Origin of the sequence: Nocardia aurantiaca (genome assembly GCF_009708175.1) — a bacterium.
Classification (GTDB): Bacteria; Actinomycetota; Actinomycetes; order Mycobacteriales; family Mycobacteriaceae; genus Nocardia; species Nocardia aurantiaca.
In genome coordinates, this window is sequence record NZ_WMBB01000004.1 from 346,029 (window position 1) to 402,413 (window position 56,385).

The following is a 56,385-nucleotide window of genomic DNA, read 5'->3' on the forward strand; positions in this document are numbered from 1 at the left end:
AGGGCATCGGCCACACGCGCTCCGAGCGGGAAGCGGCGGAGGCCGCCGTGCTCGACGAGGCCCACGACACTCACAACCAGTTCGCTCGGGGTGGCAGCGCCGGTCGGTACGGCCGTTGCGGTGGGGGCGACCGCGGCCTGGGGTGAGGGCGATTCCTGGTCGACAGGTGCGGTTTCGCTGAGGGAGGCGATGGGCGGGACCGGTTGGGAGACCGGCTTTTCGCGCAGGGAGACGTAGCCCGCGACGAGGATGGCGAGGACGCCGAGGGCGGCTATGACGAGGACGCCGCGCGGACCGGGATCCCAGCGAGTGCCGCGGAAACGTTCGGGGACCAGGCGTTCGTGCCAGAGGGACATGCTCCCGCAGGGCTCGATCAGCCAGTCGGGCGTGGTGGATCCGGCGTGCTCGCGGTCAGTGCCGGGTCGATCCGGGTCTACCAGATGGTCGAGGGACTCCTCATCCCAGCGGCCGGGGTGCGAGCTGCCCGATCCGAATTCGGCTGAGCCGTGCCGCGATTCGGTATCCGCGCGGGCGTCGAGGCGGTGCAGTGGGGTGCGTTCGTCGAGTCGTGGCATGTGGCTCACGATAGGAGCCACGACAGTCGGATCCGCTCGCGCGACCTGGGCTTTCGCTTGGCCTGTGGATAGCGAATCCTGTTGTGGACAACTCCGTTTCCGCTAGCCGCAGCCGCCCGGAACCACCAGCGCGCCGACCGCGCCCAAACCCAGATGCACACCCAGGGTGGGCCCGAATTCGGCGATGACGACCTCCCGGATGCCGGGGATCAGATCCTGCAGCTGACCGGCGATGGTGTTGGCGGCCTCCTCGGCCCCGAGGTGCTGGACGGCGATGGCCGCCCCGTCCTCCCCAGCCGCATCCACCGCTGCGGCAACGAGTTTGGTGAAGGCCTTGGAGCGGGTGCGGGCCTTCTCGCGCAGTTCCAGGCGTCCCTCCACGATCTGGAGGATCGGTTTGGTGACCAGCTCGGTGCCGAAGAACGCGGCGGCCGTGCTCAATCGGCCGCCACGGCGCAGCTGTTCGGTCCGATTGACGACGATGAACGCGCGCCCGCGGCTGGCCGCCGCCACTGCGGAGTCGTATACGACATCGAGCGACCCCCCCGACCGCGCCCGTCGGGCCGCTGCCAGCACCGGCAGCCCGGTGCCCAGACCGGCGCTGAGCGAATCCACCAGCCGGATCCGATCGGCTGCGTCCATGTCCCGCACCGCCTGCCGCCCGGCCTCCCAGGTGCCCGACAGCTGCCGCGAAATGTGCACTGCCACAACGCCATCCCCGTCGGACAGCTCCAGCGCCCGCTCATAGACGGCCCGCAGATCACCCGGCGAGGCGGCGGACGTGGTGACCTGGGAGGAGCCGTAGTCGATCTCGCACTCGTCGATTCCCTCCCGTATCTCGCGATCGTCGACCAGCACATGCAGCGGGACGGCCAGCACACCGAGATCGGCCGCGAGGCCGGCCGGCAGACTGGCCGATGAGTCGGTCACCACCACCACGGTCATGCAGTGCGTACCTCATCAGCCGTCGCCTCGGTCAGCACCTTCACCATGGCCCGCGCGACCGCGCTGTGGCCCTCCCAGCCCCAGTGGATGCCGTCTGGGTTGGCGGGGCCGTTGAACACGTTGTCGCGCACGGCTTCCCCGAGATCCACCAGCGGTACCGAATGCTCCGCTGCCCAGGCCGACACGGCCCGCACCATGGGTTCACGCCCGGTGTGCACCTCGGCGTAGGCCTCGCACCTGTGCACCGACGGCAGCACCGCCACGAACGGCAGCTCTGGGCGCAGCTGCGCCAACGAGTGCCGCGACTGCTCCAGGTAGTCCACACTCACCGCGGGCGGCAGCGCCACCGGCCATCCCAGCGGGGACAGCTTGGGTTGCACCCAGTTGTAGGCATCGCGCACCCGGCGGCGTACGGAAGCCGGTCGCACATAGCGGATCAGCTCCCGCAGCGCGGTCGGCAGCGGCGAGGGCAGCGAGTCCATGCCGCCGGTCGCGAACACGACGGCGCCCGCGCGCGGCACGGCGGCCCAGATGCGCGGGTCGCCGATCAGCGCCCAGTACGCGTCCCGGCAGGTCCAGCCGATACGCGCCACCAGTTCGACGTCCCAGTCCAGCTCGGCCGCAACGAGATTGGGCCAAATACCGGGATGGTCGGCGGGCAGCCCGCCCTTCGGGCCGAAGTACGACAGCGAGTCCGCCACGACCACCAGCACCTTGCGCTCGGACGAACGGTCCTGCGCCGATTGGGGGTTCGAAGTCTCAGAGGACATCAGGGGCTACCTTCGCGACCGCGTTCCACACATCCAGGCGCCAGCCGGGTCTGTCGATGCTGGGACCGTGGCTGGTCAGCTGCACCCAGCTGGTATTGGCCAGGCCGCCCAGGACCGGCCAGTTCGCGGCGGGCAGTTCGAGCAGGGCCGCGGTCAGCGCCGCGATGAGCCCGCCGTGCGCCACCAGCACAATGGTACGGCCGGGCCAATCCTCCCGCGCGGCGAACAGTTCCTGTACCACCGGCAGCGCCCGGGCGCCCACCTGGAGCTTGGATTCGCCGCCGGGCGGGGTGAAGTTGGCGTCGAGCCGCCACGCCTTGCGCGCGCCCGGGTACTCGGCGTCGACCTGGAGGTGGTCCATGCCCTCCCAGTCACCGAGGTGGGTCTCGCGCAGGCGAGTGTCGGTGACGACCGGCATGGCCGCGCACTCGGCGAGGGCGAGTGCGGTGTCGTGGGCCCTCCTCAGATCGGAGGAGACGATCGCGATCAGGTCGCTGGTCGCCAGGTCTGGCGCGCAGTCCTTGGCCTGGCGTCTGCCGATGTCACTCAGTTCGGTGTCGATCTGGCCCTGCATGCGGTCGCTGGCGTTCCATTCGGTCTGCCCGTGCCGCAGCAGAATCAACCGGCGTACGCCGGCCATCTTGCTCACTCGTCGTCCCCAGCCTTGTCTTCCTCGGTCGTGGCGCGCGGATCACCGATGCCCTCGACAGGCACCGTCGGGCAGTCCTTCCAGAGCCGCTCCAGGCCGTAGAAGTCGCGCTCGTCCTCATGCTGGACGTGCACCACGATCTCGACGTAATCCAGCAGCGCCCAGCGCCCTTCGCGGGTGCCCTCGCGGCGCACCGGCTTGTATCCGGCCTCGCGCAGCTTGTCCTCGATATTGTCGACGATCGCGTTGACCTGGCGCTCGTTGGGCGCGGACGCGATGACGAAGCAGTCGGTGATGACCAGTTGCTCGGAGACATCCAGCACGACCACGTCGACGGCCAGCTTCTCGTCGGCGGCCAGTGCGGCCACCGTCGCCATCCGAACCGCTTCTGCCGATGCTGTCACCCTGCTACCTCTTCCCTGCGCACTCTCACAATGCACTGTCGTGCGGCACGTACAGGTGCCGTTTCGATATGTATTGGACGACCCCGTCCGGGACGAGGTACCAGACCGGCCGGCCCTCCCCCGCCCGTCGCCGGCATTCGCTCGACGAGATGGCCAGGGCCGGGATCTCGATCATCGTGACCGTGTCCTCCGGGTAATCGCGGAGATGATCGGCGAGATGGTCGATGTTCAATTCGTACCCCGGACGGCTCACGCCGACGAATTTCGCCAGCTCGAACAGTTCCGACCAATCCTGCCACGTCAGGATGCTGGCCAGCGCGTCCGCTCCGGTGATGAAGTACAGGTCCGCGTCCGGATGCTGTTCTGCCAGGTCGCGCAGGGTGTCGACGGTGTAGGTCTCCTTGCCGCGGTCCACGTCGACCCGGCTGACCGAGAAGCGGGGGTTGGACGCGGTGGCGATGACCGTCATAAGGTACCGGTCCTCGGCCGGGCTGACCGGCCGATCGCCCTTCTGCCAGGGCTGACCGGTCGGTACGAAGATCACTTCGTCCAGGTCGAACCGGTACTGGACCTCACTGGCCGCGACCAGGTGCCCGTGGTGGATGGGGTCGAAGGTGCCGCCCATCACGCCCAGCTTGCGGCGACCGTTCGTATGCACGAAAAGCGAGCTTACCGGGGGCTATTGCCCCGCCCCCGCACCGGCGGGGCTCATCCGGGCGGCCGTTCGGATTCGGGCAGCTTGCTGACGATGGCGTCGTAGGAGATGTCGATGAGTTCGCGCAGTTCGTCGTCGGGGCCCCGGACGCCGACCTCGACGCCGCTCCAGCGGAAACGGCCGATGTAGGCCGAGGCGGAGACGTCGCCGGGATACAACTGGACGAGTTCGTCGGCGTCGGCGCGGTCGCGGCCGCACTTCAGGCCGACGGACTCACCGCTGCCGATGAAGGCGAAGATCTTGTCGCCGACCTTGGCGACGACGTCGCCCTCCCATGGTTCCGCCCCGCCGGGGTTTGGTGTGGCAAGGCGAGCACGTCCACGGGGTCTCCTAGACGGGGAGCAGGCGACCGACCAGGGCCGTCAGCTGGCGGGCGGAGCGGCATTCGTGCATCTCGATGATGTCGGCGTAGCGATCGGCGGCGGAATCGCCGGTGCCCCACATCTTCTCGGCCTCGGGGTTGAGCCAGTAGGCGTGCTTGGCGGTGGCGACCAGCTTGGTCAGGGTGCCCAGCGCCGGGTCGCGGTAGTTGGTGCGGGCGTCGCCCAGGATGAGCAGGGAGGTACGACTGGTGACCGCGTCGGGGTACCGCTCGGCGAAACCCTCCAGGGCCGAGCCGTAATCGGAGTGGCCCTCGATGCCGACCACCTCGGCTTCGGTGAAGATGCGGCGGGTCAGCTGATCCAGCGGGGTGGCCGCGTCGAACAGCTGGGTGACCTCGTCCACACGGTCCACGAAAGCGAAGATGCGGACCCGGGAGAACTGCTCGCGCAGGGCGTTCACCAGCAGCATGGTGAAACTCGAAAAACCCGCGACCGAGCCCGAGATATCGCACAGCAGCACGAGATCCGGGCGGCCGGGCCGCGGCTTGCGGGTGACCAGGTTGACCGGGACGCCGCCGGTGGACATGGATTTGCGCATGGTCTTGCGCAGGTCGATCTCGCCGCGGCGGGCCCGGCGGCGGCGTGCGGCCAGGCGGGAGGCCAGCACGCGGGCCAGCCGCTGGCTGCCGCGGCGCAGCTCGTCGAGTTCGGCCTGCGAGATGCGCAGGAAGTCGGCATCCTCGGCCTGCCGGGCGACGCCATAGGTGGCCACCCGGTCGCGGCCGATGCGCTCGGCCACCCGGCGGCGGGTCTCGGCCTCGACGGTGCCGCGAAAATCCTTGATGCGCCGGCGGGCCGTGCGCCGGGCGACCTCGGTGTCGAAGTCGGAATTGTCCATGCCCTGGGCGAGACCGGCGAGGATCTTACTCACCAGCAGTTCCGGCTGCAGATCCTTCAGCGTCTGGTAGGCGGAGAAGGATGGCCCGCCCGCCGCCTGGTACTGGCCCATCTGGTCGACCATCTGCGCGGCCAGCGCCTGCAACTGTTGCGCCTGCTCACCCGACGGGTCCTGGATCAGCAACTCCGCCAGCATCTTCCGCAGTTCGAGGATGTCGACCATGCCGTCCGGTTTGACGGGCAGCGCGATGTCCTCCGCCCCGACGCGTTCACCCAGCGCGGCCGGGAACCACAGGTCGAACATGCCGTCGAAGGTGGCGCGCTGGGTGGTGCGGCGCAGGAGTGCGCAGGCCAGGCCTTCACGCAGGGCCTCCCGGTCCATGAGGTCCAGCACGGTGAGAACCTGTCCGGCGTCCACGGTTTCGGACGGTCCGACCGGAATCCCCCGACCACGCAGGGCTTCCACGAATCCGACCAGATGCCCCTGCAGTCCGTGCTCGGCCGTCGGTCCCGGCACCGTCACCGGCTTGGCCGGCGTCCCACCCGAAATGGCCCGCATGGCAGCCGAAACCAGTCCGCGCGGCGTGTTCTCTCTGCCGTTGGAAGGCCCCGTCCCGCCCGCCATGACGTCAGGCCAGCTTCAGCTCGGAGAGGGCGCGCACGTGATCGGCCTGGTGCTTGAGCACCACTCCGAGCGTGGCCGCGACCGTCTTGTCGTCGAGATCCTTCGCGCCCAGGGCCAGCAGCGTGCGCGCCCAGTCGATGGACTCCGCGACCGAGGGCAGCTTCTTGAGCTGCATGCCGCGCAGCACGTGCACGATCCGCACCAGCTGCGCCGCCACCGCGGGCTTCAGCTCCGGCACCCGGCTGGCCAGGATGCGCCGCTCGAGCTCCTCGTCCGGGAAGTCGATGTGCAGGTAGAGGCAGCGCCGCTTGAGCGCCTCGGACAGCTCGCGGGTGGCATTGGAGGTCAGCACCGCGAACGGCTTGCGGCTCGCGGTGATGGTCCCCAGCTCGGGCACGGTGACCGAGAAGTCGCTCAGCACCTCGAGCAGCAGGCCCTCGATCTCGACATCGGCCTTGTCGGTCTCGTCGATGAGCAGCACGGTCGGCTCACTGCGGCGAATGGCGGTCAGCAGTGGGCGTTCCAGCAGGAATTCCTCGGTGAAGACGTCGGCCTTGGTCTCGGCCCAGTCGTTCTCCGAGGAGGCCTGGATGCGCAGGATCTGCTTGGCGTGGTTCCACTCGTAGAGCGCTCGCGCCTCGTCCACGCCCTCATAGCACTGCAGCCGCACCAGCTCGGCACCCGCGACCTGCGCGACGGCCTTGGACAGCTCGGTCTTGCCGACACCGGCCGGACCCTCGATGAGCAGGGGCTTGCCGAGCCTGTCGGCGAGGAAAACCGAAGTGGCGGTGGCCTTGTCGGCCAGATAGCCGGTGCGGGCCAGCCGCTCGATCACATCGTCGACCGACGAGAAGATCGGCTCCTGGTCGGTTGCGGTGGTGGGAGCCACGGCCTGTCCTTTCATCAACTGCTGGGTGCTAGACCGGGCGAATCTGCCCGTCGCCCCACACGATCCACTTGGTGGAGGTTAGTTCGGGCAGGCCCATGGGGCCGCGGGCGTGGAGTTTCTGCGTCGAAATGCCTATCTCCGCACCGAATCCGAACTGCTCGCCGTCGGTGAAGGCGGTCGAGGCGTTGACCATGACCGCGGCGGCGTCCACGCGAGCGGTGAACTCGCGGGCGGCCTTCAGATCGGCCGTCACGATGGCCTCGGTGTGGCCGGTGCCCCACTGGTTGATGTGCTCGACCGCGGCGTCCAGGTCGTCGACGACCTTCAACGCGATGTCCAGGGACAGGTATTCGTCGGCCCAGTCGGTATCGGTGGCGGGCACCAGGCCCGGCAGGTCACCGTGAATGGTGACGCCCTTGTCCTCCAGCGCCTTGATCATGCGCGGCACCGCGACATCGGCGATGGCCCGGTCGATGAGCACCGTCTCAGCGGTGTTGCAGACCGAGGGCCGCCGGGTCTTGGCATTGATCAGGATGGACTCGGCCATGTCCAGATCGGCGTCCTTGTGGACGAACACGTGGCAGTTGCCTGTGCCCGTCTCGATCGTGGGCACCTGGGCGTCGCGCACCACCGCGTTGATCAGACCCGCGCCGCCGCGCGGGATCACCACGTCCACCAGCCCGCGCGCCTGGATCAGATGCGTGACGCTGGACCGATCCTCCGAGGGCAGCAGTTGCACCGCGTCGGCCGGAAGTCCTTGCGCCTGCAACGCTTCCCGCAGCACCCGCACCAGAGCCGCATTGGATTTCGCCGCCGAGGACGAACCACGCAGCAGCGCGGCATTGCCCGACTTCAGCGCCAGTCCGAAGGCGTCGACGGTGACATTCGGCCGCGCCTCGTACACCATGCCGACCACGCCGAGCGGCACCCGCACCTGGCGGATTTCCAGGCCGTTCGGCAGCGTCGATCCACGCACCACATCGCCGACCGGATCGGGCAGACCGGCCACCTGCCGCAGCCCCGAGGCGATTCCGTCGACGCGCGCCCCGGTCAGCCGCAGCCGATCCAGCAGCGATTCGGCGGTGCCGCCTGCCTTGGCGATCTCGATGTCCTCGGCATTCGCGGCGAGGATGGCCTCTTTGGCCGCGAGCAGCGCGTCGGCCGCGGCGTGCAGCGCGGCGTCCTTCTGCGCGGTGGTCAGCTGAGCGAGCGTCCGAGACGCCACCCGAGCTCGGCGCGCCGAGTCGTGCACCGCCTCGCGGACGGCGTCCCGGCCGGTGGTCGTGGGAGCGGTCATGGGAACAGATTACTGATGACGATCCGCCGCCGGTCGGGGGCAGGTTGTTACCGTGGGTTGCATGACCGCGAGCATCCGGTTGTCCTCGGACACCGGCCGATGGGTTCTCCTCGCCACTGTCCTCGGTTCGGGGATGGCCATGCTGGACGCCACCGTCGTGAATGTGGCGCTGCCGCGGGTCGGCGACGAGTTCGGCGCCTCCATGGCGGGCCTGCAATGGACGGTCAACGCGTACACGCTGACGCTGGCCGGATTGATCTTGCTGGGCGGTTCGCTGGGTGACCGGTACGGGCGGCGGCGGGTGTTCCTGATCGGGGTGGTGTGGTTCGCCGTTGCCTCCGCGTTATGCGGTGCGGCGCAAGATGTTTCGATGCTCATCGCGGCCCGTGCCCTGCAAGGCGTGGGTGGTGCGCTGCTGACGCCCGGGTCGCTGGCCATTATTCAAGCCTCGTTCCGGCCCGGCGATCGGGCGCGCGCAGTCGGCGCCTGGTCCGGGTTGGGCGGCATGGCCGCTGCGATCGGTCCGTTCCTGGGCGGGTGGCTGGTCGAGGCGGCCGGTTGGCGGTGGGTGTTTCTGCTCAATATTCCACTGGCCGCGGTGGTGGTCGCGGTGACGATGCGGCATGTGCCCGAGACGCGGGACGCCGAGGCGCGCGGGAAGTTCGATGTGCTCGGTGCGGTGCTGGCGGCGCTGTGCCTGGCCGGGATCACCTACGCCCTCACCCTGGCGCCCGCGCACGATACGAATCGAATCCTGGTGTGTGGCAGTGCGATCGCGGGTGTCGCGGCCGGCGTGGGGTTCGTGGTGGTCGAACGGCGGCGGTCACGGAGCGGCGAGGATCCCGCGGCCATGCTGCCCGTCGACCTGTTCGCCTCCCAGCAGTTCACCGCCATCAACGTGGTCACCTTCATCATGTACGGCGCCATGAGCGTGGTCTTCTTCCTGCTCGTGCTGACGCTGCAGGTGGTGGCCGGTTTCAACCCGATCGCCGCGGGCACGGCCATGCTCCCGGTCACCGTGCTCATGCTGCTGTTCTCGGCCCGTTCCGGCGCGCTGGCCCAGCGCATCGGCCCGCGCCGGCCCATCACGGTCGGCGTCGCGCTGGCCGCGACGGGCATGCTGCTCATGACCCGCATCGGCCTCCATACCTCCTATGTCGGCGATGTCCTGCCCGCCGCATTGGTTTTCGGCCTCGGCCTCACCTTGGCGGTGGCCCCGCTCACCGCCACCGTGCTCGCCACCGCGGACGAACGTCACGCGGGCGTGGCCAGCGGCGTCAACAATGCCGTCGCCCGCGCCGCCGGTCTTCTCGGCGTGGCCGCTATACCACCCCTCGCCGGCCTCACCGGCGCCGCCTACACCAACCCGCCCGATTTCGCCCACGGCTTTCGCCTGGCCATCCTCACCTGCGTCATCCTCATGGTGGCGGCCGCCGCGCTGGCCTTCCTCATTGTCCGCGACGATGCCCTCCGCACCGCCCCGTCCTCCTGCGAACCCGAATGCCGCACCTTCTCCGCCGTCGCCGGCCCACCCCTCGAACCCGGCCACAGCACCCCGACCGGAAGCGAGCCCTCATGACCGCGCCCGAGCCGACCATCACCCGGATCACCGGCCCCGTGACCCCCGAAGCCCTGGCCACCGTCGAATCCGCCCTCGGTTGAGCGAGGTTCGGAGTATGGCGCGAGTCGCGGTGGTGGGCAGCATCAATATGGATTTGGTGACGACTGTCGGCAGGCGGCCGGACGCCGGAGAGACGGTGTCCGGGGACGGGTTTGCGCTGGTGCCGGGCGGGAAGGGGTCGAACCAGGCGATTGCGGCGCGGCGGGCTGGGGCCGAGGTCGACTTTGTGGGGGCGGTCGGCGGGGATGTGTTCGCGACGGCGCTGCGGAAGGTGTTGGGGGAGGCCGCGGTTGGAGTCGCCCGGCTGCGGGAGGTCGAGGGGCCCAGTGGGATTGCGACGATCATCGTGGACGGGAACGGGGAGAACAGCATCGTCGTGGTGGCCGGAGCCAACGGTCGGATGACGGAATTGACGGCGGCGGACCTGGAGACGATCGCCGCGGCCGATGTTCTCATGTGCCAGTTGGAGATTCCGGTTGCGACGGTGCTCGCTGCGGCGCGGCACGCGCGGGCGAACGGGACGACGGTGATGCTGAATCCGTCACCGGCGCGAGAGCTTCCGGACAGCTTGTGGGCCGAGGTCGAGGTGGCGGTTGTCAACGAAGGCGAAGCGGCGCGGCTGGCCTCGGCTCTGGCCGGTGTCCCGCATGTCATCACGACGCTCGGTGGCGCGGGTGCGTCCTATCGGGGTCCCGGCGATGTCGCGATGACGCACCCGGGCGTTCGCGTGCGGGTGGTGGATACCACCGGGGCGGGCGACAGCTTCACCGGGGCGCTCGCCGCGCATTGGCATGAGGGTCCCGCTGCCGCGTTGGCGTGGGCTTGTACGGCAGGGGCGCTGGCGACCACGAAACTGGGCGCCAGCGCCTCGATTCCGGAGTTGGCGGAAATCGAGCGGGTGCTGGCCGCCGAAGGCCGCCATCCGCGCCCGGCGGTCCGCGACGAGGACGGCTCGAGCCTGATCTGACGTTCAGATGGCCGGGGTCTGCTTGCCGGTGTGCAGGGCGACCAGATCGGCCATCTGCTTGCCCGCCCGTTCCAGGGGCGCGGTCGAGCGTGTCGCCAGCGATATGACGACCGCGCCCTCGACCGCGGCGATGATGGTGGTGGCCAGCGAGCGGGCGGTGACGGGTTCCACGGCCTCGGCCTCGAGCCGGTCGGCGAGGATGTCCTCCCACTCGCTGAAGGTCTCCCCCGCCGCATCGGCGGCCTCGGGCGATTCCGATCGTCCGAGCGCCGCGGCCACGATCGGGCACCCGGCCGTGAAATCACTCGAAACCAGAACGTCGCGCCACAGCGCCGGAAAGGTCGCAACGGCACCGGCCAGATCGGTGTCGGCGGTGACGGTTCGCATGAGCGCGCTGGTGGCCTGCCCGGCGGTGCGGGTGGCCGCGGCGACCAGCTCGGATTTGCCGCCCGGGAAATTGAGATAGATGGACCGGCGGGAGATGCCGCTGTGGTCGAGCAGCTGCGCGATGCCGGTCCCGGCGATGCCGTTGCAGCGCATCAGAGCGATGGCGCTGTCGATGAGGCGGTCGCGGGCACCCATGAACGGTTCCTCCTTGCTGTATACCGATCGGTGTACTACGTTCGTGGATACACCGATTGGTCTACCCAAGTGTAGACCGCCGCCCAACCCTTCAACGAGGAATCGGGGCCCACGCCATGCCTGCAGCATCTCGATCCGGACAACCGACCCTGCACGATCCCCTGCCACCGGCCAGCGGTCAGGTCCCAGCCAACCGCAATACGAAAGGGGCGGGCCATGATCCCGATCCCTCACCCTGGCTCACGGTGGTAACCATGCTGCGCCGCAACGGCTTCGATGCCTTCCGCGGCAAGCGCTCGGCCACCCCGCGCTCCGCCGCCGACCGCGCCGACCGCAAGTTCCGCACCGAGCGCGCCGTGGGCCACTACGTCATGAACCCGACCATCCGCGCCCTCGGCAAGATCGGCGTCCGCACCACCTTCGCCACCGAGATCGAAACCATCGGCCGCAAATCCGGTGAGCCGCGCCGAGTCCCGGTGTCCATGCTCTTCGACGCGGACGGCGCGTGGGCGATCTGCCAGCACGGCCTGCGTTCGGGCTGGGGCCTGAACATCTCCGCCAACCCGAATGTCCGCGTCCGCCGAGGCGGTCGCTGGCGCACCGGCACCGCCGTCCTGCTCCCCGACGATGACGTGGTGGCCCGCACCCGCGCCTTCGCCCCGCATCCGGCGCTGGCCCGGTTCACGCGCGGCGTCTTCGCGACCCTGGAAAGCGATCCGGTCACCGTCCGGATCACCTTCACGGATCGATGAGCCGAAGCCGTTTCACCGTAATCGGGAATTTATCTTCGTGTGATATGGTGAGCACGTAATCGAATTTCCTTGTCTAGCATCATGTCTCGCGGTAATTCCGCGAACAGTGCTCGAAGGGAGAATTCGATGGAGAATGGCCCGAGCCGGACCGCGATGATGGCGGCCGCCGGTCGCGCGGCGCATCTGATCGTGGACAGCGCGCCGTATCTCTTTCAGGACACCGTGGCGGAGGCGCTGCTGGGTGAGCGGGCCGCAGAACTCATCGCCTATCACCGTGAGTTCGGCGACCATCCCGTGCTCAGCGGCACTCGCGCTGCGGTCACCACCCGCAGCCATTACACCGAGGCCCGGCTGGCGGCCGGGTTCGACCAGTATGTCGTCCTCGGCGCGGGCTTGGACTCCTTCGCCTACCGCTCCCCGCTGGCGACCAGCACAGCCGTTTTCGAGGTGGACCATCCGGCGACGCAGGAATGGAAGCGGGAATTATTGTCCGCTGCGGGGATCGATCCGGGGGCGACGCGGTTCGTCGGTGTGGACTTCGAATGTGACGATCTGGCCACCGAACTCGCGGCCCACGGTTTCGATCCCACTCGACCGGCGCTGGTGAGCTGGCTGGGTGTCGCCATGTACCTCACCGAATCCGCGGTGACCGCCACTCTCGATACGCTTTCGGCGTTCGCGCCCGGCACTGAATTGGTGATGGAGTACGCCCTGCCGCCGGAGCTACGCGACGAACGCGGCCGCGTCTACGGCGAATTCGCCATCCCGGCCACGGCCGAGCAGGGCGAGCCCTGGCTGAGTTATTTCACGCCCGAGTCCCTGACCGCCTTGCTCGAACGCTGCGGTTTCACCGCGGTGGCACACATTTCACAACGAGAGGCCGTCGACGAGGAAGTGTGGCGGCGTGATGATGGGCTCTGCCCTGCCGATCTATGCCGCCTGGGCCGTGCGACCATCCGAGCCTGACGCCGCTTTCTGGGCAGCGTGCTCACCGCCTTCCACGCTTCCCTCAGCGCGCCCTTCGCAGCCGCGTGGGCTTCAGCGGCCAGATCGACGTCATCCGACGCGGGTCAGCCCCTGGACCACTCGTGGCCCCAGTAGCTGTCGGCGGTCATCTCCTCGGCCAGGTAGTCGTCGCCGACCAGCATTCCCTCGCAACCGAACTCGAGATCCCAGTTGCTTGGCGTGCGGACGTAGAAGGAGATCATCTTGTCATTGGTGTGGCGGCCCAGCGTGGACGACAGGTGGTAGCCCGCCCTGTTCACCCGGTCCAGGGCGCGGCCGACATCGTCGAGCGAGTCGACCTCGAACATGACGTGCACGATGCCCGGCCCGTCCGGCCGTGAGCCCGGGATGAGCGCCAGGCTGTGGTGGCGCGCATTGACGCCCATGAAGCGAATCCAGATCGGATGCTCGGGCGGCCCCACCCGGAACGAGCCGCGCGAGGCGAAGCCGAGCACCTCGGTGTAGAACCGGCGCGCCTCCTCGATGTCTCGCACCGGCAGCACCACATGGCCGAGACCCAGATCGCCGGTGACGAACCGGTTCCCGAACTTGCCGATCACCGGGCTGTGGTCCAACAGCGGGCCGTGGAAGACTTCGATGGTGAAGCCGGACGGATCGACGAAGGCGATGGCCTCCTCGACGTGCCGGTTGGCGGCCTCGGCGAGCGAGAGCGTGGTGACCGCGACTCCAGCCTTCTCCAGGGTCTCGCGCACCAGCTCCAGCGAGCGGCGATCGGCGACCTGCCAGCCGACGGCGATGACCTCGTCTCGCTCGCCGGGCACCAGCTCGAGCCGGTAGGTGTGCTCGTCGACGCGCAGGTAGACCGAATCCGGATCGGGGCCGGAACCCTCGGCGAAACCGATGGTGTCGAAGGCGAATGCGCGCCAAGCGGCCACGTCGGCGATCCGGGCGCGCACATAGCCGAGCGAGGCGAAGGAAGCCATGGTGATACTCCTCTGGGTATGGGGGATATCAGGAATAGGTGACGGTGACGTCGTCGGTGACCGGGACGGCCTGGCAGGCCAGCACATAGCCGTCGGCGATGTCCGCGTCCTCCAGAATTTCATTGCGGCGCATGCTCACCTCGCCCGAAACCACTCGGCACACGCAGGCGCTGCAGGCACCCTCCTTACACGAGTACGGGGCGTCGAGTCCCCGGGCGAGCATGGTGTCGAGCAGGGTCTGCTGTCTCGGCCAGGTCAGCTCGTGATTCGCGCCGTCGAGCTCGACCTGCACGGTGGCGGCGTCGTCGTCATCGGCCACGACGTCGGTTGCGGCCGTGTCGGCCTCGAACGGGTTGCCCGACAGGGATACGAACTTCTCGGAGTGCACGCGCTTGCGGTCGACGCCGAGCTCGGCCGCGGCCGCCGCGACCGCGTCCATGAACGGGCCGGGACCGCAGACGAAAACCTCCCGGCCCGCCCATGGACGCGCCATCGCGGCCAGGCCGGCCACGCTCGGCAAGCCCTGGACCGACTGCAGCCAGTGCAGCACCAGGAGGCGATCCGGGTGCGCGGCAGCCAGTTCCGCGAGCTCTCGGGCGAAGATAACCGAATTCTCGTGCTGATTGGCGTAAATCAGCGTGCAGTGCCCGGAGCCCCGCGCCAGCACCGATTTCAGGATGGACAGCATCGGGGTGATGCCGCTGCCGCCGGCGAACAGCAGCAGGTCGGTGTCCAGCGACTCTGGGGTGAAGACGCCGGCGGGCGGCAGCACGTCCAGGACGAGGCCCTCGGCGGCGTTGTCGCACAGCCAGTTCGAGCCGTAGCCGTCGGCGGTCCGCTTGACGGTGACCTTCAGCGGCCCGTCCTCGTGCGGCGCGCTCGACAGCGAGTAGCAGCGGCTCACCGATCCGGTCAGCTCGCTCGGAATCCGCAGGGTCAGGAACTGCCCCGGCCGATACGAGAACCGTTCGGTATGCGCGACCTCCGGCGCGAGCTCGAGCGACACCGCGTCCGCGGTCTCGTACACCACGCGCACGATCCGCACCGATGTGATCCCGCTCACCCCCGTGGGCGCCACGGCCTCGTCTACCTCGAAGTCCGTGACCGTCATCCGTTCCACCAGTTCCATTCCTGCGCTGTCAGTTTCGAGCCCGTCCCGGACGGGTATCCGATTTTCAGGGCCGACCGCCGACGATGTCGGGAGGCCCATCCGGAGGATTCCGGCCGCACCCGGCGACCCCGCTCAGGCCAGAGTCCGTCCTCGAGTGCGCACGTCCACGTCACGCGTGCTGACGCTCAACGCACCCGAGGCGACGGCGTCGTCGATGGCGGTCCGCAGCGCGTGACAGGTATGAGCACGCGGTTTATTGCTCATCTCCGTGCAGGCGGCCTGCGCGTCCCTGTTCCACTGCACGCTCGTGTGCTGGTCGCTGTACTTCTCCACCAGCACGCACGTCCCGCAGGACAGGCACCGAACCTGGTCCATGACAACGCCTCTCAGACCTGCGCGGCGTCGGAGACGTGGCTCGCCACGGCGGCTTCGCGCTTGGCGATATTGTCGGCGACCTCCGCCTTCCAGGCGGTGACCGCACGGGTGGTGTCCACCTCGTACTCGAAGCGGTCGGTCATCTCGTCCCTGACCTCGGCCACGTCCACATAGAACTGCTCATACCAGCGACGCAACTGGTAGACCGGCCCGTCCTCCTCGCACAGCAGCGGATTGTCGATGCGCGACTTGCGCTTCCAGATGGCCGCGTCCTGCTCGAAGCCCTTGCCCAGGCCGCCCACGAACCTGTCGGCGATCTCCTCGGCCTGGTCGGGGGCCATGCCCTCGGGCTTCTTGGCGATCGCGCCATACATGAGCACGAACTGGTTCTCGTTGACCGGATAGTGGCAGTTGATCAGATAGCCTTCGACGACAAGGCCGTTCGGGCTCTCGCTCTTCAGATAATCGATCATGTAGGAGGGCCCGTAGTAGGAGGCCTCCGACCGCAGCACGTTCTCGCCGCCCAGCGCCTTGGCGGTCTCGCCCATCATGTCCGCACGCGAGACGGAGGTCATGTACTGGCCGGCGGTGTGGCCCTCGAAGACGTTCTTGAAGAAGGTCGGGAAGCCGTAGTGCACATAGAAGAAGTGCGCCATGTCCACGACATTGTCGACCACCTCACGGCAGTTGGCGTCGACGATCATGGAGTTCCAGGTCCAGTCGGTCCACTCGTCGCTGAAGGCGGCATCGATGCGTGGGATGGCCAGCTCGGCCGAAGGCTGCTTGCCCTCCGGGTCGTTCCAGACGAACAGCATCCGGTTCTCGACCATGGTCGGCCACGCCTTGGTGCGGGCCAGCGGGGGTACGCGGCGCGCGTAGGGAATGCCGGTGCACTTGCCCTTGCCGTTCCAGCGCCAGTCGTGGAACGGGCAGGCGATGGAGTCGCCCTTGACGGTGCCGTCGGCCAGGTTGCCGCCCATGTGGGGGCAGTACGCGTTCAGCACGTTGAGGGTGCCGTCCTCGGCCGCGAACACCACGATCTCGGTGCCGAAAGCCTTGATGGTGTGCGGCTTTCCGTCGCGGAAGGAGTCGGCCAGGCCCAGGCAGTGCCAGCCGCGCGCGAATCGCGTCGGGGGCTTCCCGGCGTCGATGACTCGCACCTCACCGTCCGTGGTGGTCATGTGAATTCCTCTCCCTTGCCTTGCTTCGATGGTCGCGGCCGATGTGACGGCGACGAGAGCGCAGTCTCACTGGCCGGGAGGTGGCTACTGGTGTTCGAGACGACCGAAAGCGGCGCGGTAGAACAGCAGCGGCTTCGCTTCGGAATGCTCGTTCAAGCAGGTCACACGGCCGATGACAATGGTGTGGTCACCACCGTCGACTTCGTCGTGCAGCTCGCAGTCGATGGAGGCCATGGCTCCGGTGAGCAATGGTGAGCCGTTCTCCGACGCGGTCCACTTCACCCCGGCGAACTTGTCGACCCCCGGTCGTCCGAGCTGACGGCAGACTTCGGCCTGATCGTCGGCCAGGATGTTCACGCAGAACCGGCCTGCCGCACGGATTCTGGGCCAGGTGCTCGAGGTCCGCGCCGGGAAGAAGCTCACCAGCGGCGGGGCGATGGACAGCGATGCGAACGACTGGCACGCGAATCCGACAGGCTCGCCCTCGGCAAGGGCGGTGATCACGGTGACTCCCGAGCAGAATCGCCCGAGGACGGTCTTGAAAGCCGTCGCGTCGATGGCCGGAGCCTGCCCCTGCGGCAGATGAACACGGTCCAGGACCGGATCCACGGCGCCTCCTTATTTCGATCCGAAATATAGCTGGCAGTCATGACAGCAGGTCGTGAGCAGGAGGCGTCAACTGCGTGGTTCGGTCATCGGGACACGAATGCGTAGGTTTTACGTAGTTCTCCCGATTCCGCAGGTTGTGGCACAGGGCACTGTGATGGGGAGCACAAGCTCCAATCTAGGTACATGCCTAATCGGAATAGTCCTAGACTGGATATGAACCAACGGAGGTACATTTGTCCGTCACCATGCTGCCCCCGGCGGAGACACGACACCCGCACAGCTCCGTGCGCGCCAAGGATTCTCGCGGCAGCACCGAGGTGCCCGTCTCGATGATCGAGCGAATGACCTTGATCCTGGACGCATTCGACGCATCCACCCCCACCCTCACATTGCTCGGCCTGGTCGAGCGCACCGGGCTGCCGCGGTCCACCGTGCACCGGATCCTCGACCAGATGATCAAGCTGCGCTGGCTGGCCCACACCTCGGGCGGCTACCGACTCGGCATGCGCGCGCTGGAACTCGGTGGACTCACCGCCGACCACAACGAGATTCGCGATGCCGTGTCACCGCTGCTGCATGAGCTGAGTCAGCGCACCGGCATGGTCGGCCATCTGGCGGTCCTCGACGGTCGGGATGTGGTCTACCTGGACAAGGCCGGTGGTCGCTTCGCCGCCAGCCTGCCCACCCGCCTGGGTGGCCGGATGCCCGCGCACGCTACCGCGCTCGGCAAGGCGATGCTCGCCTGCCTGGAGCCGAACATCGCCGATGCCGCGCTGCGCACCCGGCTGCCGCGGCTGACCCCGCGCACCATCTGCGAGCCCGAGGCGCTGGCCCGGGAGCTGCAGCAGATCCGCATGCGCCAGGGCGTTGCCATCGACCGCGAAGAGGCCATTGCCGGAATCGCCTGTGTCGCAGCCCCACTGCGGGGCCGCGGCACCGCGCCGGCCGCACTGTCGCTGTCCGGCCGCGCCGACGGCATGAGCTACGACCGGCTGGCCCGCGTCGTGCTCGAGGTCGCGCACGAGGCCGGCCGCACCCTGTTCCCGCGTCGCGCCCACTGGCGTTGAGCGGAGTCGGCGCATGCGGGGGCGATACAGTTCGATCATGACCGATGGCGTGCCTGCCGAAGAGGCGCAGGCGATTCCGGAACTGCCCACAACGGCGTGGGCGGTTCTCGGAATGCTCTCGCATGCCGAGGAACTGTCCGGATACGACCTGAAGAAATGGGCCGACTGGAGTCTGCAGTTCTTCTATTGGAGTCCGTCGTTCAGCCAGATCTACGCCGAGCTCAAGCGTTTGGAAAAGCACGGCTACGCGACCTCTCGGACGGTGGTGTCCGAGGACGGCATGCGCGGCAAACGCATGTACTCCATTACCGAGAGCGGGCGCGAGGCGGCGTCGAACTGGGTCAATCACTCCCCCGTCGAGGCCCCGGTGCTCAAGCACAGCGTGATGCTTCGGGCCTGGCTGGGACATCTCGCCGAACCCGAGCGCATGCGCGAAATCCTCACCCAGCACATCGAATACACCGAAACCATGCGCCGCCGCGCGGAGGCCGACGCCGAGGGCGCGGATGTGAATCCGGATTGGGCGTATCCGAGCGCGGTATTGCGTTGGTGCGTCAAGCATTACGAGGCGGAGAAGGAATTCGCCGAGGACCTGCTGGTGGATTTGGACAAATTGGCGAGACAGCGTAGCCGCCGGAAACCTCCGAAGAAGCGAAATTCCAGCGATTCCCACTGAACGGACTTGCTCATAGTCGGCGCCCAGTGGCCGTGACACGGTTCACACCATCGTGTTACTACCCACCCTGGAGGACGCCACATGTCCTTAGAGAATGCAGCCACCTCCGTCGACACCGCGGCGCCGTCGGACGCCGCGCCTGACGAATCCGGTCGCCTCGACGGCGCATCGCCCCTGAGGATCTGGTCGGTCCTCGCCATCATCGTGCTGTTCACCGAGGTTTCCCCGATGCAGTACGTCATGGTCGCGTCGGCACTGCGACAGATCGCGCCCACCTTCCCCGGCCAGGGCGCGAACATCAACTGGGCCATCATCGTCTTCGGCATCTTCGGGGCCGCCGTGTCCCCGCTGATCGGCAAGCTCAGCGACATCTGGGGCAAGAAGAAGATGTTCCTGGTCTGCGGTGTGCTGTTCCTGATCGGCACGGCCATGTGCGCCGTCACCAGCAACTGGGCGGTCTTCCTCGTGGGCCGCGCGCTGGAGGCGACGGCCATCGCGACCACCATGGTGTCCTACGGCCTGATCCGAGACCTGATGCCGCGCAGGCTGGTTCCCGTCGGTCTCGGCATCGCCTCCACGGGTCTGGGCGTGTCCGCCCTCGCCGGTCCGCTGATCGGCGGCTACATCACCGATCACTACAGCTGGCGCGGACTGTTCTGGTTCCTGTTCGTCTTCACGCTGATCATGATTCCGCTGCTGGTCATCGTGGTGCCGGAGTCCAAGCTGCGCACCCCGCAGCGCCTGGACGTCATCGGCGCGGTCCTGCTCGGCGCGGGCGCCACTCTCACCCTGCTGTACCTGGACAAGGGCCAGGACTGGGGCTGGACCAAGCCCTCCACACTCGCGTGGCTGATCGGCGGCCTGATGCTGCTCGGGCTGTTCCCCATTGTGGAAATGCGCGCCAAGCAACCGATCATGGACATGAAGCTGCTGTTCAACCCCCGGGTGAGCGTGGTGCTGTTCATCGGTCTGCTGGCCTCGTTCATGATCGGCTACCAGTCCTACGCGACCGGCTACATGACCCAGTCCCCGCCGGCTTCGCAGGTGGTCTCGCAGGTCGAGGACGCCACCTGGGATCAGGTGAAGGCCGGGGCGCTGGCCCAGGCACAGGCGCAGGCCGAAGCCCAGGCCAAGGCCCAGCTGCCGCCGGGTGTGGAACTGCCGCCGGGCGCGGTGAAGGTGCCGCCGGACCTGGTGTACTCGCAGCTGCCGCCGGACATGGTCAAGGTGGATCTGGATCCCGGCTACAGCTACGGCGACAACTTCTCGCTGCTGAAGTTCGCCACCCATGTGACCCTCGCACAGTCCTTGATCGCCATGGTCTTCGGTTTCCTCGGCGGCCTGTGGATCCGCCGCTCGGGCGCGCGCCGGCCGCTAGTGACGGCACTGGTCATCTTCGTCGGCAGCGGCCTGGCCTATGCGGCGCTCTCGCACGGCTGGCAGACGCAGGCGCTGATCAGCGCGGTGTACGGCATCGCCTTCGCGTTGTACTACGCGTCCACGCCGAACCTGATGGTGGAAGGCGTTCCGGCGCAACAGCAGGGCATCAGTGCGGGCATGCTGGGCGTCGCGCAGGCCATGGGCGCCGGAATCGGTCTCGCGGTGGCCACGGCGTTCCTGACCGCGAATCCGGTCAAGGCCGTGGTGTCGGTGACGGGCCAACCGGCGGTCACCAAGGAGATTCCGCTCCTCTACGCCGACAAGGGCTACGAGATCAGCTTCTACTTCGTGGCCATCTCGGCGGCGATAGCGCTGCTGGGGGCGCTCATCATGAAGCACGGCCGCACACCGGCGACCGGCGGCACCGCGCACTGACGGTCCAAACGTGCACTGTCGGTCCGATGCGGGGACTGACACCGAATGAGCAACGGCCCGGGGGCGATTCGCCTCCGGGCCGTTGTGGCGCACTGGACAACTCCGCCACCGAGTTCCAGCTCGACCATCGACCGCGCGGATCGAATGACCGCACCGGTCAGGGCAGCCATTGGACCGGTGTCACCTCGCGAATATGGACGAGGAGGTCGAAGGCCTCGGCCAGATCGCGAACCGCCAAGTGCTCGTCGGCATCTCGGCGCGGGTCGTAGACACCGCTGATCACCCGCATCTTGGCGGGACCCGCGATCGGATCGGTGCGCAGGTCCAGCCAGAGCTTCGGGAGGCCCAGGGCGCCCAGCTGCGCATCCAGGAAATCCGGTGCCGGGGCCCGGATCTCGGCGACACCCACATTGCCGTGGTGAAAGCCGATGGCCACCGAGGCGTACTCACGGCCGAAGTGCTCGCGGAGCACACTGCCCACACTCGCCTTGGCGCCCTGGCCCTGCGCCGGACCGATGGCGGCATCGCCGGCAGAGACGTGCGAAATGCCGTCCCAGTACACGGTTCGCAGCCCGGTGCGCTGGTAGTGGCCGATGATCGACGACGCCCAGAGCTCCGCCTCGCCCGCGAAGCTGCCCCGGCCCGCGACGCTGTGCCGATGGAAGTCCTCGATCAACGCCATTCGGGCACGGATGGTTTCGCTGACCCCGGGAATCGACGCCAGTAGTGCCGACGCATCCCGGGCGTGGTCCAGGAAGAGGCGGCCCGGATGAACGCCGCGGGCGCGCTGGACATGCTCGTCGAGAACGTGGGCCGTCCGGATGGGCTCCAGGTGAGTAACGAGTTCGGCCAGGCGATCGGAAGCTTGGGCCCGGACCGCGTCGAGGACGGCATCATAATCCTCCGGCTTGGCCTGCGCGGGTTTGACGCCGATGATGCGAACCTGATCGCCGGGATGGGACTGGTTGAATTGACGGATCCAATTCAGCGCCGCAACCATTTCCGCTGTACGCCATGGACGCCAGGCCAGATCGAGCGCCGAGTCCGCCGTGCCCTTGCCGTCCCGGACATAGACATCGAGCGTCTCGGCGACGTCAGCGCTGTCCTGGACAGCGAGCGTCCGGAAGCCGTGGTGCTCGACCAGTTTCCGGAACACGCCGTCACGTACGGCGAAGGTCTCGTGAGCGAAGCGAGTCGACTCGCCGATTCCCACGATGACCGCGTTCGAAAGGGACTGCGCGAGCGTGTCGGGGGTGGTGGCGTCGAAGGAATGGGCACTGAGAGCGGTCTCGGTCGGCATGAACCCACTCTTCAACCTGAACCATTGTTCAGGTCAAGCCCCTCGGGGGCAAGACCCACAGAACTTTCCGCACGGGCGAGTGATCGTCACCCGCACCGACGCGTCATACCGCGACACCCCCAACGTCTGACACAGAAACGGCACCAGATCCCCTGCCCCGCTCGCCTGCGGCAGCGACCGCTTCGAGGCTCGATGACCGGACGCGAATCCAGCGCGGACAGTTGCCTTTTGCAGATCTCGAGGCGCTGCATCAAATCCACGACCGCCCCGTCAAAAAACGGGGTCAGGTTCCCATGCCGGATCGATTCGGACAGGGCCGTCACCGCGGCCGCCACTTCGGCGATACGCACGTATCGTATGTTTCCCCTTCGAACCCATACACCAATTCTACTGCCGCAATCCGAGTTATGAACTCGAAATATCCAGTATCCCTTGTCTTTTCATAATTTCCGACACTCGACTTCCCATCGCTTTTCCGGCAGCCAGCAACGGTTCCGTCGATCGCAAGGTCCGACTGAGAATGAAAGCCCCTTCCAATGCACAGAGAATCGCGATCACCAATTCTCGAGCATCGGCTTCACCCAGACCACGGCGAACGAAATAGCCTGTGCCCTCATCGATCCAGGATTTCATGACTTCCGCGGCAACCTCGCGAATGTCAGGCTCGCTGTCGGCCACCTCGCCCGCCACCGTCCCGACCGGGCACATGTTCATCCAGCCGCTCCGCTCGATCGTCTCGGCCGCGGCGACGAACGCCGCCGGCACCGCCTCACGGAGGTCGTCGTGGGCATCCAGCAGAAGCGGAAGCAATTGGATGTAGGCGGCGCCGGAGACCCGGAGGGCCTCGGCCGCGATCGCCGATTTCCCGGCCGGGAAGTGGTGGTAGAGCGAGCCCATCGGGGCGCCCGAGGCCGAGGTGATCTGTTTGACGGTGATCGCGCTGTAGCCCTCGACGCGCATGAGCTCGGCGACGGCGGTGACCAGGCGATCACGGGTGGTGGTTGACAGTTTCTCGCTCACGGATACAGACTAGAGCAAACGCGCTAGAGCGTTCACTCTAGAGAGGAGACGCCATGCCGACTGTCGAGCTGAGCGCGGGGCGAGTCCACTATGCCGAGAGGGGTGAAGGACCCGCCGTGGTGCTGTTACACGGACTGCTGATGAATCACACGGTGTGGGACGAGGTGATCGGCAAGCTGCCCGAAGGTTTCCGGTACGTCCTGCCGGATCTGCCCCTCGGGTCACATCCGGAACCACTGCGCGAGGGCACCGACCTGACCATGCGGGGGATGAATCAGCTCATCGCCGATTTCCTGGAAGCTCTCGACCTGCACGACGTCACCCTGGTTCACAGCGACTGGGGCGGCGGGCTCTTCCTCACCGCCTACGGCCTCGACGAACGCGTCGCTCGCCTGATCGTGCTGCCCTGCGAGGCCTTCGGCAACTTCCCGCCCGGTCTGCCCGGCAAGACCGCCATCCTGGCCTGCGCGCTCCCGGGCGGAGTCGCCCTGGCGCTCAGGCAATTACGCGTCTCCTGGCTGCGCTCCAACCCGTTGATCTTCGGCTGGATGGCGCGCAAACCGATCGATGATGACCTCGTTCGCGGCTGGACCGAGCCCGGCCTGCGGGATAAACGGATTCGGCGGGACCTGCTCGCCTACGCCAATTCCCGCCGTTCCAAACGCGAGTTCACCGCGAATACCGAAGCGCTCCAGAACTTCCCGGGCGAGGCTTTGATTCTCTGGTCCTCGGCGGGCAAGGTGATGCCGCGCGAGCACGGCCGCCGCCTGGCCGAACTGATTCCCAAGGCCCGCCTGGTGGAGATCGACGACGCGTATGTCCTGTCGATGCTCGATCAACCCGACGCCGTCGCCGCCGCCATCTCCGAATTCCTGATCGGCGCGGTCATCGAACACAATTGAGATGGGGTTCGGTTCGGTATGGTCGAGGCCGCCGGACAACTGCACGGGAGGCGTGATGCCCAGCTTGCTCAGTCGGGCGGTGCCCGCGTTCCTGCGGGTCACCCGCGCCAACCGACCCTTCATCAGCGCCAAGGGCGCGCGCGAGCACATTCGCGAGCGCAGCCTGCGGCCTCAGGCCTACGGTCCGCCGCGGCTGCTGCGCTCGGATGTGACGATCGATGTGCGTCGCGAGGACGGCTGGCCGATCTACACCCTCACGCCCCGGTCCGGCCGGACCCGCGGCAATGTCGTGTACTGCCACGGCGGTGGCTGGGTCAATGAGGTCGCTCGGCAGCACTGGCAACTGGCCGCCGATATCGCCGCCGACGCGGGGACGACGGTCACGCTGCCCATCTACCCACTCATCCCCTACGGCACCGCCGACCAGGTGATCCCCAGGTTCGCGGCACTCGTACGAGCCAATCGGGCCGAATACGGTGTGGTCTGCCTCGCCGGAGACTCCGCGGGCGGACAGATCGCCCTGTCCACCGCGGTCCTGCTCCGCGACGAGGAGCAGCCGGCAATGCCGCGGACGGTGCTGATTTCCCCCGCGCTGGACCTGTCGCTCAGCAATCCCGAGATCCCGACCGTCCAGCCCGAGGATCCGTGGCTCGGGCGTGACGGCGGTCTGGTACTGGGCGAGTGCTGGCGTGGCCCGCTGCCGATCACCGACCCGCGCGTCAGCCCGCTGTTCGCCGACTACACCGGCCTCGGCCCGCTCACCGTCTTCTGCGGCACCCGCGACATCCTGATGCCCGATATCCGGATCATGGTCGAGAAGGCCCGGGCCGCAGGCGTCGAGGTCGACTATCACGAGGCCGCCGAACTGGTTCACGTCTATCCGCTGACGCCGACGCCGGAGGGCAGCGCGGCACGCACGCTCATCGTCGATGCCCTGCGCGATGCGCTGGCCCAGGCGCCCTCCCCGGCCTGATCAGCCGGATCTCTTTGCCCCCGGCCCGTTTTCGGCCAGCCATCGTCGGGCGCGGGTCGCCGAGGCGCGCGAGAGCCAGGCATCCTGGATCACCTCGGTGAGCTCTTGGAGGCTCAGCTCGGGGATTCGACTGCCGCGCACCAGAACCGAGAGATGACCGCGGAAGTGCGGAGTCGTGAAGAACGGCGAATCGGGGTCCTGGGTCAGGGCCAGTTTGTCGTCCTCCGACGGCACCCAGAAGATGATGACGTCGCCGTATCGCTCCCCTGTGTCCGGATCGGCGGCATCCGGGCGCGGAGTCCGGAAGTACACGAAGGACTTGCGGCCGACCTGATAGACCGGGTTGCCCGCGGACCCGTGCTCGATGGTCACGTACGGCATGCCGCTCGCCAGCTCGTGGACGTCCGCGAGGCGCGCACGGCGCGTTCTGCTCGGCACTCGGCGAGTGTATCGCCGGCCACACCCCGACCGGTGCGGAGCTGCGTTTATGTGAGGTTGCTGGCACAGAATGCGGCAAATCACATAGGTTGGACGCCATGGCGCGGCGTGTCAATGGAAACCTCCCCGAAGAGGTGACCAGCTTCGTCGGCCGCCGCGACGAGCTGGCAACCGCCAAACGACTGCTGCCCACCACCCGGGTGCTGACTCTGCTGGGCCCCGGCGGCATGGGGAAGACCCGACTCTCACGGCAGATCGGGCACCTGGTGTCGCGGGCATTCCCCGACGGCGTGTGGCTGGTCGAGCTGGCCGACCTGCAGGATCCCGCGCTGGTCACACTGAGTGTCGCCGAGACGCTGAATCTGCGCGACGAATCCACCGCGCCCCTGCCCCGGCTCACCGAATTCCTCGCCGACAAGCGGCTGCTGCTCGTTCTGGACAACTGCGAGCATCTGATCGAGGCGTGCGCCGCACTGGTCGGCCGGATCATCGCCAGCACACCGGATGTGCGGGTGCTGGCGACCAGCCGGGAAGTACTCGGCATTCAGGGCGAACAGGTCATGCCGGTACCGCCGCTGACCGTGCCCGACACCACCGCCGGAGAGGATGGCGACGCGCTCCAGCTGTTCATCGAGCGCGCCAGCGCCGCCAATCCCGGCTTTCAGGCCACATCCGGCAACCGGGCGGTGCTGGCCGAGATCTGCCGCCGCCTCGAGGGCATGCCACTGGCGCTGGAGCTGGCCGCGCTGCGACTGCGCATGTTCACGCCGGAACAGATCCTGGACCGCCTCGACGACACCATCGAACTGCTCAGCGCCGGGCCGCGCACCGCGCCGCAGCGGCAGCAGACCATCGAGGGCGCGATCCGCTGGAGCTACGACCTGTGCACCGCGACGGAACAGGCACTGTGGGAACAACTTTCGGTGTTCGCCGGCGGTTTCGACATCGACGCCGCGGAGGCGGTGTGCGAACTCGGGCCGGCCTCACTGATGGAGCCGCTGACCGGACTGGTCGACAAGTCGGTGGTGATGCTGCGCTTCGACGGGGATGTCGCCCGGTACTCGATGCTCGAACCCATCCGCCAGTTCGCCGCCGACCGGCTCGCCGAACGCGGTACGGCACAGCAGGTTCGGGCCCGGCACCGCGAGCACTATCGGCAGCTGGCCATGCGCGGGCAGACCGCGTACTGGACCGCCGAGGACGTGGAATGGTTCCGGGAGTTGAGCCGCGAGCACGCGAATCTCCGTGCCGCCCTGCGGTCCGGCCTCGAGGACGAACCCTTGCGCACCATGTCCACCGTGACCGTGCTGCGGCCGTTCTGGGAGCACAACCGCTTCCTGTCCGAGGGCTACCGCTGGCTCACCGATTCGCTGGCCCGCAATCCGGAGCGCACCGCCGAGCGAGCCAAGGCGCTGTCCTCGGCCGCGTCGCTGGCGGCGCTGCTGGGCGACCAGGAGTCCGCGGCGCGGCTGGTGACCGAGTGCATGGAATTGGCTGCCGCCCTGGGCGACACCGACATCATGGCCGAGGTGGCGCTGGATCGGTCGCTGTTGGCCTTCGCCTCCAGCGACCGGAAGCGCTCACTGGAGCTGGGCCGCAGCGCCATCGAACTGGCGGCCACGCACGGCCAGCACGCCATCGAAATGGACTCGCACGCTTTCTCGTTCATGGCCGCCATGGCGCTGGAGGCCCCCGGGCGCACCGAACTGGCGGAACGGTTCCTGGAACTCACCAACGACAGCGGCTCGCACCTGCTCGGCGGGCTGGCGCTGTGGACGGTCGGCATCGACCACTGGCGGCGCGGGGAGCTCGAGGCCGCCGCCGAATTCCATGGCCGCGCCATCGAACAGCTGGCCCTGTTCGAGCGCTGTATCTGGCTGTCGTCGGCCTTCGAGGGCCTGGCCTGGACCGTCTCCGCGGGCGGCGACTACGAACGGGCCGCCCGCCTGCTGGGCGCGGCGGAATCCCTGCAGCGCAGCACGATTCGCCTGGCCCACACGATCACCGCCACCGTCGGCGAGAAGGAACGGCTCAAGGTGCGAGATGCCCTGGGCGAGGAGGCTTTCCGCACCGCGTTCGGCGCGGGGGCGAGCCTGCCGCTGGAGGAGGCCATCGACTACGCCCTCGGTCGCGCCGCCGCCGAGCCGGAACCCGTCACCCCGACACCCGCCCGCGAGCGGTCCCCGCGCGCGGGGACCGCGACCCTCTCCGAGACCAATGTCCTGACCCGCCGTCAAAAGGACGTGGCCCGTCTCGTCGCCGCCGGGCACAGCAATAAACGCATTGCCGCGGACCTGGTGATCTCGGTCCGCACCGCCGAAACCCACGTCGAGCACATCCTCACCAAATTGGGCCTGACCTCCCGAACCCAGCTGGCAGCCTGGGCCCATGAACACAATCTGTAAATCCGTCCGCCGCACCATGACTTCCACGCCGGATCGGTAACCGCCACTCGCACAGAGGACTCGATACCGCATGACGACAAGCGACGCCTACCGCCGGACCCGCGAGAGCCTGCACGCGGTCGCCGAACAGTTGCTGGCCGGACCGGAATACCGGCACAGCAAGACGATTCGGCTACGCGCCGCACCGGGTGGCTTCGCCACGGTGCGGGAACCGAATCTGGCCGTGCGCGAGGATCTGCTGCTGCTCGACGACGCGCCCGTGGGGAGACTGCACGGGGCGACCATCGCGGATCTGGCCGCCGCGGCGGGTCTCGAACCCGGAATGCCGGGCGGCGTCTACGCCGACGTCACGGGTTTCGACCCGCACGCCGAACTCTGGATCGATGCCGCCCAGTCCCGAACCCTCACTCGCGCTTACGAACTCGGCGACGCCGCGCTGCGCGCCCTCGCACCCGACCGCACGCCCGTGCTCTGGCCCGAGCATTTCGATCTCGGCATCGATGTGGACGAGGTCAACTACGGCATCTCACCGGGGGACGGTCTCATCGCCGAGCCCTACGCCTATGTCGGCCCCTGGCAACCGCGCTCGGGCGACTTCTGGAACCAGTCGTTCGGCGCGGCCCGCACGCTCGCCGAACTCGGTGAGCCCGACGCGCTGCTGGCCTTCTTCACCGCGGGCAGGAACGCGGCCCGCGCCTCCGGCTGACGGTACGTCGGCGACGGCGAGCTCCCCGTGACGTCAGTGCGCCAGGGCTCCGAGCAGCCACCTGCCGACACCGTCCGGATCGTGGTCGAAGTAATGGTCGTGAATGGCCGGGTCGGTGGCCGAACTCCGCGCCCAGCCCATCGGCGAGGATTCGAACTCGCCGTGCTCGATGCGGCCGTCGCCGCGAAGCCGAAGGTCCCGAAACGCCGAGTCAGTTTTGCGCCGGAGAAGATCATCGACGTCCATTCCTCCGATTGCGGCCGAATACGCGACGGCACAGCCAGTTTCCCGGGGCACACCCGCGCTACTGGTAGCCCGTGGCCCCGTCGAGGCGTTCGCGGAGCAGGTCGGCGTGGCCGTCGTGGCGGCCGTACTCCTCGATCATGTGCAGATAGATCCAGCGCAGCGAGAGGTCGGCGCCGGTCCGGGGATGAGTGACGGTGTGGTCGAGGGGAAGATCGGCTATGGCCTTGTCGCACACGGCGATTTCCTCGAGGAACCGGGTGTAGTCGGCCTCGGCCTGTTCGGGAACCGTGTCGTCGAAGTCACCGTCGGGGTTGGTGTCGTCGCAGTAGGCGTAGCCGATCTGCTCCCCCGCGGCCCGCTTGCGGAACCAGCCGCGCTCGACCTCGGTCATGTGCCGGATCAGACCGAGCAGGGACATGGCGGACGGTTCGACACTGCGGGCCGCGAGCTGGGCGCCGGTGAGACCCTGGCACTTCCAGAGCAGGATCTCACGCCCGCGGGTGAGCAGGGAGTGGAGCACGGCGCGCTCGTCACCGACCAGCAGCTGGGACGAACGGGTGACTTCCGGGGCTGTCCACGTCATCCTCGGACTCTAGCGTCGGCCGAATACTTGGATAACGGGTTTCCGGGTGGGAAATCTCAGCCGTATATCGCGGGAAAGCGCTTGCTACAGACCGTTGTTCAGGAAGTCGATCACGGTTCGCTCGAAGGCGTCTCTGCGCTCCACCATGACCCAGTGACCGCAGCGGGCGAAAGTACGCAGGTCCGCGTTCGGCAGCTGCCGGGCGGCGAAGAGCGAGCCCTCCACCGGCGTGACCCGGTCATCGCGGCCCCACAGGATGAGCACCTCCTGCGTGATGCCCCTCAACCGCGCCCACAGCGGGACCGGTTCGGCGAGCTCGGGGTTGTAGAAAGTGGCATAGGCGTCGCGCAGGGCGGCCTGTGCCCTGGGATCGGCCGCGGCCCGCAGGCGCTCGGCCACCACTTCCTCGGTGAGTGTGGCCCGGTTGTAGACCATGGCGCGCAGGAAGCCCATGGCGTTCTCGTCGGTGGGGTTGGCGTTGAACTCCATGAGCCGCGTAATGCCCTCGGACGGTTCGGGTCCGAGCACGTTCACTCCGATGCCGCCGGGCGCCATGAGCACCACCCGGTCGACCCGGCCCGGATGCTCGAGCGCGAGCAGGGTCGCGACCGTGCCGCCCATGGAATTGCCGAGCACGTGCGCCTTCTCGATGCCCAGCTCGTCGAGCAGCCCGATCACCGCGTCGGCGGCGATGCGCAGGTAGTTGCGCTCGTACACCTCGGGGCGACCACTCTCACCGAAGCCCGGCTGATCCAGGATCAGGCAGCGGAAGTGCTGGGCCAGCACCGGCAGATTGTCACCGAAGTTGGCCCAGCCGGACACGCCCGCGCCGGAGCCGTGCAGCAGCACCAGCGCCGGGCCCTCGCCCGCCTCGTGATAGCGGAGCTCGTGGCCGGCGACCGTCACCCGCCGGGTGGTGTTCTCCGCGGTCAGGGTCATCAGAGCATCCGATCCGTGACCTCGAGGCCCATGGCGCCCTTGCCGAACATGGCCAGCGCGCGCTCGATGTCATTGATGGCGTGCACGCTGCCGGCGTGCGCGTCGCGCCAGTTGCGCTCGATCACATTGGGTTTGCGGATGGAGTGGCCGCCGGAGTTCTCGAACAACAGGTCGATGGCCTCCAAGGCGCGCTCGGTGCCGCGCACCTGATCGCGGCGAGCACGCAGGCGGGACTCGAACGGAATCTCCTCGCCCGCCTCGGCGTAACGCAGCTGCTCGTTCATGTTGCGCTCCATCTGGAGGATGGCGGCGTCGATTTCCGAAGCGGCACGGGCGATCCGGACGTGGGCGAAGGGATCCTCGGACACCTTCTGGCCGCCGTACGACAGCCGCACGCGCTCGCGCTGGCGCTCGATGTGCGCCTCGTACGCGCCCTGGGCCGCACCGATGATGGGGGCGGTGATGGTGTTGGAGAAGACGCTGCCGAACGAGACCTTGTACAGCGCAGCGGTGTTCACCGCCTGGCCCGGGCCCACCAGGTTGGCCTGGTCGGCGGCCGAGTAGGTGCGGTAGGCGGGCACGAACGCCTTCTCGATGACGATGTCATTGGAGCCGGTTCCGGACAGGCCGGACACGTTCCACACGTCCTCGATGCGGTAGTCGGTGCGCGGCACCAGGACGGTGTAGTAATCCATGCCCTTCTCGGATGGGACCAGCGCTCCCAGGAACACCCACCGGGCGTGGTCGCAGCCCGAGGAGAACGACCAGCGGCCGGTGATCTCGTAGCCACCCTCGACCGGTGTCAGCTTGCCGGTCGGCGCGTAGGAGGAGGAGACCAGGGTGTCCGGGTTCTCGGCCCACACGTCTCGCTGCGCGCGGTCGTCGAACAGCGCCAGCTGCCACGGGTGGGCGCCCAGCACCGAGCTCACCCACGCGGTGGACGGGCACTTGGTGGCGATGGCCCGGATGACCTCGTAGAACTCGACCGGAGAGGCCTCCGCGCCGCCGAAACGGGCCGGCTGCAGCATCCTGAAGACACCGGCCTCGGTGAGCTCGGCAATGCTGGCCTCTGGCACCCGGCGCTGTTCTTCGGCCTGAACCGCGCGGTCAGTGATGGCGGGCAGCAGATCCCGAACCCGATCGAGCACCTTGTTAGTCATGCGGGCGTTCCTCCTCGTGCCAGAATTTCCTGCCCTCGAAGCTATGGCCAGCGCGGTGTTTCGAACCGAAATAGTCCCGATGATCGGAACCACTGTTCCGGCCGGAGGCCGGACTGCCCGGGCCCCTGCCGTGGCAGGGGCCCGGCAAACGCTCGGGGAAGCGCCTATTTGTGGGCGTACTCCCAGGTGATGTCCTCGTCGAGGGCCTTGCGGATTGCGCGGTCGAGGTCGGGGTTCCAGTCCTGCGGCTGGGCGACGGCGACCCAGCCGTCCAGCACCAGATCGCCGTAGCGATGGCCGTGGCCGGACGGAACGCCCTGGGCATTGGCCAGGTCCGCGCTGATCTGCCAGAAGGTGACGATCGGCCACCAGCGAATGGACTTGGAGACGTCCGCACCGCGCGGCTCCCTGAGCCAATCCGGTTGGGCGAACAGCAGATCCGGCGACCACCAGACGATCGGATCGGAGGCGTGCTGCAGGTAGACGATGCGCGGGTTGAACCACGGGCGGGCCGGTCGGCCCAGATCCGGTGCGGTGGCGGCGAATCGGACGATCAGACCGTCGGCGTAGATGGGCAGGATCTCCGGCGTCCCGGGATCGCGGCGCTGCTCGAGCTGACTCCAGATGCGGTTCGAGTTGGGCGGGCCGACCCACAGCACGCCGTCGACGAGGGTCCGGATGTCGTCGAGCCCGGTGAAGGCGCCCTCGGAGCCCTGCGACCCGAGACTCTCCCCGTAGACCAGCAGTTTCGGCCGCTGACCCGGCGGCAGCTGCGCCCAGCGTTCGTGGACCGCGTGGATCACCAGCTTCCCGGAGTCGGTGGCCTTCTGGCGGTCGGACAGGAACGAGATGACGCTGGGCAGGTAGGAGTACTGCGTGGCGGCGATGGCGCTGTCGCCGCCGTACATGTACTCGATGGACGAGGCGGTCGTGGAGTCCACCCAGCCGGTGCCGGTGGTGGTGACCACGACCAGGACCTTGCGTTCGAAGGCATGGGTGCGATCCAGTTCCCTCACCACGAGATCGGCGATGTCCTCCGGGGTCGGCGCCGAGTCCAGACCCGCGTAGACCCGAATCGGTTCGCGCGCAGGTCTTCCCGTCACCTGCGCGATGCGGTCGGCGGTCGGCGCGCTGGAGACGAACCAGCGGCCCTCGGAGCCCAGGGTGTCCCACGCGGCGAGAGACTGTGGGCTGCCGGACCTTTCGGGCAGTCGCGGCTGAATCGCGCTCGGAGAGGTCTGCCCGTTACGGAGGCTGAAAGCGGAATTCGCCACGGAGAAGAAGGCTTTCGCCAGCACGCCCTGGAACAGCAGCACTGCCACCACCGCCACGACGATCACCGCGCCCGGATAGGCGAGGTTCCGCGGAATCCGCCAGTCGATGTTCAGCAGGCGCACCAGCAGCCGGATCAGCCAGCGAACCAGGCGATACGCGATGATCACCAGCACCAGGGTGGCCGCCGCCACCAGTTCGGCGCGCAGGTAGCTCGAGGTGGTCGTGGGCGTCATCCCCATGAGCACTTGGAGATCGCGCTGCCAGCGCGCCGACCGCGCCAGAATCAGCGCCGCGCCCACGAGGGTCCCGACCACGATCACAGCCTTGCTGACCGCCCGCGTCGTCTCGCCCGGATGCCACATTTTGGCCAGGCCCTCGGCCGATTCCGGCAGCCGCGGGCGAACCCACTTCTTGAAGGCCCACTCCAGCACGCAGCCCACGCCGTATCCGATGGCGGCGCTGATCCCGCAGACCAGTCCCTCGAACAACCAGGTGCGCGGCAGCAGTGACGGCGAGACCGCCCACAGGAAGAAGATCCAGGCCACCACCAGTCCCGGATAGCTCGGATTGACGGCCCGTTCCGCACGGTCCGCGACGGCCCATACGCGCGACATCAGCGGCGTTTCCGGTTCGGCGCCCGCGCCCTGTCCAGCCGCCTCGTCACCGTCGACTCCCTGGCTCGGCTCGCATGTCCGGCTGGGTTCGACTGTGTGGCTGGGTTCGACTGCCCGGCCGGGCTTTTCGGCCGCCTTGCTCGACTCGGCCGCCTTGCTGGGCTCGGCCGCCTGACTGGACTCGGCCGCCTGGCTGCGCTCGGCCGCGTTGCTGGACTCCGCTCCCTGGCTGGACTCGGTTACCTCGGCGCGCCCGGCCGCCTCATCGCGCTCGTCGCCGCGCTGATCTTCCGCCCTCATGCCCCGAGTCTGGTCGCCCGACTGCGGCCGAACGGCAAACGACACGCGCGGGGTGCGGGCGCCGACACCGCCCGGACAACGGGGGCTCAGTCCGTTGCCCGGGGGTGTCGACTCTCCGAGATCGCCTCACCGGGTAATTGAGGCAGTCGCGAACCTCGGTCGGTTCGCCTGTGGGCGTCGCAATCCCCACGATGACCGCCCACGCGGAAAACATTAAGACGCAGGGGAAGCGGTGTGAAACAGCTATTTCCCAGCGATTGACAAGCCCGGGTTGTCAATCACAGGTGCAGCGGCAGGGTGCAGTCGTCGAGGTCGGGTTGTTCCAGGCCCGCGACCAATTCGGGGTTGGCGTCGCGAACACGGCGCGCGATATCCACGAACGACCTGACCAGCGGCGTCTCGTGATCGACGCGCCAGCCGACCGTCACCTCGTTGTGCGGGGCGTCGGCGACCGGCAGCAAGCGGACCCGAGGAAAGGGCATCCACCGCGCCGACGCCACCGTCAGCACGACGCCGACACCCACCGCGACCTTGTGCAGCTCCTCGAGCAGCGAACTCGAGCGGGACACCACCGGGGCGGGTCGCCCGTCGCGGTGATCGTGCAACTCCCAGAAGGCATTCCATACCGGATCGGTGGTGGCCGCGCCGAGCAGCGGCTCGTCCAGCAGATCCCGCACCCGCACCTCGGGCAGTTCCGCCAGCCGGTGCGCGCTGGGCACGAGTGCCACCAGCGGCTCGGCGAACAGGGGCTCGAAGCGGATTCCATCCGCGCGGAACGGGAGTCGCACGAAGGCCACGTCGACGGTCCCGTTCTCCAGTCCGGCGGCGGGCTCCTCGTAGGTGAACTGCCGCATGTCGACCGTCACCCCGGGATGTTGCGCGCGGAAGGCGGCGAGGATCGGTTCGGTGAGCGTGAGCGCCGCGCCCTCCAGATACCCGAGCACCAGCCGATCCGATTCCCGCCGCTGTGCCACCCGCGCCTGCTCGACCGCCGCTTCCAGTGTGGTCAAGGCGCTTCGGACACCCTCCAGCAGGGCCGCCCCCGCCGCGGTGAGCTCGACACTGCGGGTGGTCCGCGTGAACAGCACCAGATCCAGGGCCTTCTCCAACTGCCGGATCTGCGCGCTCAAACCCTGCTGCGCCACATGCAACCGCTGCGCGGCGCGGGTGAAGCTGAGCTCCTCCGCCACCGCCACGAAATACCGCAGCTGCCGCGTGTGAATTTCCATAGCGAGCGAGTCTAGAACCTGTTACAGCCGCAAAACGGGCATCGCCCAGCACAACTCGCCGGACGCGGCCGCGGTTATACCGCTCGCGCCGGTCCGGCGGCGCGGGCCGCCACGGCCGACACCTCGTTACGAAGCGGCTTCATGTCACCTGCCATCGCATCGACAACGCGTGGATGCCAGAAGGGACTACGCGCGGCGGGCGGCCGCGGTGCCGGCACGGCGGCCGAAGAAGGTGCTGTCGCCGAGGGAGGTGCCGGAGATGTAGCCGAAGCCGTGCAGGCCGTTGGCGGCTCGACCGGCGGCGTAGAGGCCGGGAATCGGGCGACCGTCGAGGTCGAGGACGTGGCCGTCGAGGTCGGTGTGGAGGCCGCCGAGGGTGAACACCGAGGCGCCGGTGCCGCGGCGGTCACCGGCTTCCGAAGGCGGGCGGACGCCCGCTCTCACGTCGACCGCTGCCAACGGCGGGGTCAGTGCGCGCAGCCAGCGCGCTGACTTGTGATGGTCGAGATCGGTTCCCCGGCAGGCGAATTCGTTGTACCGGGTGATGGTGGCCGTCAGCGAGCCCGCGGGGAGGCCGGTGAGTTCTTCCAGTTCGGCGGGGGTTTCGGCGACATGGGTGGGGCGCACGCCCCAGCGCTGGGGTTCGGGAACCTCCTCGAAGCCCTCCTCGTCGACGATCACCCAGACCGCGGTGTCGTCTCCCGCCCAGCTGCCGCCCATGTTCTGGCGGTAGAGCGCATGCTGGCCGATGCGGCCGGGATAGGTGTCCTCATTGACGAAGCGGCGGCCCAGGGCATTGACCACCATGCCGCGCGCGGCCAAACCGGGGATGAGGGACATACCGACCTGACCAGCGGACATGTGGCGCACGGCCGCGCCGAGCGACTGGGCCATGCGGATGCCGGACCCGTCGTCGGTACCCGCGCTGACCTTGGTGTGGCCGAGCAGCTGCGGCGCGTGGGCGGCGAGCATGTCGTCGTTGTCGACGAAACCGCCCGTGGTGAGCACGATTCCGCGATGGACGCGGAAAGTGATCTCCTTGCCGTATTGGCGCGCAACGGCTCCCACCACGGAACCGCCCTCATCGGCGATCAGCGTGCTGACCTGAGTGTCGAACAGCGCGCCGGCACCGGCGGATTCGGCCGCGGATGACAGGCACTCCATCAGCAGTTTGCCGCCGAAATCATTGGCGGTGGGCCGGTGTCCGCGCGGGGCGGGATGCGCCAATTCGGTGAAAGGCCAGCTATTCTCGCCCAGCCACATCAGCCCGTCGTCGGTGGGCGGCACCCAGGTGGGCACGTCCCACATGCTCGGCTTGAACGGCACGCCACGGTCGACCAGCCAGTGGAAGTGCTCGACGCTGCCCGCGCTGTACTCATCGATCTTGGCCGCGTCCGCGCCCGCGCCCAGCGCCGCCTTCAGGAACGCCGCCATGGCCTCGGGGGTGTCATCGAAGCCGCAGGCCACCTGGATCGGTGTGCCGCCGCCCAGGTAGATCTCGCCGCCCGACATGGCCGACGCGCCGCCCGCACCGCCGCACCGCTCCAGCACCAGCACCCGGGCGCCCGCGTGGGCCGCCTCGAAAGCCGCCGATGCGCCCGCCGCACCGTAGCCGACCACCAGGACATCGGTCTCGATGTCGTAATGACTCACCTCGCCGGCCGCCCGCGGGGTGACCGAATTCCGCACTGTCATACCTCGACGGTGCCCGCTCGACCGGGCACCACTCAGCGCTCCATCTTGCTGAGCGATTCCCCGATCCCGTTGACCGGGACTGCGACCCGTCAGCACCCGAGGCAATGGGGATGGTGTGAACGGCGTCATTGTGGTTGGGGACGCCTGCACGAGGAGGAGAGTCAATGCGGATTCTGGTCACCGGTGTCACCGGGCCGAGCGGCCGTGCCGTGGCGCGCATGCTGCTGGCGGCGGGCCACGAGGTGGTCGGCCTGGACCGGCAGCGGCACCGCTACGTGGACCCGCGGGTCGAGGTGATCATCGGCGACGTGTCCGACGCGCAGGTGTGCGCGCGGCCCGTGGCCGGGGTGGACGCGATCGTGCACCTGGCGGGCCCGGCGGTGACGGCGATCGCGAAGGCGGCCGCGGAATCCGGGACGCGCCTCGTGGTTCCCGTTGCGGCGGGCAGTGATTCGAGTGTCGAGAAGATCGTGACCGGCAGCGGCGCGGACGCGCTCATCGTGCGCACCGCGCTGGTGGCGGGCCGCCGCATCGACGCGGGCGGCTGGCGCACCCTGGAGAGCCTGACCGGCGGCGGCAAGGGCAGCATCCAGGTGCTGCACTACGACGACCTGGAGCGCTTCCTCGTGCTGGCGGCGCTGTCGCAGCGCGGCGGCCTGGTCGAGCTCGCCGCGCCCGGCGAGGTGTCCAGCGCCGACGTCAAGCGGATCCTCGCCGACGCGGGCGTGAAATACGGTGCGTGGCTTCCGAAGTCGTCGGTGTCGCAAACCCGAGTGGACGCGAGCGCGGCCCGCGCGGACTGGGGCTTCCGCTACGGCTGGACCGCCACCGAGGTGATCGCCGATGTGGCGCGCGGCCTGCACGGACGCAAGAGCGGCGGCACCGGCTTCCGCAACCGCCGCGGCGCCATTCCGCTGCCCACCCACGTGGTGCCGCAGAACGCTCCGACCTCCGATGGCTACGCTCTGAAATCCGCTGCGCCCGAAGGCATGCAGGGCGAGTTCGACGATATGGTCGACGACCGCATCCCGGTCTACACCGCCACGAATACCTCCGAGGCGCTGCCCGGCCCGCTCACCCCGCTCACCATCGATCTGCAGGCGGGCGCCATCCGGCTCGGCAACGAGGCCATGGGTCATATGATCGCCATCGAGGGAATCGCACTGGAGCACTGGGTGTCCCGCGTGACCAGCGTGCTCGGCCACCACATGTACATCAACGCCTCCATCGGCGTCTTCTCCGCGCAGAATATGCCCGGCTGGGACGAGGAGAGCGTGCGGCGCGACGTCTACGGCACCATCGGCGATATCGAGCTGCACCCCAAGGGCCGTCCCGCCATGCCGACCGGAACGGCCGCCCGCGCTGGCACTTTCAAGGCTATGGGCCGGGTCGCCGCCACCGCGCTCGGCTATGGCAAGACCGCCGAACTGATCAATGCCGCCTCGCACGCGGAAGCGCTGAGCCGCGACCAGATCTCGGAGCTCACCGACGAGCAGCTGCACGCCCGCGCCCTGCTCTGGCGCGACCGCCTCAATCAGGCGTGGCAAGCCGCCTCCATCGGCGTCATGATGACCGGCGCGGCCACCGCCGCCCACAAGGGCGAGGTCAAGATCGACCTGAACCGCTTGGAGTCGGCCAAGACCATGCTGGCAGTGGAGCGGCTGGCGGCCCTGTGCCGCGAGGACGCCGGACTGCAGGCGCTGGCCAAGACCGGTGATGTGGCGGCGGCCCGAGAGAAGTCGCCGGAGTTCTCGCGGGCCCTGGACCAGGAGCTGGCCACGATCGGCCACCGTGGCCCGGGCGAGTGCGAGTTCATCAACGCCACCTTCGGCGACCGCCCCGAACTCCTGGTCACCGCCGCGGGGCGGGCCGCGGAAATGCCCGCGCCGCACCGCGAGCCGGTGCCGGAGCCGACCAGCCGCACCGCCAAGATGGCCGTGGGCGCGACCGTCTACCGCGAGCGCGCCCGCGACGCCGTCGTGCGCGTCACCAACTGCCTGCGCCTGGCCACCCAGGAGCGCGCGGCGCGGCTGGTGCAGGCGGGCAGGCTCACCGAGATCGAGGACTCGGCCTTCCTGAGCCTGGACGAACTGCTCTGGGCCCCGGCCGATCTGAAGGATCGGGTGGCGCGTCGCCGTGCCGAGCGCACCCGCTACCAGGCCGTGCGCATGCCCGATGTCGTCAACGGCCACTGGGAACCGGAGGAGATCTCCGGCGCGATCGCGGTCGGCGACACCCTCTCCGGCCTGGGCGTGAGCCCCGGCGTTGTGGAGGGCACCGTCAAGCGGGTGCTGACCCTCGACGACGACATCGAGCCGGGCGACATTCTGGTGGCCTCGGTGACCGATACCGGCCATACCGCCAAGTTCGCCTACGCGGGCGCGGTGGTCACCGATATCGGCGGCTCGGCCTCGCACGCCGCCATCGTGGCCCGCGAGTTCGGCGTCCCCTGCGTGGTGGATACCAAGACCGCCAGCACCGCGCTGCGGGACGGCCAGCGCGTCCGCGTCGACGGCGCCGCCGGCACCGTCACGCTGCTGGCCGACGCGGAATAGCCCGGCCCATTCCGATCCGCGCCTCGGGCGCGCTTCCGCGCTCGCGCCCGAGGCCGGTCGGTCATGCCCGGACTCGCGAGCGCCACGACCCATCTGGAAGCCGGCGTCCGTGCCAGAAGCCCGGACCGGGGCATCCACACCCGGTCCGTGATCGAAAGGAAACCCCTAGTGACGATCTCGCGCGCCGTACGCGGCACTCTCAGCGGTGTAGCCGCCGCGCTCATCGCCATCACCCCGATCGCCGTCAGCCCCGCGCTGGCCGCGCCCGTCCCGGTGCTGCAGACGCCCAAGGGCGTCTCGCTGGACTTGCCGTCCGCGCCGAATGCCCGTGACCTGAGCGACATCCCGACCCAGGGCGGCGGGGGCAAGGTCAAGGATGGTTCGGTCTTCCGCTCCGACGCGCTGAACAAGCTGAGCGCCGGCGAGCAGCAGCAGCTGGTGTCGGCGGGCATCGTCGAGATCATCGACTTCCGCAGCCCGACCGAGCGCGGTCAGAACCCGGACAAGCTGCCGGCCTCCATCCCGGAGAAGTCGCTGCCGGTCTACGATCCGAACAACGACTTCTACCTGTTCTTCGCCAAAGCCGTGCAGGGCGGCCCGGTCGTGCAGCAGCAGCTGCTGGGCAACGGCAAGGGCAAGCAGTTCATGGTCGACTACTACACGTGGATGGTCACCGACGCGACCGCGCGCTCGCAGTTCAGCGCCGCGGTGAAGGAGATCGCCAACGCCAACGGCCCGGTGCTGTACCACTGCACCGCCGGCAAGGACCGCACCGGCTGGATGTCGGCCATCCTGCTGAGCTCCCTGGGCGCGCCGAAGGGTCAGATCTACGACAACTACCTGGCGTCCAACGACAACCTGGCCGCCGCCAATCAAGCCACGCTGGACGGCCTCGTCGCCAAGGGACTGGTCACCGATCCGTCGCTGTTCACCCCGGTGCTCGGCGTCGACCGCGACTACCTGGACGCCGCCTTCGACGCGGTCCAGCAGAACTTCGGCTCCTTCGGCAACTTCCTGTCGCAGGGTCTGGGCATCGACGATGCGACCATTGCCGCACTCAAGTCCAAACTGGTCGGTAAGTAAGCAATTCCGGGAACGCCGATGCCGTACAGCCCGGAGGGACGGCGTCGGCATTCACATGTCCGCCCCATGTCCGCTTCACATTCGTGATCGACCTGCGAAAATACGCATGATGCAGGAGATCTGGCAGCTGGACGGGCGGCGCACCCGCTCGGTGAGTGCGGAGAACCCCACCGGCGAGCCGGGCGGGGGCGGGCGTGCCATCTCCGGAACCGGGGCGTTCGCGGCGGCGGGGCTGGGCCGCGGGTGGAAGGTGTCACCCTCCATCGATCTCCCGCCGGGCGAAACCGCCACGCTCGCCGATATTTCCGGGCCCGGGGTCATCCGGCACCTGTGGCTCACCACCGATCGCGCGCTGCTGCGCGACTTCACACTCCAGATGTACTGGGACGATGCGCCGGAACCGGCCGTCGCGGTGCCGCTGGGCGACTTCTTCTGCAACGGCTGGGATCACCTGGCGCTGATCAACTCCGCCATGGTGGTGGTCGCGCCCGCGGGCGGGCTGAACAGCTACTGGCCCATGCCCTTCCACACGCGCGCCCTGATCACCCTGCACAACGGAGCCGAGCGGACCGCACCGGTGTATTACCAGATCACCTATCTGGAGGAGGAGTTACCCGGCGCCGCCGGGTATCTGCATGCCCGGTGGCGCTGCTCCGATCCGCTGGGCACCCCGGCGGAGCATCCGATCGTCGAGATCGACGGCGGACCCGGGCGGTATGCCGGGACGTATCTGGCCGTGCAGCCGCGGGCGGCGGGTTGGTGGGGTGAGGGGGAGCTGAAGTTCTATCTCGACGACGACACCGAATTCCCCACCCTGTGCGGCACCGGAACCGAGGATTATTTCGGCGGCGCCTGGAATTTCGACCTCGACGGCGCTTACCGCCCCTACTCCACGCCCTATCTGGGTATGCCACAGGTGTTGCCGCCGCATCGAATCTACGAACCGCACCAGCGATTCGGCATGTACCGCTGGCACATTCCCGATCCCGTCTGCTTCGAATACGGGCTGCGCGCCACCGTGCAGGCACTGGGCTGGCGCGAGGACGGCCACTACCTACCGCTGGACCAGGCATATGTGGCCTCGACCGCCCTCTGGTATCACCTACTCCCCTGATCCCCTACGGATCCCCGTAACGATTGTGGGAAGACAGAAAGATTGCGATTGCTATTGCGTAAAACGCATCGAACGCGTGGCACGCGGGTGCATGGTTATTGCTATGCGCGCCTTGGTCGTCGAGAAGCCCGGACAGTTCTCGGTCGAATCCGTGCCGGATCCGGCGCCGGGCACGGGCGAGGTGGTGATCCGGGTGGACGCGGTCGGGATATGCGGTACGGATATCCATATCGTGGAGGGTGAATTCCCGCCCACGCCCTATCCGATCGTGCCGGGCCACGAATTCGCCGGGGAAGTGGTGGCGCTCGGCTCGGACGCGGCCGGGGTCCGCGTAAGCGACCGCGTGGCGGTGGACCCCTCCCTGTTCTGCGGGCGCTGCCACTACTGCGCGATCGGGCGCGGAAACCTGTGCGAGAACTGGGGCGCCATCGGTGACACGGTGGACGGCGCCATGGCCGAGTACGTGAAAGTGCCCGCCGCCAACTGTTATCGGCTGCCCGGGCATCTGTCACCCGCGCACGGCGCACTGGTGGAACCACTCTCGTGCGCGGTGCACGGCTTCGATGTGCTGCCAAGGCAACTCGGGTCGCACTATCTGATCTACGGGGCGGGCACCATGGGTCTGCTCATGCTGCAACTGGCCATCGCGGCGGGTGCGGCGTCGGTGTCGATGGTGGACACCAATGCCGACCGGCTGGCCGTCGCGCGGACGCTCGGCGCGGACGCGGCCACCGTATCCGCCGACGATATGGACCGGCCCGAGGGCTGGGAGATCGTGATCGATTGCAGCGGAACGGTGGCCGCCGTCGAGGATGGGCTGTCCCGGGTCCGGCGCGGCGGCACCTACCAGCAGTTCGGGGTGGCCCCGGCGGCGGCGCGGGCCAGCATCTCACCGTTCCGCGTCTACAACGACGAGATCACCATCGTCGGCTCCATGGCCGTGCTGCACAGTTTCGGACGGGCCGTGGATCTGCTCGGCGAGGGCGTCATCGACGCGGACACCGTGATCACCCACGACTTCGCCCTCGATGAATTCGGCGATGCCCTGCGGACCTTCCGCGCGGGCACCGGACGCAAGATCCAGCTGCATCCCGGACGGACGGCACGATAGAGGGTGGGGACCAATGACGGTCGTTGCCGGAGTGGACTCCTCCACTCAATCCTGCAAGGTCGTGGTGTGTGACGCCGATACCGGAACGGTCCTGCGGCACCGTCAGATTCCGCATCACGACGGGACCGAGGTGCCGCCGCTCATGTGGTGGGAGGCGCTGCGGGCGGCATGTGATCGCATGATGCGCGATGTGGAGGCCATCGCGGTGGCCGGACAGCAGCACGGGCTGGTGGCCCTGGACGCGGCGGGCCATCCGGTGCGGGATGCCCTGCTGTGGAACGACACTCGCTCGGCGGAGGCGGCGGCGCAGCTGGTGGACGAGCTGGGCGGACCGCAGGCGTGGGCGGATGCGGTGGGGAGTGTGCCGCTGGCCGCGCACACCGTGGCCAAGCTGCGGTGGTTCGCCGATCACGAACCGGAGTTGGCCGACCGGACGGTTCGCGTGCTGCTCCCCCACGACTATCTGACCTGGCAACTGCGCGGCGGCGATCCGGCCACCGAGCCCACCACAGATCGGGGCGATGCCTCGGGTACCGGGTACTGGTCACCGGCCGCGGGCGCCTATCGGACGGACCTGCTGACCATGGCCTTCCGGGGCCGCAGTCCGGCGCTGCCGCGGGTGCTGGCGCCCGCCGAGACCGCGGGGCACACGCCCGGCGGGCGACTGGTGGCGGCGGGCACCGGCGACAATGCCGCCGCCGCGCTGGGTTTGGGAATCGGGGATGGGGATGTGGTGGTCTCGCTGGGCACCAGCGGCACCGTCTTCACCCGCGCCGCCCGGCCCAGCGCCGATCCCACGGGCGCGGTGAATGGTTTCGCCGATGCCACCGGCGCGTTCCTGCCCCTGGTGTGCACGCTCAACGCCGCCCGGGTGCTGGACGCCACCGCTGTGCTGCTCGGCACCGACCTGTCCGGGGTGGAGGTGCTGGCCGCCCAATCCCCCGCGGGCGCTGACGGTCTCACGCTGCTGCCCTATATCGCGGGTGAGCGCACGCCGAATCTTCCCTACGCGACCGGCAGCCTGCACGGGTTGCGCCAGCACACCATGCGCCCGCATCATCTGGCCCGCGCCGCCATCGAGGGCATGCTGTGCAATATCGCCGAGGCACTGGACCGGCTGCCGACGGTGCCGCGTCGAATCCTGTTGATCGGCGGGGCATCCCGCTCCCGCCTCATCGCGCATGCCGCGGCCACCATCTTCGGCCGCACCGTGACGGTCCCCAACCCGAGCGAATACGTCGCCCTCGGCGCCGCCCGCCAGGCCGCCTGGGCCCTGCACGGCGGCCCGCGCCCACCCCGCTGGCCCGCCGCCGCGGGCACCGAATTCCATTCCTTGGCGGAGGGAATCGGCGCCGCTGTCCGCCAGCGCTACACCGAGATTCGAGATAGCTATTACCCGTAGACGACCGGACCGTCGGACAGGTAGTCATCCCATGTCTTGTGCCGCGTGATGTAGTTCCGGATGGCGTCCCGGGCGATGTCGTGTTTCGATCGCCCTTCCGTCGCCGCCTGCGCACTCAGCGCAGCTTCTTCGTCCTCGCTGAGCCGCAAAGTCCATGCCACGGGGAAGTCATACCATCCGGAGGTCACCCTGTCTGCCGAACGGTTGTCCAGTTGGCAACGATCACATGACCGGCAGGTTGCTCCGACGCTGGTCCAGAAGCCACAGTTGTGCTCACGGCGAGCATAACCATCGTCGACACGGGTGGCTGGGCCGTAGCTTCACGCGCTATGACGACTGAGCTGAGCACGCCGTTGAACGATATCGTGGAGGCGACCGGCCGGGCCGTGGCAACCGATCCCGCGCAGGCCACGGTGGTGTTCCGGGCCTCGGGGACGCCGGAGGGCACCGTCGGGAGCGCGGTCGCCCTGGGACGGTACACGGTTCGGGTGGACGAGCCGCCGGCGCTGGGTGGCGCGGGGTCCGCGCCGAATCCGGTGGAGGTGTATCTGGCTTCGCTGATCGCCTGCCAGGTGGTCACGTACCGGTTCTGGGCGCAGCGGCTCGGTGTGGCCATCGAGGATCTGGCCATCGACGCCGAGGGCGATCTGGATGTGCGCGGCTTCTTCGGGCTGGACGACACGGTGCGCCCCGGATTCCAGGCGGTGCGCGTGACCGTGCGAATCAGCGGACCGGAGTCCGCCGAGCGCTACGCCGAATTGCAGCGGGCGGTCGACGAGCACTGCCCGGTCCTGGATCTCACCACCGGCCGGACCCCGGTCGAGACGACACTCGTCATTCCATAGCAGCAACTCGCCAACCCACCGGAGGCCCCCGATGACCGAATCCACTCTGCCCGAAGACCCCAGCGCCAGCTGGAGTTTCGAGACCAAACAGGTCCACGTGGGGCAGACGCCCGACAGTGCGACCGGCGCCCGTGCCCTGCCGATCTACCAGACCACCTCCTACGCCTTCCGCGACACCGCGCACGCCGCCGCGCTGTTCGGACTGGCCGAGCCGGGAAACATCTACACGCGCATCATGAATCCCACCCAGGACGCGGTGGAGCAGCGGATCGCCGCGCTGGAGGGCGGTGTGGCCGCGCTGCTGCTGGCCTCGGGTCAGGCGGCGGAGACCTTCGCGATCCTGAATCTCGCGGGCGCCGGGGACCACATCGTGTCCAGCCCGCGACTGTACGGCGGCACCTACAACCTGTTCCGGTACACCCTGCCGCGGCTGGGCATCGAGGTGAGCTTCGTCGAGGATCCGGACGACCTCGACCAGTGGCGGGCGGCGATCCGGCCGAACACCAAGGCTTTCTACGGGGAGACGGTGTCCAATCCGCAGAACCACATTCTCGATATTCCCGGCATCGCGGAGGTCGCGCATGGTGACGGAATTCCGCTCATCGTCGACAACACCGTGGCCACCCCGTATCTCATCCAGCCCTTCGCCCACGGTGCGGACATCATCGTGCACTCGGCGACGAAGTACCTGGGTGGGCACGGCGCGGCCATCGCGGGCGTGATCGTGGACGGCGGCACCTTCGATTGGCGCAGTGGACGTTTTGCCGCATTCACCGAGCCCGACCCCAGCTACCACGGTGTGGTCTACGCCGATCTCGGCGCACCCGCCTACGCGCTCAAGGCGCGGGTGCAGCTGCTGCGTGATCTGGGCTCGGCGATCTCTCCGTTCAATGCCTTCCTCATCAGCCAGGGCCTGGAAACCCTCAGCCTGCGCCTCGAGCGGCACGTCAGCAATGCCCAGGCGGTGGCCGAATTCCTCACCGAGCGACCCGAAGTCACGGCCGTCTCCTATGCGGGCCTGCCGTCCTCGCCGTGGTACGAGCGCGGAAAACAGCTGGCCCCCAAGGGAGTCGGCGCCATCATCGGCTTCGAATTGGCCGGCGGCGTCGACGCGGGCAAACGCTTCGTCGAAGCCCTCACCCTGCACAGCCACGTCGCCAATATCGGCGACGTCCGCTCCCTCGTCATCCACCCCGCCTCCACCACCCACTCCCAGCTCACCCCCGAAGAGCAACTCGCGGCAGGCGTCACCCCCGGCCTGATCCGCCTGGCCGTCGGCATCGAAGGAATCGACGACATCCTCGCCGACCTCCGCGCCGGCTTCGCCGCCGCCTCCTGACCCGCCGCTCTGGGTGACCCGGCACGACGTTGGTCGCCTCGCAGCGATAGGACCGGATTTGGGGACTCGGCTTGACCCTCACGTTGCGTGAGGGTGGACGGTGCAACGCATGAGTGAAGAATTCTTCAACGCGTTCGAGACGAGCCCCATATCCGAGCGGGGTCCGGAGGCGGTTGCGCCGGAGGTGTTTCGCGGCATCTACGCGATGCCAGCGTTCGTCACGATTCCAACATCCGACCTGGCGGCGTCGACAGAATTCTGGGTGCGAGGGCTCGGCTTCATCGAGCTGTTCAGCATTCCCGGACGGGTGGTCCACCTACGCCGGTGGGCGTTCCAGGATGTACTGCTCGTCCCCGCGGCGGCGGGCCGCGAAGAGACCGAGGTGCCGGCGATGAGCGTGAGCTTCGCGTGCGTGTTGAACGAGATCGATCGCCTCATCGAGGCGTGTACCGGACTCGTGCCCGACAGCGTGACCGGACCGCGTGATACTCCGTGGAAGACTCGCGACGTCGAAGTGATCACCCCCGAACGGGCGCGGGTCGTGTTCACAGCGGCGAAGCAGTTCGATCCCGACAGCCAGGAGGCACGCGATCTCGCATCGGTCGGGATCGTCGCCCCGGATACAGCGGGTGGAGGTCACAAAGGTGTTCATGGCTGATCGCGAGCTCGACGACGGTGTCGCGGTGGGCGCGGCCGCCGAGCTCTTGGGGGTGACTGTCCGCACGTTGCATCACTGGGACGAGATCGGCTTGGCGTCGCCTTCGGTCCGCACCACCTCGGGGTATCGCCGCTACACCGGCGCGGACCTGCAACGTCTGCACCGAATCGTCGCCTATCGGGGGGCCGGGCTCGGGTTGGATGCGATCCGCGAAGTGCTCGATGACGCCACCGCAGAGATCGGCGCCACCTTACGTGAGCAGCGTTCCCGGCTCGCCGAGCGGATCCATGACCTGCAACAGCTCGACGAACGCCTGCAACGGATGACCGAGGCGCACGAACGCGGAATCCTCCTGAGCGACGACGAGCAGTCGGCAACGTTCGGGGCGGACTGGGACCCACGCGGTTCCGGTCGGGCCCGCGTGGTCTGGGGAAATTCCCCGCAGTGGGCGCAGTTCGCCGAACGCTCCGCTTCCCGTACGCGGGCGCAGTGGCAGTCGCTCTCCGACACGATGTCCACTCTCCAGCGTGATCTGAGCGACGCCCTGGACCAGGGCGTCGCTCCGGGCAGTCCAGAGGCGAACGCGCTCGTCGAGCGCCATCGCGAGGTCTTCTCCCACTTCTTCCCGCTCACGCGACAGATGCAGGTGTGTCTGGGAAGGATGTTCGATTCCGACCCGGGCTTCTCCGCCCACTACGACCGCATTCGAGCCGGCCTGGCCTCCTGGTTCCGCCAGATCATCGACGAGTCCGCTCGCACCCACGGGATCGACCCCGACACGGCCATCTGGCAATAAGCCGTGACCACATCGGTTCTCTGCGCCCGGTCGCGCGTTTTCGGGCATGCCTGACTTCTCTCGGAGGCACGCGGAGCACGCATCCTCGCCCGCCATCACCTTCCCCACCTGTCGAGGCAGGCTCCGATCACCGGGGGTCTCGAGCCAACTCTCGGAGGCCACGCCCCGATCAGCCGACTGATGGCCGGGTAAAGCTAGGCGGGCTGGATATCCGCCATGAAGAGCGGGAGACGACGCGCGGCGAGGCGGGCGGGCAGTGGGAGGTCCGGACCCGCCTCGCCGCGCGCGACTATGCGCGGGTTGACGAGCTTATGGCGGCGGGAGGCACGCACGACGTCCGCCTCGCCCGCCGCCAGGACGTTCCTGATCCAGTCGGTCCGGCCGTGCCCCATGACCACGCACAGCTTGCCGTCGAACCGGAAAGCGTTGACCGGTGTGGAATATGGCCGTCCCGACTTGCGCCCACGGTGTTCGATAACGGCGAAACCAGGCAGGTAGGGAGCCAACGGGCGCACCACCGGGTTCATGTATCTGGCCTGGAGGCGGTCGAACCACGCCGGGAACATAGTGCGTTCGTCTGTCGTCATATCGGCTTCCCTCGATCGAGATCTGACGTCTGGGACAGTCTACCGACGCGACAGCGGACTCAGGGGGCGGCGCGGTGTTGCTCTCGGGCGAGAAAGTGGGCCGTGGCCTTGGTGGCGTCGTAGAGGGACCGGTAGTGGCGGTAGTACGGGCCGTAGTGGGCGGTGGTGCGGGGGTCGGGGTCGATGGTGGTGATGATGGGGTTCCAGGTGGAGGTGTCCAGGCCCAGGGATTCGGCCGCGAGGAGGGCGTCGCCCAGTGCGGCGCCGACGGTGTCGGCCGGAAGTTGCTGGGGGAGGCCGGTGATGTCGGAGACCATGCGGGTCCAGAGGCCGCCCTTGGTGCCGCCGCCGACGGCGACCAGGCGGGTGGCGGGGGTACCGGCGGCGGACATGGCCTCGAGATTGTGTCGGACGCCGTAGCCGATGCCTTCCAGGACGGCTCGGTAGAGGTCGGCGCGCTGATGGGTCAGAGTGAGTCCGGCGATGATGCCACGCGCGTCCGGATCGAAGAGGGGGGTGCGTTCACCGGCGAAGTAGGGCAGGACCAGCAGGCCGCGGCTGCCCGGCGGGACGTGGGCGGCTTCGTCGATGAGGTCGGCGAACTCGCCGCCGGTGAGGGTGCGCAGCCAGTCGGTGACCGCGCCCGAGGTGGCCATGCCGGCCGCGGCCGTATAGGTGCCGGGCCAGGTTCCGCAGGTGGTCCACAGACCGGGTTGGGGGTTGGGGTCGGTCAGCACCTGGGTGAGGAACATGGTGGTGCCGTACATGATCATGCAGTCGCCGGGGGCGCGGACGCCGACTCCGGCGGCCTCGGCCCAGGCGTCGATGGTGCCCGTGGTGACCGGCAGGCCGGCGGGCAGGCCGGTGGCCGCGGCGGCCTCGGCGGTGACATGGCCGACTATCTCTGTGGGCCAGGCCAATTCGGGTAATCGCAGGCCGGGAGCGACGGATTCCGCCCAGTCCGTGGCCCAGTCACGGGCCATCAGGTCGTACATGGGCACACACTGACTGGCGGACTGATGGTCGAGGACATAGCGGCCGGTGAGGCGATGAACCAGAAACGAGCTGGACATCAACAGCATTCGGGTGGCCTGCCATACCTGTGGCTCGTGCCGCATGAGCCAGCGCAGCTTCGGCCCGACGGCCTGACTGGTGAGCGGCGACCCACACCGCTCCAGCACGGTGTGCGCACCCAATTCCGCCTCCAATTCCTCGATTTCGACGCTCGCACGGGTATCGACGCCGTAGAGGATGGCGGGGCGCAGCGGGCGGCCCGACGCGTCGGCCGGCAGCAGACAGGGTCCGATGCCGCTCACCGCGAGCGCGTCGATGGGCTCACCCTCGGCGGCTGTCACCAGCTCGCGGGCGATGGCCGCGAAATCCGCCCACCACACCGTCTCCGCGTCGTGTTCCACCCAACCCGGTCGCGGAGTCGAAACCCGGTGTGGTCGTTCGGCTCTCATAGCGACCAGGCCCGCATGGTCGACCAGGACGCCCTTGGATCCGGAGGTGCCGATATCGATGCCGAGGAGCATGTCAGCTCGCCCTGCTGAATTCGTCCAGGGTGACGCCCAGCAGCGCACAGGCCGCGCGCACGGTGGCGCGATGGTCACCCGGGACGGCGTGAATGTGATTGGCCCCGAATCGGGACAGGAAATCCCCGGCATCGGCGTCCAGGCGGGCGAAGGCGTGCGGCCATTCCCAGGTGGACTGCTTCATGAGCGATTCATTGGTGGCCTGGTCGTAGACCTCGAACTCGCCGAGCATCAATTGCATGCGGTAGGACCCGTCGCGGCGGGTGAGCCGGGCCAGGGTCATCTCCCCGGGCGCGGCCAGGTGATGCACCGACGCGCCGCCCGCCGGGAAGAAGAACACCTCCGGATACAGGTGCACCCGCGCCAGGTTCTCCGCCGGGTCGTCACTGCGCGCCGCGTACCAGGTGGCGTGCTGACCGGAGTTGCACAGATCCCAGATGTCGCGATCGGAGTGATAGTGACGCACATCGGCGAAAAGCACCGGGGTACCGGCGATCTGCGCGAGCAGCTGCATGGTCAGCGCACCGTCCATATCCGCCTCGGTGGCGCACACGTGCGGCTGCTTGGGGCCGTTCCAGTCGTACGGGTCGTTGAGGAAGGCCTCGGTGATGTCCATGGTCGCGAAGTACTGGGTCAGCTCGGGCTGTGCCTTGATTCCGGAGAAATCCAGATGCCATTCGGCGATCAGATCCCGCATGGCCAGATACGAACGGATCTGCCGCTCCAGCAACTCCGGCGTCAGTTTGCGCCCGTCGTAGTGGACCCCGGCCGCGTTGCGCTCCAGCCATTCTCGCGCCGCCCTGGCCTCACCGGCATCGGCGAGTTCTGATCGGCGCACGATCTCCCACTGGTCGATCTCCTCGACATCGATACCGAACAGCCGCTGCCACTGGTCGGTATTGGCGACGGCGGTGTTCATTCCCATGGGCCGCCCGCCGACGCGCCCGAAGGTGCTGCCGCGCAGACTCGCCACCGCCGCCGCGGCCCGGGCGCGATCCCCGATGGCCGCGATCAATTCCGGATCGGCTGGGTCGCCCCACAGCCGCGTGTGCTCGCGTCCGATCTGATCCAGCGCGCCGCCCGCCGCGAGCATGCCCACCATGCCCGGCTGCACCGGATCGATATTGGACAACAACAGCAGCGGCCCGTTGAGCGCGCCCGCCGCCAGCATGGTGAAGTGCGGGAACGCCCACACCGCGTAGTGCAGGACGGTCAGGTCGACCCCGGCCGCCGCCACCTGCCGGGCCACGGTCACCGCCTGGTCATTGCCGCCGATGGGTTCCACCCCGCGAATCACGGTGTGCCCGGCGGCGGTCAACTCGGTGACGAGCCGATCCTCCGCCATCCGAATGAATCCGACGATGCCGCCGTGCACGTAATCGCGGCCGTCGGAAAGACTGATCACACCGATTCGAGCCATCGTGCCTGCCTCCCCGCATTGGGTGGGACTCTCGACACCGAACAGAATCGCAGGCCACACCGCACGCCACGCCCGAAATCGGATTTTCGGGTCAAGCGGGAAGCGCTCCGTCATCGGGCGAAGAGCAAGCGGGCCAGCGCGACTCCGCCCTGTCCCCAGCCCGCGTGGGTGATCCAATGGGCGCCGTCGTAGGTGATCACCTCGGCGGCGTGGGCGGGGACGTGCCCCACGCGGTCGGACGTGTCGAAGTGAAAAGGGTTGTCGCTGCGGAAGATCTCGGTGCCGGCATAGTCGGGGCGCGGACCGATCAGGAGATACCAGGCGTCGGCGTGGCGCAGCACGAACGGAGATTCGGTATTGCCCGCGCCGGTTCCGGTGGCCGGGTCGGTGTAGGCGATGCGCCGGTCGCTCCAGTGCAGCAGGTCCGGGCTGGTGCGGTAGGCGACGATGTGGTTACCGCCGGTGGGGGCGCTGGTGGCGCAGTAGTACATGACCCACCGATCGTCGATGCGCCGCACCATGGGGTCACGGGCGTCGTAGCCGTCGCGGAACACCGGGCTGTCCGGGTGCCGGGTCCAGTGGAAGAGGTCGGTCGAGGTGGCCAGGCCCATACCCGTTGCGGTGCGGTCGGTTCCGCCGCCGTCGTAGAACATGAAGTAGCGGTCGCCGTCGTGGACGACGAAGGGTGCCCAGAGGTGGGTCTCGCCACGCTCGCGGTCCACGGTCAGGGCGGGCGGGTGCTTGGTCCACGGGCCGTGCGGGTCGTCGGCGGTGGCGTGCGCGAACTCGGTCTCGTCGAACGGGTCGGGGGGTTCCGGATGGGTGATGCCGAACAGATGCCAGCGCCCATCCGCATCCTGGATCAGGGTGTGATCGTTGATGTACCAGCGCCGATCAGGTTCGCTCGGGTCATAGATGTGCCGGAACTCCCCCGCCCGCACGCCGACCATATCCGTCCTCCGCCCAGGAGTTGATTTGCCCCGATTCCACTCGAGAAGGGCTCACGCCGGAACTCTCGCTGCGAACCCTAGACCTCGCCCTGCTGCTGGGTCGGAAGTTGAATGAACGGGTCAGCGGGGTTTTCGGGCGGCGCGTAGGAAGTCGTGGTTCAGGCGGCCGATGACGTCCTGGGGGATTTCCTTCGGGCAGGCGAGGGTGCACTCGCCGGTGTTGGTGCAGCCGCCGAAGCCGGATTCGTCGTGGGCTTCGACCATGTCGACGACGCGGGAGTACCGCTCGGGCTGTCCTTGTGGAAGGAGGCCGAGGTGGGTGACCTTGGCGGCGGTGAACAGCATGGCCGAGCCGTTGGGGCAGGCGGCGACGCAGGCTCCGCAGCCGATGCACTCGGCCGCCTGGAAGGCGAAGTCCGCGTCGGGTTTCGGCACGGGGATCGAGTGGGCCTCGGGGGCGGTGCCGGCCGGCGCGGTGATGTAGCCGCCGGCCTGGATGATCCGGTCGAAGGCGGAGCGGTCGACCATCAGATCCTTGATGACGGGAAAAGCCTTGGCCCGCCACGGTTCGACCGTGATCGTGTCGCCGTCGGAGAACTTTCGCATGTGGAGTTGGCAGGTGGTGGTGGCCTGTTCCGGGCCGTGCGGGGCGCCGTCGATGACGAGCGAGCAGGCGCCGCAGATCCCCTCGCGGCAGTCGTGGTCGAAGGCGATCGGCTCCTCGCCCGCACCGGCGAGCCGTTCGTTGAGGACATCGAGCATTTCCAGGAATGACGCGTCGGGCGAGACCTCCACTCGATAGTCGACCAACCCGCCCTTGTCCCCGGAGCTGCGCTGCCGCCAGATACGCAGTGTGAGTTTCACTTTCGATATTCCTTTTACTTGTAGGAGCGCGTGCTCGGCTGGACGTACTCGTAGGTCAGCGCTTCCCGATGCAGCGTCGGCGGCTCGCCGCCGTTCCATTCCCACGCGGCGACGTAGGAGAAGTTCCGATCGTCTCGGCGGGCCTCGCCGTCCTCGGTCTGCGACTCGGCGCGGAAGTGCCCGCCCGCGGATTCGGTGCGGTGCAGGGCGTCGATGACCATGAGCTCGGCCAACTCGAGGAAGTCGGCCACCCGGCCCGCCCGCTCCAGCGACTGGTTGAGGTCGTCCCCGGAGCCCGGCACGGTGACCCGCTCCCAGAACTCCGCGCGCAGCGCGGGAATCAGGGCGAGCGCCTTACGCAAACCCGCCTCGGTCCGTTCCATGCCGCAGTACTCCCACATGATGTGGCCGAGTTCGCGATGGAAGGAGTCGACCGTGCGGTCGCCGCGGATCGACAGCAGCTTCGCGATCATCGCGGTGACCCGGGTCTCGGCCGCCTCGACCGCGGCGGCGGGAACCTCCCCGACCGGACCGCGGGCGAGATAGTCGCCGAGCGTGGTCGGCAGGACGAAGTAGCCGTCGGCCAGGCCCTGCATGAGCGCCGAGGCCCCGAGCCGATTGGCGCCGTGGTCGGAGAAATTGGCCTCACCGATCACGAACAGTCCCGGAATGGTGGATTGCAGGTCGTAGTCCACCCACAGCCCGCCCATCGTGTAGTGCACGGCGGGATAGATGCGCATGGGCATCTCGTACGGGTTCTCGCCCGTGATCCGCTCGTACATCGTGAAGAGGTTGCCGTACTTGGCTTTCACCGCCTCCGTCCCGAGCCGCCGGATCGCGTCGGCGAAATCGAGATAGACGCCGAGCCCGCCGGGCCCCACGCCGCGCCCTTCGTCGCAGACGTTCTTGGCCGCCCGCGAGGCGATATCGCGTGGAACCAGATTGCCGAAGGCGGGATAGATGCGCTCGAGGTAGTAGTCGCGCTCGTGCTCGGGAACGTCCGCGGGTCTGCGGTGGTCTCCAGCGTTTCGGGGCACCCACACCCGACCGTCGTTGCGCAGCGACTCCGACATGAGCGTCAGTTTCGACTGATGCTCCCCCGAAACCGGGATGCAGGTCGGATGAATCTGAGTGAAGCAGGGATTGGCGAAATACGCGCCGTGTTTGTGGGCCCGCCAGGAGGCCGTGACGTTCGAGCCCATGGCATTGGTCGACAGAAAGTAGACATTGCCGTATCCGCCGGAGGCCAGCACCACGGCGTCGGCGGTGTAGGACTCGAGCGCGCCGGTGATCAGGTTACGCACCACCACGCCCCGCGCCGCCCCGTCGACCATGATCAGGTCGAGCATCTCGTGCCGGGCGTGCAGCTCCACGGTTCCCGCGTCGACCTGCCGCAGCAGGGCCTGGTACGCGCCCAGCAGCAACTGCTGCCCCGTCTGGCCGCGGGCATAGAAGGTGCGCGAGACCTGGGCGCCGCCGAAGGATCGGTTGTCGAGCAGGCCGCCGTACTCGCGCGCGAATGGAACGCCCTGCGCCACACACTGATCGATGATCGCGTTGGAGATCTCGGCCAGCCGGTGCACGTTCGACTCACGCGACCGGTAGTCGCCGCCCTTGACCGTGTCGTAGAAGAGGCGGTGCACGCTGTCGCCGTCATTGCGATAGTTCTTGGCGGCATTGATCCCGCCCTGCGCGGCGATCGAGTGTGCCCGGCGCGGAGAGTCCTGGAAGCAGAACTGGATGACGCGATAGCCCTGTTCCCCCAGCGCGGCCCCGGCCGAGCCTCCGGCGAGACCGGTGCCGATAATGATGACCGTCTTCTTCCGCTTGTTCGCGGGGTTGACGAGTTTGGCCTCGAACTTGCGCGTGGTCCAGCGATCGGCGATCGGCCCGGCCGGCGCCGCGGTGTCGGCGATCGGCTCGCCGGTGCTGAAAAGGTTTTCGTTCATGGCTATTTCACCCATCCGAAGGTGACGGAGATCGGGACGGCGAGGAAGCCGACGACCAGCAGGGTCGAGACAGCGGCCGCCAACAGGTCGTAGCGGGAGTAGCCGCGCCCGGCCGAACCCAGGGTCTGGACGGCGCTGCGGATCCCGTGTCGCAGGTGCAGGCCCACCATGACCACGGCGACGACGTAGAAGAGCGTGACGTACCAGTGGGACGGCGCGAAGTCGGCGACCACCTTTTCGTAGGGAGTCGCGTTGTCGCCCTGGGGATTCACCGCGCCGAAGGTCAGATCCAGCAGGTGCCAGACGAGGTACAGCGCGATGATGACACCGCCCCACCGCATGGTGTGGACGGCGTAACCGTGAGCCTGCGATTTCTTCTTCGCCGCGTACCCGACGGGCCTGGCCCGGCGCGCCGTGCGGGCGAGCGAGATCGCCGACCACATGTGGAGGATCACGCTGGCGGAGAGGACGACCTCCACTACCGTCAGCAACCCCCTATGGGGAAGCGCAGGCTCCCCGACCGTGCGCAGCCACTCGGCGTAGTGGTTGAAATCGGACGCGCCCAGAAACACTTTGAGATTCCCGGCCATGTGGGCGACCAGGAACAGCACGAGAATGCCCCCGGTCACCGCCATCACGGCCTTCTTGCCCACCGTCGTGCGGTAGAGCTCAGGTATTGCGACAGCCACCAGCGGAAAGTACGTCCGGCCCGCGCGGCCGGTCCAAGTCCGCGACGATCTGGTGTCCATGACCGTGGTCTATGGACCGAGCTGCGACCGGAATTACGACCGCGAGTAGTGAATTCGGGGCGTGAAGGATTTCACACGGAACCGCGGACCCGGATGTGATCATCGCCTCGGAATCATAGAGCCGCAGTTCATAGTCCTAGGCTATCGCCTGTGCAGTTGCAGCAGTTGTCGTATTTCCTGGCCGTGGCGCAGACCAAGCACTTCACCCGGGCCGCCGACGCGCTGGGCGTCGCCCAGCCCTCACTGTCCAAGCAGATCCGGACATTGGAAACCGAGCTCGGCGCCTCGCTCTTCAGCCGCGCCCGGGGCAATATCGCCCTGACTCCGGCGGGTGAGGCGCTCCTCCCGCTGGCCACCCGGATCCTGGCCGATGTGGATACCGCGCGTCTCGAGGTACAGGAGCTGGCGGGACTGCGGCGCGGGCGGGTGCGCCTCGGCGCGACGCCCTCGCTCTGTTCCGGTCTGCTGGCCGATGCCCTGCGGCGCTACCACGATGCGTACCCGGGGATCAGGTTGCTGGTGGAGGAGGGTGGCTCGCGTGATCTGGTGCGGCAATTGACCAGGGGGGCACTCGATTCGGCCCTGGTGATCCTGCCGCTCGCCGAGGACACCCCGCTGGCCACCACACCGATCCTGCGCGAGGATCTGGTCGTCACCGCCAGGATCGACGACACTTCGCTGCCCAACCGTCCCCGCCTGCGCGTTATGGACCTGCGGGACCGGCCGCTGGTGATGTTCAGGCCCGGATACGACCTGAGGGAAGCGACGATCGCGGCTTGCCGGAACGCGGGTTTCGAACCTCGCTTCTCCGTCGAGGGCGGCGAGATGGATGCCGTCCTGCGGTTCGTG

Annotated in this window: 54 protein-coding genes and 1 pseudogene (2 of these 55 running past the window's edge); 21 read left to right on the forward strand and 34 right to left on the reverse strand. The window is 68.2% G+C overall.

What is annotated here, in order from left to right; translation table 11 throughout:
* From GLP40_RS10350 to GLP40_RS10395, 10 genes and pseudogenes are all read right to left on the reverse strand, one after another.
* Positions 1-575: the 5' portion of a ComEA family DNA-binding protein gene (locus GLP40_RS10350; RefSeq protein ID WP_196054605.1), read on the reverse strand. 394 nt of this gene lie to the left of the window's left edge; only the first 575 of its 969 coding nucleotides appear in the window; it begins with the start codon at positions 573-575; its stop codon lies beyond the left edge, outside the window.
* Between the two features lie 102 nt (positions 576-677).
* Positions 678-1,520 (reverse strand): DegV family protein, encoded by an 843-nt coding sequence (locus GLP40_RS10355; RefSeq protein ID WP_154787604.1) that lies wholly within the window; start codon positions 1,518-1,520, stop codon positions 678-680.
* On the reverse strand, positions 1,517-2,290 hold the full coding sequence (octT, locus tag GLP40_RS10360; protein ID WP_154787605.1) for a diglucosylglycerate octanoyltransferase: 774 nt from the start codon (positions 2,288-2,290) through the stop codon (positions 1,517-1,519). The genes GLP40_RS10355 and octT overlap by 4 nt, the downstream gene beginning before the upstream one ends.
* Positions 2,280-2,930 carry a histidine phosphatase family protein gene (locus tag GLP40_RS10365; protein WP_154787805.1) on the reverse strand — a complete coding sequence of 217 codons (651 nt, stop codon included), beginning with the start codon at positions 2,928-2,930 and terminating at the stop codon, positions 2,280-2,282. The genes octT and GLP40_RS10365 overlap by 11 nt, the downstream gene beginning before the upstream one ends.
* A 5-nt stretch (positions 2,931-2,935) precedes the next feature.
* A complete protein-coding gene (rsfS, locus tag GLP40_RS10370) occupies positions 2,936-3,343 on the reverse strand; it encodes a ribosome silencing factor (protein WP_328289964.1) in 408 nt (135 codons plus the stop codon).
* Between the two features lie 25 nt (positions 3,344-3,368).
* Positions 3,369-4,001 (reverse strand): nicotinate-nucleotide adenylyltransferase, encoded by a 633-nt coding sequence (gene nadD, locus GLP40_RS10375; RefSeq protein WP_328289965.1) that lies wholly within the window; start codon positions 3,999-4,001, stop codon positions 3,369-3,371.
* A 50-nt stretch (positions 4,002-4,051) separates the two neighbouring features.
* Positions 4,052-4,330 (reverse strand): annotated as a pseudogene (locus GLP40_RS10380) (MmcQ/YjbR family DNA-binding protein); the annotation flags it as partial.
* Positions 4,331-4,388: 58 nt separating this feature from the next.
* On the reverse strand, positions 4,389-5,837 hold the full coding sequence (locus GLP40_RS10385) for a vWA domain-containing protein (protein WP_154787606.1): 1,449 nt from the start codon (positions 5,835-5,837) through the stop codon (positions 4,389-4,391).
* Between the two features lie 70 nt (positions 5,838-5,907).
* The gene (locus tag GLP40_RS10390) at positions 5,908-6,807 is read right to left on the reverse strand and encodes an AAA family ATPase (protein ID WP_154787607.1); all 900 of its coding nucleotides are present in this window, start codon (positions 6,805-6,807) and stop codon (positions 5,908-5,910) included.
* Between the two features lie 13 nt (positions 6,808-6,820).
* Positions 6,821-8,089 (reverse strand): glutamate-5-semialdehyde dehydrogenase, encoded by a 1,269-nt coding sequence (locus GLP40_RS10395; RefSeq protein WP_154787608.1) that lies wholly within the window; start codon positions 8,087-8,089, stop codon positions 6,821-6,823.
* 61 nt (positions 8,090-8,150) lie between these two features.
* Here GLP40_RS10395 and GLP40_RS10400 point away from each other — a divergent pair, with 61 nt between their 5' ends.
* Complete coding sequence (locus GLP40_RS10400; protein ID WP_154787609.1) at positions 8,151-9,668, forward strand: MFS transporter; 1,518 nt, start codon at positions 8,151-8,153, stop codon at positions 9,666-9,668.
* A gap of 97 nt (positions 9,669-9,765) precedes the next feature.
* On the forward strand, positions 9,766-10,677 hold the full coding sequence (locus GLP40_RS10405) for a ribokinase (RefSeq protein WP_154787610.1): 912 nt from the start codon (positions 9,766-9,768) through the stop codon (positions 10,675-10,677).
* 3 nt (positions 10,678-10,680) lie between these two features.
* Here the strand turns inward: GLP40_RS10405 and GLP40_RS10410 are convergent, their stop codons facing one another.
* A complete protein-coding gene (locus tag GLP40_RS10410) occupies positions 10,681-11,259 on the reverse strand; it encodes a TetR/AcrR family transcriptional regulator (RefSeq protein WP_154787611.1) in 579 nt (192 codons plus the stop codon).
* A 116-nt stretch (positions 11,260-11,375) separates the two neighbouring features.
* On the opposite strand from GLP40_RS10410, the gene GLP40_RS10415 reads away from it, so the two are divergent.
* A complete protein-coding gene (locus tag GLP40_RS10415; RefSeq protein ID WP_154787612.1) occupies positions 11,376-12,011 on the forward strand; it encodes a nitroreductase family deazaflavin-dependent oxidoreductase in 636 nt (211 codons plus the stop codon).
* Positions 12,012-12,137: 126 nt separating this feature from the next.
* Positions 12,138-12,977, forward strand: coding sequence for a class I SAM-dependent methyltransferase (locus GLP40_RS10420; protein ID WP_230329422.1), 840 nt, complete (start codon positions 12,138-12,140; stop codon positions 12,975-12,977).
* A 104-nt stretch (positions 12,978-13,081) separates the two neighbouring features.
* On the opposite strand, the gene GLP40_RS10425 is transcribed toward GLP40_RS10420, so the two are convergent.
* From GLP40_RS10425 to GLP40_RS10445, 5 genes are all read right to left on the reverse strand, one after another.
* A complete protein-coding gene (locus tag GLP40_RS10425; protein WP_154787613.1) occupies positions 13,082-13,960 on the reverse strand; it encodes a VOC family protein in 879 nt (292 codons plus the stop codon).
* Between the two features lie 28 nt (positions 13,961-13,988).
* On the reverse strand, positions 13,989-15,071 hold the full coding sequence (locus tag GLP40_RS10430; protein ID WP_154787614.1) for a ferredoxin--NADP reductase: 1,083 nt from the start codon (positions 15,069-15,071) through the stop codon (positions 13,989-13,991).
* Between the two features lie 132 nt (positions 15,072-15,203).
* A complete protein-coding gene (locus GLP40_RS10435) occupies positions 15,204-15,446 on the reverse strand; it encodes a hypothetical protein (RefSeq protein WP_154787615.1) in 243 nt (80 codons plus the stop codon).
* An 11-nt stretch (positions 15,447-15,457) separates the two neighbouring features.
* Positions 15,458-16,627: a Rieske 2Fe-2S domain-containing protein gene (locus GLP40_RS10440; RefSeq protein ID WP_154787616.1), complete on the reverse strand. Its 1,170-nt coding sequence runs from the start codon at positions 16,625-16,627 to the stop codon at positions 15,458-15,460.
* A gap of 84 nt (positions 16,628-16,711) precedes the next feature.
* The gene (locus tag GLP40_RS10445; protein ID WP_328289966.1) at positions 16,712-17,236 is read right to left on the reverse strand and encodes a flavin reductase family protein; all 525 of its coding nucleotides are present in this window, start codon (positions 17,234-17,236) and stop codon (positions 16,712-16,714) included.
* A 233-nt stretch (positions 17,237-17,469) separates the two neighbouring features.
* Between GLP40_RS10445 and GLP40_RS10450 the strand changes: the two genes are divergently transcribed.
* The 3 genes from GLP40_RS10450 (at position 17,470) to GLP40_RS10460 (ending at position 20,794) form a co-directional block, all read left to right on the forward strand.
* Positions 17,470-18,303: an IclR family transcriptional regulator gene (locus GLP40_RS10450; RefSeq protein ID WP_328289967.1), complete on the forward strand. Its 834-nt coding sequence runs from the start codon at positions 17,470-17,472 to the stop codon at positions 18,301-18,303.
* Positions 18,304-18,340: 37 nt separating this feature from the next.
* Positions 18,341-18,979, forward strand: coding sequence for a PadR family transcriptional regulator (locus GLP40_RS10455; protein WP_154787617.1), 639 nt, complete (start codon positions 18,341-18,343; stop codon positions 18,977-18,979).
* Positions 18,980-19,060: 81 nt separating this feature from the next.
* Positions 19,061-20,794, forward strand: coding sequence for an MFS transporter (locus tag GLP40_RS10460; protein ID WP_154787618.1), 1,734 nt, complete (start codon positions 19,061-19,063; stop codon positions 20,792-20,794).
* A gap of 157 nt (positions 20,795-20,951) precedes the next feature.
* On the opposite strand, the gene GLP40_RS10465 is transcribed toward GLP40_RS10460, so the two are convergent.
* Together GLP40_RS10465 and GLP40_RS10470 are read right to left on the reverse strand one after the other, a co-directional pair.
* A complete protein-coding gene (locus tag GLP40_RS10465) occupies positions 20,952-22,094 on the reverse strand; it encodes an erythromycin esterase family protein (RefSeq protein ID WP_154787619.1) in 1,143 nt (380 codons plus the stop codon).
* 405 nt (positions 22,095-22,499) lie between these two features.
* Positions 22,500-23,114, reverse strand: coding sequence for a TetR/AcrR family transcriptional regulator (locus GLP40_RS10470; RefSeq protein ID WP_328289968.1), 615 nt, complete (start codon positions 23,112-23,114; stop codon positions 22,500-22,502).
* A gap of 53 nt (positions 23,115-23,167) precedes the next feature.
* Between GLP40_RS10470 and GLP40_RS10475 the strand changes: the two genes are divergently transcribed.
* Both GLP40_RS10475 and GLP40_RS10480 read left to right on the forward strand, forming a co-directional pair.
* The gene (locus tag GLP40_RS10475; protein ID WP_154787620.1) at positions 23,168-24,016 is read left to right on the forward strand and encodes an alpha/beta fold hydrolase; all 849 of its coding nucleotides are present in this window, start codon (positions 23,168-23,170) and stop codon (positions 24,014-24,016) included.
* Between the two features lie 55 nt (positions 24,017-24,071).
* Positions 24,072-24,989: an alpha/beta hydrolase fold domain-containing protein gene (locus GLP40_RS10480; RefSeq protein ID WP_154787621.1), complete on the forward strand. Its 918-nt coding sequence runs from the start codon at positions 24,072-24,074 to the stop codon at positions 24,987-24,989.
* Here the strand turns inward: GLP40_RS10480 and GLP40_RS10485 are convergent, their stop codons facing one another.
* Positions 24,990-25,370, reverse strand: a complete 381-nt coding sequence (locus GLP40_RS10485; RefSeq protein ID WP_154787811.1) for an MmcQ/YjbR family DNA-binding protein — start codon at positions 25,368-25,370, stop codon at positions 24,990-24,992.
* Between the two features lie 155 nt (positions 25,371-25,525).
* On the opposite strand from GLP40_RS10485, the gene GLP40_RS10490 reads away from it, so the two are divergent.
* On the forward strand, positions 25,526-27,832 hold the full coding sequence (locus tag GLP40_RS10490) for an ATP-binding protein (RefSeq protein WP_154787622.1): 2,307 nt from the start codon (positions 25,526-25,528) through the stop codon (positions 27,830-27,832).
* Positions 27,833-27,902: 70 nt separating this feature from the next.
* Positions 27,903-28,538 (forward strand): hypothetical protein, encoded by a 636-nt coding sequence (locus tag GLP40_RS10495; RefSeq protein WP_154787623.1) that lies wholly within the window; start codon positions 27,903-27,905, stop codon positions 28,536-28,538.
* A gap of 33 nt (positions 28,539-28,571) precedes the next feature.
* Here the strand turns inward: GLP40_RS10495 and GLP40_RS33215 are convergent, their stop codons facing one another.
* The 7 genes from GLP40_RS33215 to GLP40_RS10525 form a co-directional block, all read right to left on the reverse strand.
* The gene (locus GLP40_RS33215) at positions 28,572-28,784 is read right to left on the reverse strand and encodes a hypothetical protein (RefSeq protein ID WP_196054606.1); all 213 of its coding nucleotides are present in this window, start codon (positions 28,782-28,784) and stop codon (positions 28,572-28,574) included.
* A gap of 58 nt (positions 28,785-28,842) precedes the next feature.
* Complete coding sequence (locus tag GLP40_RS10500; RefSeq protein WP_154787624.1) at positions 28,843-29,367, reverse strand: DinB family protein; 525 nt, start codon at positions 29,365-29,367, stop codon at positions 28,843-28,845.
* Positions 29,368-29,451: 84 nt separating this feature from the next.
* Positions 29,452-30,306, reverse strand: a complete 855-nt coding sequence (locus GLP40_RS10505; protein ID WP_154787625.1) for an alpha/beta fold hydrolase — start codon at positions 30,304-30,306, stop codon at positions 29,452-29,454.
* Complete coding sequence (gene hsaA / locus GLP40_RS10510) at positions 30,306-31,466, reverse strand: 3-hydroxy-9,10-secoandrosta-1,3,5(10)-triene-9,17-dione monooxygenase oxygenase subunit (protein WP_154787626.1); 1,161 nt, start codon at positions 31,464-31,466, stop codon at positions 30,306-30,308. The genes GLP40_RS10505 and hsaA overlap by 1 nt, the downstream gene beginning before the upstream one ends.
* A 164-nt stretch (positions 31,467-31,630) precedes the next feature.
* Entirely contained in the window at positions 31,631-33,655 is a 2,025-nt protein-coding gene (locus GLP40_RS10515; protein ID WP_230329423.1) for an alpha/beta-hydrolase family protein, read from the reverse strand.
* Positions 33,656-33,933: 278 nt separating this feature from the next.
* A complete protein-coding gene (locus GLP40_RS10520; RefSeq protein WP_154787627.1) occupies positions 33,934-34,884 on the reverse strand; it encodes a LysR family transcriptional regulator in 951 nt (316 codons plus the stop codon).
* Positions 34,885-35,070: 186 nt separating this feature from the next.
* Positions 35,071-36,579 carry an FAD-dependent oxidoreductase gene (locus tag GLP40_RS10525; RefSeq protein WP_154787628.1) on the reverse strand — a complete coding sequence of 503 codons (1,509 nt, stop codon included), beginning with the start codon at positions 36,577-36,579 and terminating at the stop codon, positions 35,071-35,073.
* A 164-nt stretch (positions 36,580-36,743) separates the two neighbouring features.
* Here GLP40_RS10525 and GLP40_RS10530 point away from each other — a divergent pair, with 164 nt between their 5' ends.
* The 5 genes from GLP40_RS10530 (at position 36,744) to xylB (ending at position 43,844) form a co-directional block, all read left to right on the forward strand.
* Positions 36,744-39,134, forward strand: a complete 2,391-nt coding sequence (locus tag GLP40_RS10530) for a PEP-utilizing enzyme (protein WP_154787629.1) — start codon at positions 36,744-36,746, stop codon at positions 39,132-39,134.
* Positions 39,135-39,302: 168 nt separating this feature from the next.
* Positions 39,303-40,217, forward strand: a complete 915-nt coding sequence (locus tag GLP40_RS10535; RefSeq protein ID WP_196054607.1) for a tyrosine-protein phosphatase — start codon at positions 39,303-39,305, stop codon at positions 40,215-40,217.
* Positions 40,218-40,326: 109 nt separating this feature from the next.
* Positions 40,327-41,331: a glycoside hydrolase family 172 protein gene (locus GLP40_RS10540; protein ID WP_154787631.1), complete on the forward strand. Its 1,005-nt coding sequence runs from the start codon at positions 40,327-40,329 to the stop codon at positions 41,329-41,331.
* 103 nt (positions 41,332-41,434) lie between these two features.
* Positions 41,435-42,442, forward strand: a complete 1,008-nt coding sequence (locus GLP40_RS10545; protein WP_154787632.1) for a zinc-dependent alcohol dehydrogenase family protein — start codon at positions 41,435-41,437, stop codon at positions 42,440-42,442.
* Between the two features lie 13 nt (positions 42,443-42,455).
* Positions 42,456-43,844 carry a xylulokinase gene (gene xylB / locus GLP40_RS10550; RefSeq protein ID WP_154787633.1) on the forward strand — a complete coding sequence of 463 codons (1,389 nt, stop codon included), beginning with the start codon at positions 42,456-42,458 and terminating at the stop codon, positions 43,842-43,844.
* On the opposite strand, the gene GLP40_RS10555 is transcribed toward xylB, so the two are convergent.
* On the reverse strand, positions 43,835-44,005 hold the full coding sequence (locus GLP40_RS10555) for a ribbon-helix-helix protein, CopG family (protein WP_196054608.1): 171 nt from the start codon (positions 44,003-44,005) through the stop codon (positions 43,835-43,837). The two genes, xylB and GLP40_RS10555, sit on opposite strands and share 10 nt — an antisense overlap.
* Before the next feature lie 168 nt (positions 44,006-44,173).
* On the opposite strand from GLP40_RS10555, the gene GLP40_RS10560 reads away from it, so the two are divergent.
* The 4 genes from GLP40_RS10560 (at position 44,174) to GLP40_RS10575 (ending at position 47,482) form a co-directional block, all read left to right on the forward strand.
* A complete protein-coding gene (locus tag GLP40_RS10560) occupies positions 44,174-44,689 on the forward strand; it encodes an OsmC family protein (protein ID WP_154787635.1) in 516 nt (171 codons plus the stop codon).
* 31 nt (positions 44,690-44,720) lie between these two features.
* Positions 44,721-46,028 carry a bifunctional o-acetylhomoserine/o-acetylserine sulfhydrylase gene (locus GLP40_RS10565; protein ID WP_154787636.1) on the forward strand — a complete coding sequence of 436 codons (1,308 nt, stop codon included), beginning with the start codon at positions 44,721-44,723 and terminating at the stop codon, positions 46,026-46,028.
* 109 nt (positions 46,029-46,137) lie between these two features.
* Positions 46,138-46,686, forward strand: coding sequence for a VOC family protein (locus GLP40_RS10570; RefSeq protein ID WP_154787637.1), 549 nt, complete (start codon positions 46,138-46,140; stop codon positions 46,684-46,686).
* Positions 46,679-47,482 (forward strand): MerR family transcriptional regulator, encoded by an 804-nt coding sequence (locus tag GLP40_RS10575; protein WP_154787638.1) that lies wholly within the window; start codon positions 46,679-46,681, stop codon positions 47,480-47,482. The genes GLP40_RS10570 and GLP40_RS10575 overlap by 8 nt, the downstream gene beginning before the upstream one ends.
* A 194-nt stretch (positions 47,483-47,676) precedes the next feature.
* Here GLP40_RS10575 and GLP40_RS10580 read toward each other — a convergent pair whose 3' ends face one another.
* From GLP40_RS10580 to GLP40_RS10610, 7 genes are all read right to left on the reverse strand, one after another.
* Entirely contained in the window at positions 47,677-48,069 is a 393-nt protein-coding gene (locus tag GLP40_RS10580) for a nitroreductase family deazaflavin-dependent oxidoreductase (protein ID WP_154787639.1), read from the reverse strand.
* Between the two features lie 59 nt (positions 48,070-48,128).
* Positions 48,129-49,604, reverse strand: coding sequence for an FGGY-family carbohydrate kinase (locus tag GLP40_RS10585; protein ID WP_154787640.1), 1,476 nt, complete (start codon positions 49,602-49,604; stop codon positions 48,129-48,131).
* Between the two features lies 1 nt (position 49,605).
* Complete coding sequence (locus GLP40_RS10590) at positions 49,606-51,024, reverse strand: L-fucose/L-arabinose isomerase family protein (RefSeq protein ID WP_154787641.1); 1,419 nt, start codon at positions 51,022-51,024, stop codon at positions 49,606-49,608.
* A gap of 110 nt (positions 51,025-51,134) precedes the next feature.
* Positions 51,135-51,974, reverse strand: coding sequence for a family 43 glycosylhydrolase (locus GLP40_RS10595; protein ID WP_154787642.1), 840 nt, complete (start codon positions 51,972-51,974; stop codon positions 51,135-51,137).
* 120 nt (positions 51,975-52,094) lie between these two features.
* Entirely contained in the window at positions 52,095-52,838 is a 744-nt protein-coding gene (locus tag GLP40_RS10600) for a succinate dehydrogenase/fumarate reductase iron-sulfur subunit (protein WP_328289970.1), read from the reverse strand.
* 14 nt (positions 52,839-52,852) lie between these two features.
* On the reverse strand, positions 52,853-54,787 hold the full coding sequence (locus GLP40_RS10605) for a fumarate reductase/succinate dehydrogenase flavoprotein subunit (RefSeq protein WP_154787644.1): 1,935 nt from the start codon (positions 54,785-54,787) through the stop codon (positions 52,853-52,855).
* A 2-nt stretch (positions 54,788-54,789) separates the two neighbouring features.
* Positions 54,790-55,476, reverse strand: coding sequence for a succinate dehydrogenase cytochrome b subunit (locus tag GLP40_RS10610; RefSeq protein WP_328289971.1), 687 nt, complete (start codon positions 55,474-55,476; stop codon positions 54,790-54,792).
* A gap of 210 nt (positions 55,477-55,686) precedes the next feature.
* Here GLP40_RS10610 and GLP40_RS10615 point away from each other — a divergent pair, with 210 nt between their 5' ends.
* Positions 55,687-56,385, forward strand: the 5' portion of a protein-coding gene (locus tag GLP40_RS10615; protein WP_328289972.1) for a LysR family transcriptional regulator. It continues 261 nt past the right edge of the window; only the first 699 of its 960 coding nucleotides appear in the window; it begins with the start codon at positions 55,687-55,689; its stop codon lies off the right edge, out of view.

Excerpts from the sequence above, each read along its gene's own strand:
- GLP40_RS10355 (WP_154787604.1), bottom strand. The coding sequence starts at position 1,520 with ATGACCGTGGTGGTGGTGACCGACTCATCGGCCAGTCTGCCGGCCGGC.
- octT (WP_154787605.1), bottom strand. The coding sequence starts at position 2,290 with ATGTCCTCTGAGACTTCGAACCCCCAATCGGCGCAGGACCGTTCGTCC.
- GLP40_RS10365 (WP_154787805.1), bottom strand. The coding sequence starts at position 2,930 with ATGGCCGGCGTACGCCGGTTGATTCTGCTGCGGCACGGGCAGACCGAA.
- GLP40_RS10385 (WP_154787606.1), bottom strand. The coding sequence starts at position 5,837 with ATGCGGGCCATTTCGGGTGGGACGCCGGCCAAGCCGGTGACGGTGCCG.
- GLP40_RS10390 (WP_154787607.1), bottom strand. The coding sequence starts at position 6,807 with ATGAAAGGACAGGCCGTGGCTCCCACCACCGCAACCGACCAGGAGCCG.
- GLP40_RS10395 (WP_154787608.1), bottom strand. The coding sequence starts at position 8,089 with ATGACCGCTCCCACGACCACCGGCCGGGACGCCGTCCGCGAGGCGGTG.
- GLP40_RS10400 (WP_154787609.1), top strand. The coding sequence starts at position 8,151 with ATGACCGCGAGCATCCGGTTGTCCTCGGACACCGGCCGATGGGTTCTC.
- GLP40_RS10405 (WP_154787610.1), top strand. The coding sequence starts at position 9,766 with ATGGCGCGAGTCGCGGTGGTGGGCAGCATCAATATGGATTTGGTGACG.
- GLP40_RS10410 (WP_154787611.1), bottom strand. The coding sequence starts at position 11,259 with ATGGGTGCCCGCGACCGCCTCATCGACAGCGCCATCGCTCTGATGCGC.
- GLP40_RS10415 (WP_154787612.1), top strand. The coding sequence starts at position 11,376 with ATGCCTGCAGCATCTCGATCCGGACAACCGACCCTGCACGATCCCCTG.
- GLP40_RS10420 (WP_230329422.1), top strand. The coding sequence starts at position 12,138 with ATGGAGAATGGCCCGAGCCGGACCGCGATGATGGCGGCCGCCGGTCGC.
- GLP40_RS10425 (WP_154787613.1), bottom strand. The coding sequence starts at position 13,960 with ATGGCTTCCTTCGCCTCGCTCGGCTATGTGCGCGCCCGGATCGCCGAC.
- GLP40_RS10430 (WP_154787614.1), bottom strand. The coding sequence starts at position 15,071 with ATGACGGTCACGGACTTCGAGGTAGACGAGGCCGTGGCGCCCACGGGG.
- GLP40_RS10435 (WP_154787615.1), bottom strand. The coding sequence starts at position 15,446 with ATGGACCAGGTTCGGTGCCTGTCCTGCGGGACGTGCGTGCTGGTGGAG.
- GLP40_RS10440 (WP_154787616.1), bottom strand. The coding sequence starts at position 16,627 with ATGACCACCACGGACGGTGAGGTGCGAGTCATCGACGCCGGGAAGCCC.
- GLP40_RS10455 (WP_154787617.1), top strand. The coding sequence starts at position 18,341 with ATGACCGATGGCGTGCCTGCCGAAGAGGCGCAGGCGATTCCGGAACTG.
- GLP40_RS10460 (WP_154787618.1), top strand. The coding sequence starts at position 19,061 with ATGTCCTTAGAGAATGCAGCCACCTCCGTCGACACCGCGGCGCCGTCG.
- GLP40_RS10465 (WP_154787619.1), bottom strand. The coding sequence starts at position 22,094 with ATGCCGACCGAGACCGCTCTCAGTGCCCATTCCTTCGACGCCACCACC.
- GLP40_RS10475 (WP_154787620.1), top strand. The coding sequence starts at position 23,168 with ATGCCGACTGTCGAGCTGAGCGCGGGGCGAGTCCACTATGCCGAGAGG.
- GLP40_RS10480 (WP_154787621.1), top strand. The coding sequence starts at position 24,072 with ATGCCCAGCTTGCTCAGTCGGGCGGTGCCCGCGTTCCTGCGGGTCACC.
- GLP40_RS10485 (WP_154787811.1), bottom strand. The coding sequence starts at position 25,370 with ATGCCGTACGTGACCATCGAGCACGGGTCCGCGGGCAACCCGGTCTAT.
- GLP40_RS10490 (WP_154787622.1), top strand. The coding sequence starts at position 25,526 with ATGGCGCGGCGTGTCAATGGAAACCTCCCCGAAGAGGTGACCAGCTTC.
- GLP40_RS10495 (WP_154787623.1), top strand. The coding sequence starts at position 27,903 with ATGACGACAAGCGACGCCTACCGCCGGACCCGCGAGAGCCTGCACGCG.
- GLP40_RS33215 (WP_196054606.1), bottom strand. The coding sequence starts at position 28,784 with ATGGACGTCGATGATCTTCTCCGGCGCAAAACTGACTCGGCGTTTCGG.
- GLP40_RS10500 (WP_154787624.1), bottom strand. The coding sequence starts at position 29,367 with ATGACGTGGACAGCCCCGGAAGTCACCCGTTCGTCCCAGCTGCTGGTC.
- GLP40_RS10505 (WP_154787625.1), bottom strand. The coding sequence starts at position 30,306 with ATGACCCTGACCGCGGAGAACACCACCCGGCGGGTGACGGTCGCCGGC.
- hsaA (WP_154787626.1), bottom strand. The coding sequence starts at position 31,466 with ATGACTAACAAGGTGCTCGATCGGGTTCGGGATCTGCTGCCCGCCATC.
- GLP40_RS10515 (WP_230329423.1), bottom strand. The coding sequence starts at position 33,655 with ATGAGGGCGGAAGATCAGCGCGGCGACGAGCGCGATGAGGCGGCCGGG.
- GLP40_RS10520 (WP_154787627.1), bottom strand. The coding sequence starts at position 34,884 with ATGGAAATTCACACGCGGCAGCTGCGGTATTTCGTGGCGGTGGCGGAG.
- GLP40_RS10525 (WP_154787628.1), bottom strand. The coding sequence starts at position 36,579 with ATGACAGTGCGGAATTCGGTCACCCCGCGGGCGGCCGGCGAGGTGAGT.
- GLP40_RS10530 (WP_154787629.1), top strand. The coding sequence starts at position 36,744 with ATGCGGATTCTGGTCACCGGTGTCACCGGGCCGAGCGGCCGTGCCGTG.
- GLP40_RS10540 (WP_154787631.1), top strand. The coding sequence starts at position 40,327 with ATGCAGGAGATCTGGCAGCTGGACGGGCGGCGCACCCGCTCGGTGAGT.
- GLP40_RS10545 (WP_154787632.1), top strand. The coding sequence starts at position 41,435 with ATGCGCGCCTTGGTCGTCGAGAAGCCCGGACAGTTCTCGGTCGAATCC.
- xylB (WP_154787633.1), top strand. The coding sequence starts at position 42,456 with ATGACGGTCGTTGCCGGAGTGGACTCCTCCACTCAATCCTGCAAGGTC.
- GLP40_RS10560 (WP_154787635.1), top strand. The coding sequence starts at position 44,174 with ATGACGACTGAGCTGAGCACGCCGTTGAACGATATCGTGGAGGCGACC.
- GLP40_RS10565 (WP_154787636.1), top strand. The coding sequence starts at position 44,721 with ATGACCGAATCCACTCTGCCCGAAGACCCCAGCGCCAGCTGGAGTTTC.
- GLP40_RS10570 (WP_154787637.1), top strand. The coding sequence starts at position 46,138 with ATGAGTGAAGAATTCTTCAACGCGTTCGAGACGAGCCCCATATCCGAG.
- GLP40_RS10575 (WP_154787638.1), top strand. The coding sequence starts at position 46,679 with ATGGCTGATCGCGAGCTCGACGACGGTGTCGCGGTGGGCGCGGCCGCC.
- GLP40_RS10580 (WP_154787639.1), bottom strand. The coding sequence starts at position 48,069 with ATGACGACAGACGAACGCACTATGTTCCCGGCGTGGTTCGACCGCCTC.
- GLP40_RS10585 (WP_154787640.1), bottom strand. The coding sequence starts at position 49,604 with ATGCTCCTCGGCATCGATATCGGCACCTCCGGATCCAAGGGCGTCCTG.
- GLP40_RS10590 (WP_154787641.1), bottom strand. The coding sequence starts at position 51,024 with ATGGCTCGAATCGGTGTGATCAGTCTTTCCGACGGCCGCGATTACGTG.
- GLP40_RS10595 (WP_154787642.1), bottom strand. The coding sequence starts at position 51,974 with ATGGTCGGCGTGCGGGCGGGGGAGTTCCGGCACATCTATGACCCGAGC.
- GLP40_RS10605 (WP_154787644.1), bottom strand. The coding sequence starts at position 54,787 with ATGAACGAAAACCTTTTCAGCACCGGCGAGCCGATCGCCGACACCGCG.